General features: G+C 37.2%; 49 protein-coding genes and 1 tRNA gene (2 of these 50 cut by a window edge). 15 read left to right on the forward strand and 35 right to left on the reverse strand.

Going from position 1 to position 57,671, the window contains the following annotated elements:
• The 8 genes from AC1DFT_RS04470 to AC1DFT_RS04505 form a co-directional block, all read right to left on the reverse strand.
• A protein-coding gene (locus AC1DFT_RS04470; protein WP_477918085.1) for a YcdB/YcdC domain-containing protein crosses the window boundary here: on the reverse strand, window positions 1–1,593 show its 5' portion. It extends 636 nt beyond the left edge of the window; only the first 1,593 of its 2,229 coding nucleotides appear in the window; the start codon lies at window positions 1,591–1,593; its stop codon lies beyond the left edge, outside the window.
• Between the two features lie 200 nt (window positions 1,594–1,793).
• Window positions 1,794–2,054, reverse strand: a complete 261-nt coding sequence (locus AC1DFT_RS04475) for a DUF1292 domain-containing protein (protein ID WP_477918086.1) — start codon at window positions 2,052–2,054, stop codon at window positions 1,794–1,796.
• 156 nt (window positions 2,055–2,210) lie between these two features.
• Entirely contained in the window at window positions 2,211–4,115 is a 1,905-nt protein-coding gene (locus AC1DFT_RS04480; protein ID WP_477917993.1) for an endonuclease MutS2, read from the reverse strand.
• A 615-nt stretch (window positions 4,116–4,730) separates the two neighbouring features.
• Window positions 4,731–5,681, reverse strand: coding sequence for an L-lactate dehydrogenase (locus tag AC1DFT_RS04485; RefSeq protein ID WP_477917994.1), 951 nt, complete (start codon window positions 5,679–5,681; stop codon window positions 4,731–4,733).
• 50 nt (window positions 5,682–5,731) lie between these two features.
• Window positions 5,732–6,514: an ABC transporter permease gene (locus AC1DFT_RS04490; protein WP_477917995.1), complete on the reverse strand. Its 783-nt coding sequence runs from the start codon at window positions 6,512–6,514 to the stop codon at window positions 5,732–5,734.
• A 1-nt stretch (window position 6,515) separates the two neighbouring features.
• Complete coding sequence (locus AC1DFT_RS04495) at window positions 6,516–7,418, reverse strand: ABC transporter permease (RefSeq protein WP_477917996.1); 903 nt, start codon at window positions 7,416–7,418, stop codon at window positions 6,516–6,518.
• Between the two features lie 16 nt (window positions 7,419–7,434).
• Window positions 7,435–8,490 (reverse strand): ABC transporter substrate-binding protein, encoded by a 1,056-nt coding sequence (locus AC1DFT_RS04500; protein ID WP_477917997.1) that lies wholly within the window; start codon window positions 8,488–8,490, stop codon window positions 7,435–7,437.
• A 39-nt stretch (window positions 8,491–8,529) separates the two neighbouring features.
• The gene (locus tag AC1DFT_RS04505; protein ID WP_477917998.1) at window positions 8,530–9,630 is read right to left on the reverse strand and encodes an ABC transporter ATP-binding protein; all 1,101 of its coding nucleotides are present in this window, start codon (window positions 9,628–9,630) and stop codon (window positions 8,530–8,532) included.
• 454 nt (window positions 9,631–10,084) lie between these two features.
• Between AC1DFT_RS04505 and AC1DFT_RS04510 the strand changes: the two genes are divergently transcribed.
• The 3 genes from AC1DFT_RS04510 to AC1DFT_RS04520 are packed head-to-tail and all read left to right on the forward strand — an operon-like array spanning window position 10,085 to window position 13,446.
• Window positions 10,085–10,822, forward strand: a complete 738-nt coding sequence (locus tag AC1DFT_RS04510; RefSeq protein WP_477917999.1) for an IclR family transcriptional regulator — start codon at window positions 10,085–10,087, stop codon at window positions 10,820–10,822.
• 26 nt (window positions 10,823–10,848) lie between these two features.
• The gene (locus AC1DFT_RS04515; protein ID WP_477918000.1) at window positions 10,849–12,024 is read left to right on the forward strand and encodes an aminotransferase A; all 1,176 of its coding nucleotides are present in this window, start codon (window positions 10,849–10,851) and stop codon (window positions 12,022–12,024) included.
• Window positions 12,025–12,084: 60 nt separating this feature from the next.
• Window positions 12,085–13,446 (forward strand): FAD-binding oxidoreductase, encoded by a 1,362-nt coding sequence (locus AC1DFT_RS04520; protein WP_477918001.1) that lies wholly within the window; start codon window positions 12,085–12,087, stop codon window positions 13,444–13,446.
• A 177-nt stretch (window positions 13,447–13,623) separates the two neighbouring features.
• On the opposite strand, the gene AC1DFT_RS04525 is transcribed toward AC1DFT_RS04520, so the two are convergent.
• Window positions 13,624–14,337 (reverse strand): EcsC family protein, encoded by a 714-nt coding sequence (locus AC1DFT_RS04525; protein ID WP_477918002.1) that lies wholly within the window; start codon window positions 14,335–14,337, stop codon window positions 13,624–13,626.
• Between the two features lie 189 nt (window positions 14,338–14,526).
• On the opposite strand from AC1DFT_RS04525, the gene AC1DFT_RS04530 reads away from it, so the two are divergent.
• Window positions 14,527–14,598, forward strand: a tRNA-Val gene (locus AC1DFT_RS04530).
• Between the two features lie 57 nt (window positions 14,599–14,655).
• On the forward strand, window positions 14,656–15,111 hold the full coding sequence (locus AC1DFT_RS04535) for a GNAT family N-acetyltransferase (RefSeq protein WP_477918003.1): 456 nt from the start codon (window positions 14,656–14,658) through the stop codon (window positions 15,109–15,111).
• A 44-nt stretch (window positions 15,112–15,155) separates the two neighbouring features.
• On the opposite strand, the gene AC1DFT_RS04540 is transcribed toward AC1DFT_RS04535, so the two are convergent.
• The gene (locus tag AC1DFT_RS04540) at window positions 15,156–16,409 is read right to left on the reverse strand and encodes an MFS transporter (RefSeq protein WP_477918004.1); all 1,254 of its coding nucleotides are present in this window, start codon (window positions 16,407–16,409) and stop codon (window positions 15,156–15,158) included.
• A 136-nt stretch (window positions 16,410–16,545) separates the two neighbouring features.
• Here AC1DFT_RS04540 and AC1DFT_RS04545 point away from each other — a divergent pair, with 136 nt between their 5' ends.
• Window positions 16,546–17,466 carry a LysR family transcriptional regulator gene (locus AC1DFT_RS04545; protein WP_477918005.1) on the forward strand — a complete coding sequence of 307 codons (921 nt, stop codon included), beginning with the start codon at window positions 16,546–16,548 and terminating at the stop codon, window positions 17,464–17,466.
• A gap of 111 nt (window positions 17,467–17,577) precedes the next feature.
• Here AC1DFT_RS04545 and AC1DFT_RS04550 read toward each other — a convergent pair whose 3' ends face one another.
• The 4 genes from AC1DFT_RS04550 to AC1DFT_RS04565 all read right to left on the reverse strand — a co-directional run bounded on the left by AC1DFT_RS04550 (window position 17,578) and on the right by AC1DFT_RS04565 (window position 22,073).
• Entirely contained in the window at window positions 17,578–17,922 is a 345-nt protein-coding gene (locus AC1DFT_RS04550) for a hypothetical protein (RefSeq protein WP_477918006.1), read from the reverse strand.
• Window positions 17,923–17,927: 5 nt separating this feature from the next.
• Complete coding sequence (locus AC1DFT_RS04555) at window positions 17,928–19,814, reverse strand: DUF6792 domain-containing protein (RefSeq protein ID WP_477918007.1); 1,887 nt, start codon at window positions 19,812–19,814, stop codon at window positions 17,928–17,930.
• Window positions 19,815–19,829: 15 nt separating this feature from the next.
• Window positions 19,830–20,498, reverse strand: a complete 669-nt coding sequence (locus tag AC1DFT_RS04560; protein ID WP_477918008.1) for a hypothetical protein — start codon at window positions 20,496–20,498, stop codon at window positions 19,830–19,832.
• Window positions 20,499–20,882: 384 nt separating this feature from the next.
• A complete protein-coding gene (locus tag AC1DFT_RS04565) occupies window positions 20,883–22,073 on the reverse strand; it encodes an iron-containing alcohol dehydrogenase (protein WP_477918009.1) in 1,191 nt (396 codons plus the stop codon).
• Window positions 22,074–22,314: 241 nt separating this feature from the next.
• On the opposite strand from AC1DFT_RS04565, the gene AC1DFT_RS04570 reads away from it, so the two are divergent.
• The 5 genes from AC1DFT_RS04570 (at window position 22,315) to AC1DFT_RS04590 (ending at window position 28,201) form a co-directional block, all read left to right on the forward strand.
• Window positions 22,315–23,715, forward strand: a complete 1,401-nt coding sequence (locus tag AC1DFT_RS04570) for a sigma-54 interaction domain-containing protein (protein WP_477918010.1) — start codon at window positions 22,315–22,317, stop codon at window positions 23,713–23,715.
• Between the two features lie 151 nt (window positions 23,716–23,866).
• Window positions 23,867–25,066, forward strand: coding sequence for an iron-containing alcohol dehydrogenase (locus AC1DFT_RS04575; RefSeq protein ID WP_477918011.1), 1,200 nt, complete (start codon window positions 23,867–23,869; stop codon window positions 25,064–25,066).
• An 82-nt stretch (window positions 25,067–25,148) separates the two neighbouring features.
• A complete protein-coding gene (locus AC1DFT_RS04580) occupies window positions 25,149–26,609 on the forward strand; it encodes a CoA-acylating methylmalonate-semialdehyde dehydrogenase (RefSeq protein ID WP_477918012.1) in 1,461 nt (486 codons plus the stop codon).
• A 224-nt stretch (window positions 26,610–26,833) separates the two neighbouring features.
• Window positions 26,834–27,394, forward strand: a complete 561-nt coding sequence (locus tag AC1DFT_RS04585; protein WP_477918013.1) for a TetR/AcrR family transcriptional regulator — start codon at window positions 26,834–26,836, stop codon at window positions 27,392–27,394.
• Window positions 27,395–27,685: 291 nt separating this feature from the next.
• Window positions 27,686–28,201, forward strand: a complete 516-nt coding sequence (locus AC1DFT_RS04590) for a DUF2798 domain-containing protein (protein ID WP_477918014.1) — start codon at window positions 27,686–27,688, stop codon at window positions 28,199–28,201.
• Window positions 28,202–28,294: 93 nt separating this feature from the next.
• On the opposite strand, the gene AC1DFT_RS04595 is transcribed toward AC1DFT_RS04590, so the two are convergent.
• The 3 genes from AC1DFT_RS04595 to AC1DFT_RS04605 are packed head-to-tail and all read right to left on the reverse strand — an operon-like array spanning window position 28,295 to window position 30,719.
• Window positions 28,295–28,732 (reverse strand): universal stress protein, encoded by a 438-nt coding sequence (locus AC1DFT_RS04595; protein WP_477918015.1) that lies wholly within the window; start codon window positions 28,730–28,732, stop codon window positions 28,295–28,297.
• 20 nt (window positions 28,733–28,752) lie between these two features.
• Window positions 28,753–30,123, reverse strand: coding sequence for a DHA2 family efflux MFS transporter permease subunit (locus tag AC1DFT_RS04600; protein ID WP_477918087.1), 1,371 nt, complete (start codon window positions 30,121–30,123; stop codon window positions 28,753–28,755).
• A gap of 44 nt (window positions 30,124–30,167) precedes the next feature.
• Complete coding sequence (locus AC1DFT_RS04605) at window positions 30,168–30,719, reverse strand: TetR/AcrR family transcriptional regulator (protein ID WP_477918016.1); 552 nt, start codon at window positions 30,717–30,719, stop codon at window positions 30,168–30,170.
• 343 nt (window positions 30,720–31,062) lie between these two features.
• Between AC1DFT_RS04605 and AC1DFT_RS04610 the strand changes: the two genes are divergently transcribed.
• A complete protein-coding gene (locus AC1DFT_RS04610; RefSeq protein ID WP_477918017.1) occupies window positions 31,063–32,475 on the forward strand; it encodes a PQQ-dependent sugar dehydrogenase in 1,413 nt (470 codons plus the stop codon).
• A 141-nt stretch (window positions 32,476–32,616) separates the two neighbouring features.
• On the opposite strand, the gene AC1DFT_RS04615 is transcribed toward AC1DFT_RS04610, so the two are convergent.
• The gene (locus tag AC1DFT_RS04615; RefSeq protein WP_477918018.1) at window positions 32,617–33,174 is read right to left on the reverse strand and encodes a YybS family protein; all 558 of its coding nucleotides are present in this window, start codon (window positions 33,172–33,174) and stop codon (window positions 32,617–32,619) included.
• 281 nt (window positions 33,175–33,455) lie between these two features.
• Between AC1DFT_RS04615 and AC1DFT_RS04620 the strand changes: the two genes are divergently transcribed.
• Both AC1DFT_RS04620 and AC1DFT_RS04625 read left to right on the forward strand, forming a co-directional pair.
• Window positions 33,456–33,677 carry a hypothetical protein gene (locus AC1DFT_RS04620; RefSeq protein WP_477918019.1) on the forward strand — a complete coding sequence of 74 codons (222 nt, stop codon included), beginning with the start codon at window positions 33,456–33,458 and terminating at the stop codon, window positions 33,675–33,677.
• Window positions 33,678–33,924: 247 nt separating this feature from the next.
• Window positions 33,925–34,305 (forward strand): YmaF family protein, encoded by a 381-nt coding sequence (locus tag AC1DFT_RS04625; protein WP_477918020.1) that lies wholly within the window; start codon window positions 33,925–33,927, stop codon window positions 34,303–34,305.
• Between the two features lie 150 nt (window positions 34,306–34,455).
• On the opposite strand, the gene AC1DFT_RS04630 is transcribed toward AC1DFT_RS04625, so the two are convergent.
• The 11 genes from AC1DFT_RS04630 to AC1DFT_RS04680 all read right to left on the reverse strand — a co-directional run bounded on the left by AC1DFT_RS04630 (window position 34,456) and on the right by AC1DFT_RS04680 (window position 47,039).
• Window positions 34,456–35,700, reverse strand: coding sequence for an allantoate amidohydrolase (locus AC1DFT_RS04630; RefSeq protein WP_477918021.1), 1,245 nt, complete (start codon window positions 35,698–35,700; stop codon window positions 34,456–34,458).
• A gap of 225 nt (window positions 35,701–35,925) precedes the next feature.
• Window positions 35,926–36,861, reverse strand: coding sequence for a carbamate kinase (arcC, locus tag AC1DFT_RS04635; RefSeq protein ID WP_477918022.1), 936 nt, complete (start codon window positions 36,859–36,861; stop codon window positions 35,926–35,928).
• Between the two features lie 36 nt (window positions 36,862–36,897).
• Complete coding sequence (locus tag AC1DFT_RS04640; protein WP_477918023.1) at window positions 36,898–37,677, reverse strand: oxamate carbamoyltransferase subunit AllH family protein; 780 nt, start codon at window positions 37,675–37,677, stop codon at window positions 36,898–36,900.
• A 114-nt stretch (window positions 37,678–37,791) separates the two neighbouring features.
• Complete coding sequence (locus AC1DFT_RS04645) at window positions 37,792–39,066, reverse strand: YlbE family protein (RefSeq protein WP_477918024.1); 1,275 nt, start codon at window positions 39,064–39,066, stop codon at window positions 37,792–37,794.
• Window positions 39,067–39,134: 68 nt separating this feature from the next.
• The gene (fdrA, locus tag AC1DFT_RS04650; protein ID WP_477918025.1) at window positions 39,135–40,880 is read right to left on the reverse strand and encodes an acyl-CoA synthetase FdrA; all 1,746 of its coding nucleotides are present in this window, start codon (window positions 40,878–40,880) and stop codon (window positions 39,135–39,137) included.
• A gap of 117 nt (window positions 40,881–40,997) precedes the next feature.
• Window positions 40,998–42,047 (reverse strand): ureidoglycolate dehydrogenase, encoded by a 1,050-nt coding sequence (gene allD, locus AC1DFT_RS04655; protein ID WP_477918026.1) that lies wholly within the window; start codon window positions 42,045–42,047, stop codon window positions 40,998–41,000.
• Window positions 42,048–42,094: 47 nt separating this feature from the next.
• The gene (gene allD, locus AC1DFT_RS04660; protein WP_477918027.1) at window positions 42,095–43,147 is read right to left on the reverse strand and encodes an ureidoglycolate dehydrogenase; all 1,053 of its coding nucleotides are present in this window, start codon (window positions 43,145–43,147) and stop codon (window positions 42,095–42,097) included.
• A 24-nt stretch (window positions 43,148–43,171) separates the two neighbouring features.
• The gene (allE, locus tag AC1DFT_RS04665; protein ID WP_477918028.1) at window positions 43,172–43,936 is read right to left on the reverse strand and encodes a (S)-ureidoglycine aminohydrolase; all 765 of its coding nucleotides are present in this window, start codon (window positions 43,934–43,936) and stop codon (window positions 43,172–43,174) included.
• A 56-nt stretch (window positions 43,937–43,992) separates the two neighbouring features.
• Entirely contained in the window at window positions 43,993–45,252 is a 1,260-nt protein-coding gene (gene allC / locus AC1DFT_RS04670) for an allantoate deiminase (RefSeq protein WP_477918029.1), read from the reverse strand.
• 234 nt (window positions 45,253–45,486) lie between these two features.
• Entirely contained in the window at window positions 45,487–46,863 is a 1,377-nt protein-coding gene (locus AC1DFT_RS04675; protein ID WP_477918030.1) for a uracil/xanthine transporter, read from the reverse strand.
• A gap of 8 nt (window positions 46,864–46,871) precedes the next feature.
• Window positions 46,872–47,039, reverse strand: coding sequence for a hypothetical protein (locus AC1DFT_RS04680; RefSeq protein WP_477918031.1), 168 nt, complete (start codon window positions 47,037–47,039; stop codon window positions 46,872–46,874).
• Between the two features lie 422 nt (window positions 47,040–47,461).
• Here AC1DFT_RS04680 and AC1DFT_RS04685 point away from each other — a divergent pair, with 422 nt between their 5' ends.
• Window positions 47,462–49,120: a PucR family transcriptional regulator gene (locus AC1DFT_RS04685; RefSeq protein ID WP_477918032.1), complete on the forward strand. Its 1,659-nt coding sequence runs from the start codon at window positions 47,462–47,464 to the stop codon at window positions 49,118–49,120.
• Window positions 49,121–49,184: 64 nt separating this feature from the next.
• Here the strand turns inward: AC1DFT_RS04685 and AC1DFT_RS04690 are convergent, their stop codons facing one another.
• The 6 genes from AC1DFT_RS04690 to AC1DFT_RS04715 all read right to left on the reverse strand — a co-directional run.
• Window positions 49,185–50,525, reverse strand: coding sequence for an allantoinase (locus tag AC1DFT_RS04690; protein ID WP_477918033.1), 1,341 nt, complete (start codon window positions 50,523–50,525; stop codon window positions 49,185–49,187).
• Window positions 50,526–50,600: 75 nt separating this feature from the next.
• Entirely contained in the window at window positions 50,601–51,956 is a 1,356-nt protein-coding gene (allB, locus tag AC1DFT_RS04695) for an allantoinase AllB (RefSeq protein WP_477918034.1), read from the reverse strand.
• A gap of 70 nt (window positions 51,957–52,026) precedes the next feature.
• Window positions 52,027–53,496, reverse strand: a complete 1,470-nt coding sequence (gene allW, locus AC1DFT_RS04700) for an allantoin permease (protein WP_477918035.1) — start codon at window positions 53,494–53,496, stop codon at window positions 52,027–52,029.
• A 345-nt stretch (window positions 53,497–53,841) separates the two neighbouring features.
• Window positions 53,842–55,239, reverse strand: a complete 1,398-nt coding sequence (locus AC1DFT_RS04705) for an NCS1 family transporter (RefSeq protein ID WP_477918036.1) — start codon at window positions 55,237–55,239, stop codon at window positions 53,842–53,844.
• Between the two features lie 1,266 nt (window positions 55,240–56,505).
• Entirely contained in the window at window positions 56,506–56,886 is a 381-nt protein-coding gene (locus tag AC1DFT_RS04710) for a Rid family detoxifying hydrolase (protein WP_477918037.1), read from the reverse strand.
• A 37-nt stretch (window positions 56,887–56,923) separates the two neighbouring features.
• Window positions 56,924–57,671, reverse strand: partial view of a PucR family transcriptional regulator gene (locus AC1DFT_RS04715; protein ID WP_477918038.1) — the 3' portion only. 917 nt of this gene lie beyond the right edge of the window; 748 of the gene's 1,665 nt are visible here — the last part of the coding sequence; its start codon lies beyond the right edge, outside the window; the stop codon is at window positions 56,924–56,926.

The raw sequence follows: 57,671 nt of genomic DNA on the forward strand, positions 1-57,671 counted from the left end.
CAGTGGATCTTCGTTAAAAATTGGGGAATAGACTAAATCATAATGATGATTGTCTTCATCTCTTCCTTGTTTCATATAATTCAACTTTAAGCTTAATGCCTCTTTTAACTTTGCTTGTGCGTCTTCTGTAGAAATAACTTTATCAATCGATGGCCAATTTTCTATCTCTTGATATCCTACATTTAGGCTACTTAAAGAACCATCAGCAGCTATTCCTACCCCAATTTGATCCCCTTGGACAACAATACCATTTACAATTCTAGGGAAATTAAAGTGAAAAGTACCTGATCTCTCTTCGAAATACGGTTCTTCAACAGGCATAGCGTAATTGTGAAGATTGGATGGAGTCCACTCTTTTAAATATTTTACCGCTTGAGCGAGCGCTGCTTCTTGAGAGAGCGGGTTTTCTGTTTTAGGTTTTTCTCCGATTTGTTCAAGAAGATGGCTTTTAGCATCATAGTACTGAATAATCTCACCGGTATTTTTATTTATTTCTATGCTTCCGCCAGTTCCACCGTTTGCATAGTTATACATATATTGAACACTAATAATAGCCTGTCCGTTATAATTTTCTATCTCATCAATGGATGAAATGGTCAATTTTACTTTATCTGATTTAAAGTTTAGGAATTGTTCCGTAATCTTTTTAGCAGATTCTACTGTAATCCCTTTTTGTTTTGGAGGTAGTGGATTAGTTGCTAACTTTTCGATTTTCGTTACTCCTGGGAATTCTTCTACGTATCCATTTGCAGTTAGCCACTTACCTGTAGACGCATGCACACCTTGCCATTTCGAAATTGGCTGATAGACCAGCTGCACACTACGCTCACCAGTTTGATAATCGTAATTCAGTTGGTATTGCAAATCTGCTGTTATATTTCCTTTTACTTTTTCCAGTATTTCTTTTTTATCTTTTATTTGTTTTGCATCATCGAATGTAATCGGCCCTGCTTTAATAGGATTTCTGTAAAAATTCACGATTTCCCCGTTTCCAAGAACGGAGACTTCTATTCTTTGATCAGCAATGGAGACTTCATTTTCTGTACGAGCGAATGAAAAGGTGTAGCGAATCGGTTCTGTTAAAATTTGTTGAGGATAATAGTTATAAATATTTGGTTCTAGTTGATATTCATCCCCATTTAAATACTGTCCTACAAAGTCAACTGCTAATTTCTTTGCTTCTTCTTTGGATACTTTTGCTGGAAATAATGAATCTTTTTCAAGACCTGGCTGATAGTAAAATTGATCGATTTCTAATTTCTCCCCAACAAATCCAACATTCCCATATATCCGTTTTCCATCAATCATTTTCGTGAAAGAAAGATCGTAACGCACCGTATCATCCTCTGGATAAATATGTGCACCACCCATATGAAAATCACTATTCGTTAAAAAATCAAACTTTTTTGGAAATAACTCACGAAATTTCTTAATTAAATCGTTTTTCGTAAAAATTGTTTCTGTAGAAGCAACCTGAATTTGCACTTGCTCCTGTTGTCCTACTCCATTGGTCGATGCACTTGCAATGGAAGAAAACATACCAAAAGATAAGGCAGATGAAGCTATTACAATCCCAAATTTCTTTAATTTCACCAAAATAATCCTCCTAAATTTGTAGTCTCTAAATTGTACATTATATTCTGCGAATTGTGAATAATAGTTTATATATTTATGTTATTCTCTCCCTTTCTTGGTGCTCATGAACAATTCTATAGATTCTATGTTTGTTGTGAAGAAAACATGTCAAAAAAAAGGAAGAGCTTTAATTCAAGCCCTTCCTTCTTTTCAATCATCTATGCTTCTTCAGCTTGTGAGAATGCTAAAGATACTTTTTCAAATTCCTCATCTGTGTCGATAAAAGATAATTCCTCATCTTCAAATCTAAAGAAGAACACATCAATATCTTCGTCAGATTCTCCTTCAATATCCTCCACAAAACCAGCAGCTGCATATTCCACTTCATCCACTGTTAACAACCCAAGCACTTCCATTTCTTGCTCTTGGTCGTCTTCATCTAACACCGTAAAAATTTGACCTACTTCAATTTTTTCCATGTTTTCTTCCATTCTAATTTCCTCCTCACAACATTTTTTCAAAGTTCCCTTTTTAACTTACATAAGAATTATCTACTATTGAAGGGTTTTTAGCAAAAAATAAACAAAAGAAAAAATCTGGGAGAGCTTCCTTCAATGTTAATAGGAAAGAAATAATTACTCATGAAGCCTTTTCCTAATATCTTTTGAAACTTTTTTCAACGCTTTTTTGGATCCTCTCTCCATGTCGTGTTGGAATTTCCGTTCTGTATAACTAACAAATAATGAATTTAAGTCGTAACCTGCTGGATATAAGTCATTTGCTTTCCCTTCCAGTTCCATTCGTTTACTATTTACTTTCACTATTTCCTCTTTATAGAACACTAAAACATTATTAAGATTATCTTTTTTCGCGTACACAATCCCAAAATCATTGTGCTCTATTAATTTCACTCGATCTCCTACTTCGAAGTCATAAATTGCTTCTTCTTGAATAGCCGCTTCTTTTGTTTTTCTTACCTTGCTCTCTTTTACAAGCGCTAAGTCATAGTTCTTATTGTTGATATAATGCTGCGCTTTTTGTAGAACCCTCTCGCGCACATTCATCTTTTTCGAAATCCATAACGCATTACTGTCCCCCGACTTCCCTATTAAAAGTTTATACATCGGCTCTAACGCCTCGCTATTAAATTGCATCGCTGCATTCATGAAGTCGCTATGAATTTCGGAGTAACGCTTAATCTCTCCGTAATGAGTGGTTGCGACCGTTATACAGCCCATTTGATAAAATTCCTCTAATATTGCAATGGCTAGTGCTGCCCCCTCGTTTGGCTCCGTACCACTTCCGATTTCATCGAAAAGGAGTAGTGTATTATTCGTGGAGGCATTCATAATTTCGGAAATGTTTTTCATATGAGATGAAAACGTACTAAGTGAATTTTCAATGCTTTGATTGTCTCCAATATCTACGAATAGTTGGTTAAAAACGGCAACTTCAGTCCCTTCATCCGCTTCAATATGAAAGCCTGACATGACAGCTAATGTTAGTATACCTATMGTTTTTAGGACCACGGTTTTACCGCCAGCATTAGGTCCTGTAATGATTAAACTACGATAGTCCTTTCCAATTTCAAAGTTTAACGGCACACTATTTCTAGGTAACAGAGGGTGCCTACAATTTTTCAACTTAATATACCCATGATTATTTAGCTTTGGCTCGATTCCATCCATACTTTTACTAAACTTCGCCTTGGCAAAAATCATGTCATATTGACCGATGAGTTCAATATTGATATTAATTTGTTTGATTTCCTCTAGAATACTTCCTGAAAGTGTAGCTAAAATTTGATACTCTTCCATTGATTCCTCCGCTTTTATGGTGGCTAATTCTGCATTTAATTTGGATATTGCAGTTGGCTCGATAAATACGGTAGATCCTTTCGAAGAAGCTTCAATAATTGTTCCGTCTACGTGATTTTTATAAGAAGCTTTAATCGGGATTGTGAAGCGATCGTCTTTTTTACTGATAAAAAATTCTTGAATATACTCTTTGTTCGCACTACTTTTCAAAAACTTATTTAGCCGTTCTTCTATTTTTTCCTCTGTCTTCGCAATATGATTTCGAATTCGTTTTAATTCTTTACTAGCTCCCGAATCGACACTACTTCCCCTAATGGAATAATTGATATTTTCTTCGATACTAGTAAATTCCATCATGGAATAAGCGTAGGCATGTAATACAGGAGCAAAAAATTCTTTGTCCAACATAAATTTTTTTATGATTCTACAGCCCCTTAAGAAGTCCGATATAGCTACTAGCTCGGAAGGACCTAGAATCATCCCCTTTTCAAGCTTTTCCATCTGATGACTTATATTTGTAATTCCTTTCAAGGGAAGATGGTTTTCCGCGTCTAATAGTTTCCTCGCTTCTGTCGTCTCGTTTAGCCTGTTGGTAACTACTTTGCTATTTGTGCTTGGTTGAAGCTTATCGATTAATTGCTTCCCTAAACTACTGACACAATAGGTTTTCACCATTTCTTTTAGTTCCTTATATTGTAATTTTTCAAATGTCATTGTATTCATGTGTAGTCCTCCTTATTTAATCAAATTCGCCTTGGCGTATTTGCTCCTGCGCAAAGCTCGTCGCAGAAAACAGTGCGTCCAGATTTTGAATTGAGCTTGCTCAATTCACTCCTTTCAAAATCCGTGACATCCGCCGGAGGCTCTAAATTCATTCAGTAGGGCTTTCCCTCCTACTGAATAAAATTAGAAAATGCCCGCAAGAACTCTCCTACCTTTCCATATTTACGGCTTAAACCGAAAAATGGATAGAAAGCTCCTGCGGGCACCTGCCTTGTGGTCGTCACAAAGCATTTTTATCGTCAACAAATAATCAGATAGCAATGAAAAAGAGCATAGCAGGACAAATCCCACCACGCTCTTCGTCTTAACATACCAATTATGTTAAACGATTATATGGAAAAGGAAGCAGTCTTTAGGTAGGTATCCACAATGTTGCTTAAACACTGTGAAACAAGGCGCACTTAATAAACTGCAATAAAACCAGTTATTAAAAGCCTTATTAAACTAAATTAGTTTATACCTACAACCGACATACTTCACCACACCTTTAATTAGAATATTTTTAATATACCATCACTTTGAAATAGAGTCAAATTGGTAAAAATTTTATGCTTATTAAGTCGTAAATACTTGATTCTTTGCACTCTTCAAAACTTGAATAGATGAAGCTAATTTTTCTTTTTCATCCGTATTTAAGTCGATTTCGACAATCTCACTTAAGCCTTGCCTGTTTATAATCGCCGGCACACCAGCATAAATATCATTAAAGCCATATTCACCATCTAAGTAAGCCGATACTGGGAGAATGACATTTTCATTCTTTAAAATAACTTTTGTAAGTTTAGCTAATCCAATACCAATTCCGTAATAAGTTGATCCCTTGCGCTCGGCAATATGATTTGCTGCATCACGAACATTTAGTAAAATATTTTCGAGATCATCTTGAGTATATTTACTATTAGAATGGACAATGTCCAGTACTGATTTACCGCCAATTGTTGTTGTGCTAAGTGCAGCTAACTGTGAGTCACCATGCTCGCCAATTATATACCCATTAATACTTCTTGGGTCCACATTAAAATACTCTCCTAGCATAAATAAATATCTAGCTGTATCCAATAATGTTCCAGAACCAATTACTCTTTCCTTAGGGAGCCCTGAAAATTTCCATGTTGCATATGTTATAATATCTACTGGATTTGTTGCAATAATAAAAATTCCATCAAAGCCAGATTCCATCACTTTTTCCACAATGGCCTTGACTATTTTCGTGTTTTTTTCAACAACAGTCAATCGTGTTTCCTCTTCACTTTGACTTACACCAGCAGTGATGCACACTATATCTGCATCTTTACAATCACTATAATTCCCCTGCCAAACTTTCGTAGGGCAAGGAGAGTAAAGTTTGCCATGGTTTAAATCCATAGCCTCCCCTTCTGCCTTTTCGCTATTCATATCAATTAGTACCAGTTCCTCTGTTATGGCTTGATTAACTAAGGCATATGCGTAACTTGAACCAACAAATCCTGTTCCTATTACTGTAACTCTATTAACTTTATTAGCCATAAATATACCTCCTTAATTGTTCTAACAACCTATCGCTTTGTATACTTCAATTACTGGAATTTATTTTTAAGTCGCGCTTTTCGTGCAGAAGCCAATTCTTGTGATACAAACAATGAAATAGTTAGTCCAATGAGAATCGTTGAAACTGCCGCCATCGTCGGGTCAACCTGAATGCGGAGATTTTCCCACATTGCGATAGGTAATGTTTTTGTCTTTGAACCCGCTAAAAACATCGTTACGACTACTTCATCTAAGGAAATGATAAAAGCAAATAAAGCGCCTGATAGAACTCCGGGACGAATCAAAGGTAAAGTTACTTTAAAAAAAGCGCCTATAGGTGTGGATCCTAGTCCCAAAGCTGCCCATTCTAAATTACGGTCCATTCCCTTTAAACTAGCTGTTACGGTTACAAAAACAACTGGAATGGCTAAAACTGAATGTGCCAAAATCAAGCCTACAAAACTATTTGTCAAATTCAGCGGTGCAAATGAATGGTAGAGAGCAACCCCGGTAATAATCACTGGAATAATCATCGGTGCCACCATTAAAGTCATAAACAGCTTTTTTCCCCAAAAGTTTAATCTAGTAACAGTAAGTGAAGCCATAATTCCTAAAATAGTCGCTAGAACAGAAGTGAACAAAGCTATGAAAAGGCTACGCAACAAGCCGATTACCCATTCTTGATTATTAAAGAAACTGCCATACCATTTTAATGAGTAACCAGGCGGTGGAAATTCAAAAAAACTTGAGGAAGAAAAGGACATAGGTATAACCACCAAGATAGGTGAAATTAAGACAATGATAATAAGTCCTACTGTTATTCTAAGCCACATCTTATTCCAACTCCTTTAATACCGGGTTCTTACCTGTCAACAAAAGCGCTATAAATAACAAAATCAAAGTTCCTACAAATAGTAAGAGGGCTAATGCCGAAGCTAAATGCCAATTCAACGTTGTATTAATATTACTTTCTATCAACATTGAAATCATTGTTGTTTTAGAACCGCCCAATAAAGCCGGTGTAATGAAGTATCCTATTCCCATTACAAACACCAGCAGAGAACCGGAAAGAACACCTGGAATAGACAATGGTAAAAAAACCTGTGTAAACGCTTTCCACGGACGTGCTCCCATGCTTTGTGCAGCTAGAAGTAATCTTTGATCAATTCCTTCCATAACAGAGTAAAGGCTTAACACCATATATGGAAGAAGAATATGTGTCATAGCAATGACTACTCCAGTGGTATTGTAGATAAGTTCAAGTGGTTTATCAATAATCCCCATTTCCATTAGAATCATATTAATAACACCATTTTTACGCAGTAAAATTGACCAAGCAAATGTCCGAACTAACAAACTTATCCAAAAAGGAATCAAAACGGAGGCCAATATAATCTTTTTCCATAGTTTGGACGTTGTTCTTACTAACATATAAGCAAGAGGATATGCGACAATCAACGAAAAAAACGTCACAAGAAATGCTATTTTCAGCGTCACCCATAGCACTTTCAAATAAATATCCGTTGAAAAAATATGTCTAAAGTATTCTAATGTAAAGCCGCCTTCATTAAATAAACTAAGTTTAAAAAAATCCGCCATAGAGAAAACCATCAAAATCATAATATATCCCATTGGAATAATTAACAAAAGCCATTGTAACCCGGAAGTTTTTGCTAACCGATGGGAAAAAGATACCTGCTTAGCAAGTATCCTTGGTTCTTTTTTCACTTCGATCATATCTACACCCCCATTACTACTCTAAAAGCCACTGCTGAAAACGTTCGTTCACTTTATCATAGTTTTCAACCCACCATCCGCTATTTACAAAAATTTGTTTTTCCTGTTGCTCAGAAGATAGCCCCAAACGTTTTACCGATTCCTCAGATAACAAAGGGATTGCCTCCGTATTTGCCGGTCCATTATCGTATTGAGAAGAAAGACCAGCCTGTTGCTCTGGTGCAAGTGTGAATGCTATAAATTTCATTGCCAAATCTTTATTTGGAGCTCCTTTCGGTACAGCCCAGGAATTAGACATCATGAACCCTTGATTAAATTCTACTTTTACCGGTGCTCCTTGATCGGCAGCTACCGTGATACGACCACTCCAAGCACTTGTTAGTGGTACTTCGTTAGTTGCAAGAAGTTCTGGTGGTTGAGCCCCAGCAGTCCACCAAACTTTTATATCATCTTTTAGTTCATCTAGTTTTGCGAAGGCACGATCAACATCTAAAGGATATAAATTTTCTGGGTCTACTCCGTCAGCAAGGAGCGCAGCCTCTAGTGTCCACATAGGGTCTTTATATAACCCACGTGGCCCAGGAAACTTTTCAGTATCCCAAAAGTCAGCCCAATTTTTAGGTTGTTGATTTGCAGGAAAAGCTTCTGTATTATAAGCGATTACTGTTGAAAACATATTTTCTGGTACTCCATAATCGTGTACAAGCTCTTTCGGTAGACCTTCCGTACTAATCACGTTAAAATCCAACTTTTCAAGAAGACCTTCTTCCCCTCCACGAATAGCAAAGTCATTACCAACACTAACAACATCCCATTCAACATTTCCGCTTTGTACCATAGCCTTTAATTTACCAACATCAGGTGGCGTTACGACGGTAACCTTGACACCATGTTCTTTTTCAAATGGCTCAAATGAAACTTTCTTGTGGATTTCCGTATATGGGCCTCCCCAATCTACAACAACTAGCTCTTTATTTTTATTATCCGTATCGCCACTAGCTTCCCCACTGCAACCTGCAACAGTTAGCGCAATTAGCGATGTGCCTAAGAATAATCCTAATTTTTTCAGCATTTAACATCCCACTCTTTCCCTAAATTCTATTATTTGTAGTTATACAGTTGTTTCTTCAGGAATTAAGCATGCATCCTTACTATTCCAACCTAAGAGAATCTCTTCACCTTTTACAATCAATTCAGACATATGAGCAGGAATTTTCGCTATTATTTCCTCTCCTGTAACCATTTCTGTCTTAATATTTATTGCTTCTCCTACATAAATGGTTTCTAATACCTTGACTCTAATCGTATTATGAAACTGGGTTTGATCTCTGGCAATTTGAATATTCTCTGGACGAAGGCCAATAAGCATTGACTTATTCTGCATTTCTTCCGCAGTATCTTTGTTCATTTCTATATTAACGCTCATATCCTCATTAACTTTTACCAACGCATTTCTATTCGTTACGCCCACAACCTGCCCTTTTATCAAGTTGATTTCACCAATAAACTCCGCAACAAAACGATTTTTAGGTTGTTTATATAGCATTTCAGGACTATCTACCTGTTCAATTCTTCCCTTATTCATGACACAAATTTTATCAGACATCGTTAATGCTTCTTCTTGGTCATGCGTTACACTGACTGTAGTAATCCCAACATGCTCTTGAATTTGCTTTATCTCTAACTGCATCTGCTTGCGTAATTGCTTATCCAACGCGCCAAGGGGTTCGTCCAAAAGAAGTAATGGTGGATTGAAGACAATTGCTCTAGCCAAGGCTACTCGTTGTTGCTGTCCTCCACTAAGTTGCTCTGGATATCTCTGTGCATATTCTTCGAGATGAATAAGTTTAAGAATACTTTCCACTTTCTGTTTTACTTCTTCCTTCGCCATTTTACGAAGTGAAAGCGGATAAGCAATATTCTCAAAAACTGTCATATGCGGAAATAGAGCGTAATTTTGAAATAACATACCTATTTGTCGTTCATAAGGCTTTTTGTTCGAAATATCTTGATGGTTTAACATAATAGATCCATTGCTTAATTGTTCAAATCCAGCTATTAACTTTAGTAAGGAGGTTTTTCCTGATCCACTGGGACCGAGTATAGTAAGAAATTCTCCTTGATTAACAGTTAAATTAACATCGTCCACTGCTTTAAATTTCTTATAATATTTTGTAGCATTAACAACCGATAAACTGTTGCCTAATGACATACGTATACCTCCTGTCTTAGTAATGAATTTAAGTCAAGCTGCTTGGATTTTATTAACTCTATTCCTACAACTCTACTAATCAAATATCTATCATTCTTGTGAATCCCTATAAAAACATCGATGAGTACACACTTCATTTTTTCAAACATCGACTGCAATACTACACGCTTATCATTTTCCCTATCACCCTTTCCACCTAGTGAAATTTAATTCTTGCTAGTGGGAACTGTTTCAAATATAATTAAAATCAAATTAATTGTCAATTCTTTTTATTTTGAATATTTGCACTATTATCAGTGTTACTAATACCCATTTTATAGGTGAAAATTTAAAATAACTTATAGTGCCAATCTTTACTTGTATGCAGTAACAAGAAATAATAAGTACCATTTATAACTAATTTTCTATCTTCTGTTATTAGTTTTTTATCATCGAAAGGAAGGCGGGGTTTAAAATGCAATCTATAGATCGTGCTCTTAAAATTATTGAAGTATTAATTAAACATGATCCAAACAGACTTTTCTCGATTACGGAAATTGCAAAAGAATGTGAACTTCCAACCAGTTCCATACATCGTATCCTTAAAGCAATGATTAAACATGAAATGATACAACAAGACCCACTACACAAGCAGTATGGACTTGGTACTCTATGGCTTGAATACGGCCTTACTGTTTATGACACGCTAGATTATGTCAGTCTATTACGACCAGAATTGGAAAACTTAATGCGAACCGTTGATGCAACAGTGTATTTAAGTAAACCTATTGGCAAAGAATCTATTATTATCGAAAGAATCGACTGTGTAAATCAAACAATCCGTACACACGACAAATTAGGAAAAAGAGCACCATTACATATTGGTGTGGCTAATTTGACCATGCTTGCACATATGCCATCAGATTATATAAAAAAGTTAGTAATAGAAGTAATAGAGGAACCTGAGAGAACTGCATTCAAAGAGCTTTTAGACAAAATAAGAATGGATGGCTATGAAGCAAACCGTGATGATCCTAGTGATGGAATTATTACAATAGCTACACCAATACTTAATCATTCTGGAGGCGTTGTCGGTGCTATCAGTATCAAACTGAATATTTCCAACTTATCAGATGAGAAATTGAAAAGAATAATTGAGGAGGTGGTAAGTACAGGGAATAAAATTTCGTGGAAAATGAGCTATCAAAATTAATTTAACTTCAGAAGGGATAAGAGAGAATGATTAATCTACTAAATAAAAATGTGAAAGATATAGAATTATCGGGAATACGCAAAATTTCCAATAAGATAGATCGTTCACCCGATATTATAAACCTGACATTTGGACAACCAAATTTTCCAACACCTGAGTATATTAAAAAAGTGGGAATAAAAGCGATTGAAGAAAATAGAACTGCCTACACAGAGACAGCTGGATTATTTGAGTTGCGTCAAGCCGCATGTGATTATGTTCAAAATCTTTACGGTTTATCGTATGATCCAGAAGATGAAGTAATCATCACAACTGGAGCGAGTGAGGCTTTAGATATCGCTTTCCGTACAATTCTTGAAGAAGGATCAGAAGTAATCTTACCTGCACCTGTCTATCCCGGATATGACCCGCTCATTAAATTATGTAATGCCGTTTCTGTGTTTGTTGACACGACAAACAATGATTTTAAATTAACTGCCTCTTTAATTGAAAAGAATATAACAGATAAAACTCGCTGTATTGTATTGCCTTATCCTAATAATCCATTAGGCTCTATTTTAACTCGAGAAGAAGTGCTTGAGATTGGTAAATTACTAGAGGATAAAAAAATATTCATTTTGGCAGATGAAATTTACAGTGAGTTAGTTTTCGATGAAGAACATTTTTCAATAGGATCAATTCCAAGTTTGAAGGATAAAACAATTATCATCAACGGCCTTTCAAAATCACATTCCATGACTGGATGGCGTATCGGTTTTGCTTTCGCTCCTTCCTATTTGATCGACCAGTTTTATAAAGTACATTCTTTTAACTCTGTTTGCGCAAGTACTATCAGTCAATATGCAGCCGTTGAGGCATTGAAGCAAGGTACTCATACAGAGGAAGTAATTGCAATGAAAAAAGAATACAAAGTTAGGAAAGATTACGCATATAATCGATTAATAAAAATGGATTTAGAAGTTGTTGAACCAAAAGGTGCATTTTATATTTTTCCTTCCATCAAAAACACAGGTTTAACTTCAGAAGATTTTGCAATGAAGCTACTTGATCAAGAAAAGGTAGCCGTTATACCTGGTAATGCATTTTCAGACTTTGGAGAAGGATTTATTCGAATTTCGTTTGCTCAATCTATGGAAGAATTGAAAAAGGGACTAGATGGAATTGAACGTTTTTTGTCTTCTGTTAAATCACTGAATTTATAATTATATACTTTAGTTACTAAGCACAGTTTAGAAATTTTTAATATTAGAGGGTGTTTTAGAGTGTTTATTCACAGACTTAAAGAGTGTCTAGGTGAAAATAAAGTTAGCCAAAATGAAAACGAACTGTTCCGTCATAGCCATGACGAATCTTTTCATAAACCAGTAGAACCGGATGTCGTTTGCTTTCCGACGGGACGAAAAGACGTTGAAATGATTATGGAAGTAGCACGTGAGAGTAGTGTTCCTATAACACCGTTTGGTGCTGGATCTGGATTAGAAGGACAAGCGATTCCAATCAATAAAGGTATTTCTATTAACTTCGAAAATATGAATAACGTTGTAAACTTTTCACCAGAAGATTTAATGATTACTGTTCAGCCGGGAATTACACGGTTACAATTAAATAAATTTGTAAACCGACACGGTTTGATGTTTCCAATCGATCCAGGTGCAGATGCAACAATTGGCGGGATGGTGGCTACGAATGCTAGCGGTACGACAGCCGTTCGCTACGGGTCTATGCGGGATCAGCTACTCGATTTAGAAGTTGTTTTAGCTAATGGGACAGTTATTCATACAGGTTCACTTGCTAAAAAGTCGTCTTCTGGATACCATTTAAATGGCCTATTTGCTGGATCAGAAGGTACATTAGGCATCATTACAGAAATTACATTACGACTTCATGGTATTCCAGAGCATACTATTGCTGCAAGATGCACATTTCATACACCAAAAGCATGTGCAGAAGCAGCAAAAATAATATTACAAAGTGGAATTCCTGTTATGCGTATGGAGCTAGTTGATGCAGATAGTATTTCACAAGTGAATACCTATGGAGGTTACAATCTTCCAGTTGCTCACTCCCTGTTTTTTGAATTTGCAGGCACGATGACCTCTGTTGTGGAAGAGGCAAGGCTTGTAGAACAATTAATGCGCGAGCTTGATTGTGAAAACTGGGATGTCACAAGCGGTTCTAAAGAGCGCATGGAGCTTTGGAAAGCACGTCATGAACTGGCCTATGCATACCAACATGTAAAAGGAATGGCCAATACAGGAGCAGATGTGTGTGTTCCGATATCTAAACTCCCAGAACTTATCGTATATGCGCGCGAATTAATTGATGAAAGTGGATTGACCGGTGGTGTATTAGGTCATGTCGGCGATGGGAACTTCCATACAATTGTTCTTTATGACCCGAATGTGGAGGGGGATTTAGAAAAGGCGGAATATACGAATGAAGCGCTCGCAATAAGAGCCATCGAAGTCGGCGGAACATGTACAGGCGAACATGGTGTGGGGCTTGGTAAGAGAAAATTCCAAGAAAGAGAACATGGTGAAGCTCTTTTCATTATGAAACAAATGAAGCAAATGCTCGATCCAGAAGGATTATTAAACCCCGGAAAGATATTTTTCGAAGATTAAAGCCTATATATTTCCCTCTATTCATATTGGTAATTCACAGAATAGATTATTATATGCAGTTTCCACAACCTAGAAGGGTTGCGGGACTGTATATTTTTTATCGATTTTTAGGAATTCTCACGAAAGACAATATTGCTGTTTACCATTATGAATGAATTACATTTATACTAGGAACCTTCACTCTGAGTACAATAAACGTAACCTGTACGAATTCATAGCTGTTTCTCCAAGTTGGTCAAGCAGTTTATAGTTGGCAAACGCCCCAACAACTGCTCCGATACCAGGTAATAACTGAAACATTTTAACTAAGTCAATGTGATCTCTATATTCCTGTTGAAATTCCCGCCAGTCCATATCGGCAATATTATGTTTTTGTTGCTCCCAATTTTCAATAATAAATAATACATCTTTTCGTTTTTCTTCACTTGAAAAAGCTAACAGGAAAATATGCAAAAGGAAAAGTCGTTCCTCATAATCATCCGTATCAAATCCATAAATAGAAGCAGCCTCAAAAAGAAATTTCATTTTTATCGATAACAGTAATGGAAAATCAGCAAGTCCAAGCAGTATCCCCCCAGCTCCTGTGCCAGCCCCTTCAATAACAGCCGTTTTTCGGAAGGTAGAGAGTTTTTCTTTCAGTAACTCGTCTCGCTCATAAAGACTAGGCTCTAATGGTAGCCGTTTTTTCGTTGTCATATTTGAACCGACAAGCGTTGCTTTCACCATGTTTTTAATACTTTCCGTCATCACTTGATGAAATTTTTCTGGAATAAGACCGTTAATCTTGTTCTGTACATTTTTAGACGTCCGGCCTATGATGCCAGATTTCTTTGTTATTCTATGCTTCCAAAAGTGAAGTTGTTGCTCTACTTCTTTTGTATAATCAACCATATTTCGCCTCTTTTCTTCGCTCCATCTTTTTACTTTCTAGTATAGCCCATTAGATAATTAATTAAATGGACTATAGCAGTGTTTTCAATACATCTAAAGCCTTAGCGGCCAATATTATAGAACAATAAGTCGTCTAAAGTATTGTACTCTTTAGATCAAACTTATATAATAGCAGAAGCGACATATAAGGATCTGATAGTTCAGCGGGAGAATACGTCCTTGACAGGGACGGGGTCGGGGGTTCGAATCCCTCTCAGATCATACGCAAAGGCACATTCCATTAATAGGGGTGTGCTTTTATTTAGGAGGGAAATCCAAATGCAAATCCGAAAATTGAACATTCATGAAGAAGCTCCAATTGATTTATTGTTAATGGCTGATCCTTCCCTAACATTAGTAGAACAATACTTGAATATGGGAGAGTGCTATGTTGCTGAAAACGACGAAGAAATAATCGGAGTCTATGTAATGCTTCCTAAAAGACCGGACACAATTGAACTTGTAAATATCGCGGTTTCTGAGTACGAACAAGGAAAAGGAATTGGAAAGCAATTGATCTTGGATGCGATTCAGAGGTCCAAAGTAAAAGGCTATAAAACAATCGAGGTTGGAACAGGTAATTCCAGTATAGGTCAGCTCGCTTTGTATCAAAAATGTGGGTTTAGAATCACCGGGGTTGATCGTGGTTTTTTCACGAGACATTATAAAGAGGATATTTATGAAAACGGTATTTGGTGTAGAGATATGATACGACTATCTCAAGTATTAAATTAACAAGGACTTTCAACCATTTATTTCATGGGTGAAAGTCCTTCTTTTTATGCCAATCGACCAGAATTTTGCTTTTTAATTAAAATGACAAAAAGGCTTGCTAATAAACAGAAAACCCCTGCCATAAGAAAGGCTCCAGTATAAGAATTAAAAAATTGAAAAATTAGCCCTCCCCCATAAGCTGCAGCTGCTGCACCTACCTGGTGAGACGCAAAGATCCATCCATAAATGACGCCACTTTGCTTGACGCCAAAAATTTGTCTAGAGATACTTATCGTTGGCGGAACAGTGGCAATCCAATCTAATCCATAAAATACGGAAAAAACAAATAATAACGTCATGTTCCCTTCCTTTAATGCATAAGGAAGTAGTACTAGGGAAGTCCCCCTAAAAGCATAGTAGGTAAATAATAGCCAACGATTATCAAAACGATCTGATAGCCAACCAGATAAAGTGGTCCCAATCAAATTGAATAATCCCATAAAAGAAAGAAGCGAAGCCGCTGTAACCAAAGGAACACCGAAACTAATACAATAAGAAACAAAATGCGTACCAAATAAACCATTCGTGGAAAAACCACAAATAAAGAAACTACCTGCTAATAACCAAAATGCCTTCACTTTCACTGCTGCCGTCAAACCTTTGAATGCAATTACGATAGGGTTTTCCTTTTGTCCTTCATCGCTCTCTTCTATTTCCTCTTCCAGCCCATACCGCAGAAGTCCAACGTCTTTAGGACTGTTTTTCATAAATAAAAGAATAATGATTAACATAATCAAACTCAAAGTCACAATTAATCCCATGGCTGGACGCCACGAATAATTTTCAATAATACTCGCCAAGACAGGAAGTAAAATTAACTGCCCTGTCGCTGTACTTGCGGTTAAAATTCCTACAGCAAGACCTCTTCTTTTCTCAAACCAATGATTGGCCACATAGGGACTTAAGACGGTTAAAAAAAGACTAGATCCTAGCCCAATGATGATTCCCCATATAATTATTAGCTGCCATGCTTGCTGCATAATGAAAGTAAGTAGCATACCGATTAGCAAAGTGGCCATCGACATCAACATCATTTTCCGTAAACCAATCACATTGAGTAATGCCGCCATAAATGGTCCAGAGATGCCATATAAAAACAAACTAATGGCAAAAGCAATCGCAATAACCGATCGATCCCAGCCAAACTCACTTTCGAAAGGGGTTATAAAAACTCCTGACGATGACATCGTAATTCCCGCTACAATAATGGAGAAAAATGTTACCGCAAGGATAAACCAGCTATAATGTATACGTTTCAAAACATTCCCTCCATCTTTAAATACTTTTCTTAACACTAACCCATTTTCGATTATCAGTAAAATTGAAATTAATGAAGTTATCTATTGATATCTCTGATACTATAATAATAAGAATAATATAAAAGTAGGTGAAATAATGGAAATACGGCATTTTGTTACGTTTAAAAAAGTGATAGAAACGGGAAATTTCACACAGGCTGCAGAACAATTAGGATATACGCAATCCACAGTAACTTCGCATATGCAGGCGTTAGAAGAACATTTAGGTGCACCTTTATTTGATCGAATGGGTCGGAAACTAAAATTGACCGATGTTGGCAAAAAGTTATTGCCCTATACGAAAGAAATTTTAGAAACCTACGGAAAGATTGAAAATATTACGAGTGATGCAGAGGATATGAGTGGAGAGTTAAAGATTTCTGCTCCGGAATCCTTAACCGTATACCGCCTAGAACCAATACTAAGAGAGTATCGAAAGAAGTTTCCACATGTAAGCATTAGTTTAAGTAACGCTACTTGCGGTGATAACAAAAGAGCAATACTTAGTGGTAGTGCAGATATTGCATTTCTTATGTTGCCACAACTGCAGGATTCCGATTTAATCGTCCATTCTTTACTAGCTGAACCTATAGTCCTTGTCGGAAGCCCAGACTGTTCGCTGAATATTTTAGATAAAAGCTACGATAATCAAAAACTAAGCGAATGTTTGATTGTGAACGAAGAAGATTGTAGCTATCGAAAAATGTTTGAAGAATATCTTGATGACCGGGGAATAACACCTTCCCACATAATGAAACTTTGGAGTGTAGAAGCAATGAAACGTTGTGTCATGAGTGGTCTCGGTATTGCTTGTCTACCTTTAATGTCAGTAGATGAAGAAATCAAAGAAGGAAAGTTAAAAGTGATTCCTTGCGATGGAAACTTTTATCCCATTTTCTCTCAATTTGCTTATCATAAAAACAAATGGATTTCGCCTGCGCTAGCAATCTTTATGGATATTACGTTGAAACATGCAAGGGATTGGTCCAACATAGAGGCATTTTCGTTGAATAAATAAATAAAAAAAGAAATCGTTCATTTATAATAGGAGTGGACGATTTCTACTATAGCAAAACTATATTTTGTCTATCTTTGTTCAGACGTCTTTAAAAGACCACTAACCTTCTATTTAGTCGACCGACTCTTCCCACACTCGATAGTAAATCGTCATCGATTGTGTTTTCATATCATCCGTTTGATCATCAAAGGAGTGGACCATTTTAGAAATTTCCGAGCTAACTAGTTGAAGTGCCGCCTCGTTTTTTTGATAGAGCTCATTTGCATTTTGTTCGATGGCTTCTACAATTTCCCCTGCACTTGCATCATCTTTCATGACGTCTTGCACTAATTTCAAAAAGTTCCGATCCTCTTCGTGAATGGCATCTACTTGTTTTTGGAGTTTATCTTTTTTATACAACTGACTTTCATAAGGTAAAATTCTCGTCGTTAGATTGACTGAATAGTAGCGGTACATTCTCTTTAACCTCCCGGTACATAGTCGAACAGGGCCGCAACCAATTCATCCTTATCGAAAAGATTCTCGATTGCTGTTCTTGACGTAGTCAGAAAAGATTTCGCATTCGTAATTTCTTTTTGTAAAACGGAATAGATACCGTCGACCTGAATATCCCGTAATGGTGGCAAATATTCACGAACATTAATCCCGACGACTTCTGCATTACTTCCAGAAGAAACGGAACATGCATTGATATGATTGGCATATGTAGATGGATTACTTTCAATTTCTCCAATGCGCCTTACCACCTTCATCCGTTCCGATGCAAACCCTTCCACCAATTCGATATCTAATGCATTTAGAAGTGCTTCAACATGTTGGTTTTTCACTTCCAATGATTCGTTGCCCTGCTGGTACATACGAACCGCGGCTGATATATTCACTTTTATCTGATCTGCTCCACTCCCTTTAACCAAAATCATATCAGTCCCTAAATAAGCACGGCCAGACTGTAATCCAAGTGCATTTAGCATTTCAAGAATAGAATGACTATCCCCGATTTCAGTAAGCATAGGTCCTAATACATTTTTTAGCTTATCAAAGCTCTCCGTAAACGAATCTTTCAATTGCAACAGACGGATGAGCGAACCGATATCGGCACCCAGTACCGACATGAATGGATTACCACCGGAATAGTTTACATCGTACTGAGATTCCCGAATAGAATGATTCGTCTGGATAAGGGACTTCATTTCTTCCAGCAGGCTTTCAATATTCGTCAATTCTTGGACGACAATATCTTTTTCAGATTCCTTCAAATAGCCTGCATCGACGAAGTGACTAAAAATGACATTACTATTACTTGTCATTTTTTTGATGGAATCAATTAGCGGAGGGACTTTTGCATTCATGTCTGCAATCATCGCATTGATTTCATCGCCTTTTGTCATATACAGTTTTGCATAATCCCAGTTACCTTGTGCACCTTCAAATATAGAGATGTCCAGGCCCGTCAATTCCTTAAGCCCATTTGCACTACCTACTTTCTCGGCAACCGTATACGTGATGGCAAGTTGTTGCAAATGGGCCACTTCTGCATCGGGTAGCTGATCGAATATGTCACGGATTCCCGGTCTTTCTGTATTGGTGTCCACTTTCTTAACGGTGCCTACTGTAAAAAAACCTCTTGCCCCGCTGATGCCATATAAAGGATCATCGGTTGAGATGAGCTGGTATATACCTTTTGTATTCCCCTCCTTGTCATAATACTCTTCGGTGAATGCCCGCAATTTTACTGGATCAAGCTTATAAATAGCCAAATTATCATTCCGACTTAACGAAAATTGCTTATTCACTTCATTACGGAAAGTATCGTCTGCTGAATAAAGCTGATAATAATTTGTCTGTGCTCCGTTCACACTATAGACTTTATCAAACACATTGTAGATCAATTGTGCTGTTGAATTATTATTATGGGCAAGTGAGTGGGACATTCCGATAATATCGGCTTGATTCACTTTATCATTGACATTGAAGTGCTCCTTTGCATCATTAACAAAGTTATAAGTAGCATAGGCCTGCGTTGCATCCTGCCCGGCCAACATGGCATTCATATTGTACTCCCAATCCTTCGCCTGTTGACTGCCTTGAGAAAGGATATATAATTGGTCATTCTCCTTTCCTTCCGTCTTAAAATAAATCGCTGTGCCGTCATATCCCGATTGGTCGTCTTTTAAACTTTTCGCATCGCTCGATTTCAATATTTCGATATCAGCTTTCAATTCGTGGCCAGTTTCTTCAAAATAAATCCTTCTAATTTCCACTTTAAAATCTTCATTTTTCAAACCTTTGTATTCTAAATCAATTAAACGCAGCCGAAGATTATCAGAATTTAAAACCTCATCTTCCATTTGTCATCACCACTTTCATTTGACTTCTTTATCTACGAACTCGATCGATTCGGCCCAATGTATCATCTTATCCACTTCTTCTTCTTTAATCGCCTGACACTCATTTTGGTCCTTCTTGCATTGTGTGTCATATACGATTTGAATCACGCCGTCCTCATTCAGACTTACGACCAATGCCGCTATGCCGAATATATCTGGATCGAATTGGATTGGCGCATAGTATAAATCCGAAGTTTCAGATGATATTTTTTCAAAATCCAGCTTTTGGTCAACCCTCCCTTCTAACATTTTCAAACCCCCATCAGCACTTTCTTTCGTCGCATAAGCATAATAGTTGATCTTAATTTGAGAATCGGTTCCATTGTCATTTACAGTACTCATTAAAAAGCCTTCAAATTGGTCTTCTTTCACCCCATATCCTTGATGAATCACTCCCTCTTTTGGAAATAGCATTCGATAACGCTTCGTCCCTGAAAGGAATGAATAATATCCTGGTTCCACCTCTTCAGTGGACTCGATGAAACTCCGCGTAAATTTGTCCTGTAGCGCTCGGACATCCGGCAAATCCTCCGCCTTCATATCAGAAGGTTTAATATCCTTTTCACTTTCCTTTGCCATTTGACAACCTCCCAGTACTAAACCAATGCTTACGATCAATACTAATAAACTATGATTTTTCCACATGACAGCACTCCTTATTGAAATTGGCATTGCTCTTTCCATTTATTTACCTCTCCGAAAATACTTCACTTTCAATAGGAAGTGAAGGAGGTAATAAATTCAATTAACTTCTTATTCTAATAATTACCACAGTTTTATAAGGTGAACAATCGATATCCGTCCAACATCTTACAATTGCTTCATTAGTCATTTTACTCATTCAAAACAAAGGTCTTTTGAAATACTTTACAGCACTTTTTCCCACTACCTTTTTCACTCTTAATCTATTTATTTGAGTAACCCACTCAATTGGAAACACTCTTTATTTCCTACATGATAAATAACCACTTCTCTCATTTGGAGAAGTGGTTAAATCTTTGTGATGAATAATTTGCACGATTTCTCTTATTATCTACTTACTTCTTTATAATTACTGTTCACATTATAGTAAGCCTGCTCCAAAATTTGTAGATAATCAGCTGATGTAATAGAACGAACATTACTCGGAGTCGAGTTGTTCTGTACAGCCAATTCTACTATGCGTGGAAAATCTTCTTCCCTTACACCTGGTAAGTCTTTTAACTTAGGAATTTCGAGTGCCTCTGTGAAGGTGCTGATTCCTTCTATTAGTTTTTCGACAGCTATTTCTTCTGCGTCCGAATCCTTTGCGAATTTCATAAGTCTTGCCAGTGCTGCATGCATTTGTTTGTTTTCCACTGCGTTGAATCGTAACACATGTGGTAAGAAGACAGCATTAGCAACACCATGAGGAGTATCGTAAAGACCACCTAGCGCTTCTGCCAAACAATGAACTGCTGCTACATCCGCAGAGCCAAAGCACAATCCAGCAAGTAAGCTACCTTCTAACATGTCTTGACGGGCCTCTTCATTTTGCCCATCTTGGAAAGCAACAGGTAAGGCAGAAACAATTGTTTCCATCGCTTTAGCACCTAGGGCTTGTGAAATCGGATTTGTCGCTTTACATGTATATCCTTCAATAGCATGAACCAGTGCATCGACACCAGTTGCAGCGGTAACGGCAGATGGAACAGTGAATGTTAAGGAAGGATCAAGAACAGCCAATATCGGTCTCAAGGAAGCATGTTTGAGTGTCATCTTACGGTGTGTTGATTTCTCCGTAATAACAGCGGAGCGAGTCACTTCCGAACCCGTACCAGCTGTAGTTGGGATACAAATAATCGGTGCAATATTGGTGTATGAACGTAAACCGTCCGCATAGTCAGATGGAGTTCCACCATTTGGTCCACAAAGAGCAATAGTTTTACCTGTGTCCATAGCACTGCCACCACCGATAGCAACTACTGCGTCTGCATTAAATTCTCGAAAGCTTTTAGCACCTGCTAAACAATCTGTATCTCGAGGGTTTTGTTCAATCGAGTCGAATAATAACGTACGATAACCAGATGCCTCTATGGCAGTCTTGATTGGTTCTACAAGTCCAGCGCGAACCACACCAGGATCACTTACTAGCAGAATGGAAGTGCCAATTTCGAGCGATTGCAACATTTCCGGTAGTTGCTTTGCTTTTCCGATTCCCATTTCGATTTGTGTAGAGCAAAAATAGCTATAAGATTTCACATAAAACCCTCCTATTATTCTTTCAATCATTTAAGTGTGTTTCTTAATCTCACCCCATATTTACATGATACACATAATAGATTAATCATTACAATTAATTTTCAGATTATTACATATATTATCTTTCTGATTATCTTAAATGCAAATTACCAACCAATCAATCAGACTATTCTAAGTTGGTAAAAAGCAGGTATACTAATAGATGTGTAGTCTTTCGATATAAAGATACAGGGGTGAGAATTTGCGACAAGAAAAACTAGCAGGAATAACTCCAGATTTACATACTACTGACATATTGGAAATCATTTTAAACAGTGCCTACGAAGGAGTAACGGTCGTTGATAAGAACGGAATTATAGTGGAGTTTAATGATGCTTACAGCCGATTTATAGGTGTAGATAAAAAAGACGCTATTGGTCGTCCCGTTTCGGAAGTTATCGACAATACAAACCTTCATCATACCGTAAAGACTGGAATTTCCGAACGGGGTGTCATTCAATATATTCAAGGTCAACCAATGGTCGTTCACCGTATTCCATTGTGGAAGGAAGGTGAGTTGGTCGGAGCTGTTGGCATGTTGATCTTTGAAGGAGTAACAGAGCTTTACCGTATTTATGAACGTTTTCTGGAAAAGACTGCACAGACCGGAAAGATCAATAGTCAAAAGCTTGTTGAAAATACAAAAGTGAGTAATTCAACTATAGAACAAATCATTGGCATGAGCGATTCTATTGCAAGTCTCAAACGTATGACGAGAAAAGTGGCTAAAACAGAAGCGACAGTTTTAATTACAGGAGAAAGTGGAACAGGAAAGGAAATGTTTGCCCAAAGCATTCATKATCTTAGTCATTATAACCAAGGTCCGTTTATAAGTGTAAATTGTGGTGCAATTCCTGAACATCTATTTGAATCAGAGTTATTTGGCTATGAAGAAGGCGCGTTTACCGGTGCCAAAAAAGGTGGGAAACCTGGCAAATTTGAATTGGCCGAATGTGGCACAATATTTCTAGATGAGATTGGTGAAATGCCCCAAATGATGCAAACAAAATTGCTTCGCGTCTTACAAGAAAAGAAGTTTGAACGAGTTGGAGGTGTTAAACAAATCCAATTAAAGGCAAGAGTTGTGACAGCAACGAATCGGAATTTGAAGAAAATGGTTTTGTCGGGCACTTTTCGGGAGGATTTATATTATCGAATAAATGTGATTGAACTTACTATCCCTCCACTGAGAAAGAGACCCGAGGATATTCCCATTCTTATAGCTCACTTTTTAACAGACATCTGTAAGAAATATGAGATGGTGGAAAAAGAAATTACAGAGGACGCAATTTCCTCTTTAATGAATTACGAATGGTATGGGAACATTCGAGAACTAGCTAATATCATTGAAAAGGTAGTTATCTTAACAGAGGGAAATATAATTGATTCACACCATCTTCCTAATTATATTAAGCGTCAGTATTTTTCTACTCTTCCTACTCAATCTCCAATTAATCAATTAAAAAAAGAAGAGGACAATAAGGAAAAAGAAATGATTATGCAATCATTGGAGGAATCCGCAGGAAATAAATCAAAAGCAGCTGATAAATTGGGCATTCACCGTACTACCTTATACAAAAAATTGAAAAAATATGGCTTGTAGTAATCCATCAGTGTAGTTTAAAAGCAACATCTTCTACAAAAGTGTAGCTTATTGGCTACACTTTTTTTGTTTGAGCAATTACAATACAAGCGTTTATAACTTGGCATGGTTATTGCACATTAACTATGAAAAGAAAGGGAGGTAATTTAAATTGGATAAACCTGTTGTTTTTCGTACACCGCAAACCATTCATTATGGTCGAAAAGCGTTTGAAAAAGTAGGTGAGGAAACGTTAGCTAGAGGAAAAAAAGCATTGATTATCAGTGATAAAGTGATGGAAAAACTGGGCTATATAGAGAAATGTAGAGGTCTACTTTTGAATTTGAAAGTTGAAAGTGCTTTCTATACGGGAGTTGACTCTGAACCAACAGATGTTTATGTAGCGGAATCACTTGAAATTTTTAAAAAGGAAAACTGCGATGTAATCATTTCCCTAGGCGGCGGAAGCTGTATAGACACGGCAAAGGCAATTTCAGTGTTAGCAACTAATGGTGGTTACATAGGAGATTACATGGGTGGCAATAAACTTGCTGATAAGCAGCCGGTCCCCCATATTTCTATACCAACAACAGCTGGCACTGGCTCAGAAGCAACTGATGCAACCATAATAACGAATACAGCCAATGATGTAAAAATGATGATTAAACAACCTGCATTTATGCCGGAAGTTGCCATTGTCGATCCATTATTGACCCTTTCTTCTCCAAAGGGTGTTACAGCAGCTACAGGTGTGGATGCGCTGAGTCATGCAATCGAGGCATATTTATCGAAAAAGGCACAGCCAATGACAGATATGCTTGCACTTTCCGCTATAGAAAAAATAGTAAATAATTTAAAAATTACCTTTGATGATGGGAAAAACATCGATGCAAGAGAAGCAATGTCTCTAGGATCCCTCCAAGCTGGAATGGCTTTTAGCAATGCATCCGTTTGTCTTGTCCATGGGATGTCTAGACCAATCGGCGCATTATTTCATGTCCCACATGGTATATCCAATGCCATGCTACTGCCTGCTGTTCTTGAATTTAGTATGGATGCCTGTATCGAACGCTTAGCTGATTTAGCTAAAATATTTAAAGCTGATTGCGGTAATCTTTCCGATAAAGAGGCTGCTGAGCTTGCTGTATACGAAGTCAAAAAACTTTGTCAGGAACTAGAGATTCCTAATTTAAAAGGTTGGGGGATCCAACCCGAAGCATTTAAAAATGCCACTAGCAAAATGGCAGAAGATGCACTGGCAAGTGGCAGTCCGAATAACAATCCAAAGGTACCTACCAAACGAGAAATCGAAGAACTTTATCAAGTATGCTTCGACTATGAATTCAGCTCAGAAAGTATGGTAACAAAATAAAAAGTAAGTAGGTATTGCAGCCTTCTTCGCATTAGCATACTTATTTAGAAAAAATTAATATATTTATCAGGAGGTTTTTTCAATGACACAAACAACTTTAAAAACACTAAAAAACTATGTAGGTGGTAAATGGATAGAAGCAAATACAGATCAATCGCTTGAAGTCTATAATCCAGCAACGGGTAAAGTGATTGCCCATGTGCCAATTTCAACGACAAAAGATACGGATCATGCAATTGAGGCTGCCTCAGAAGCATTCGAAACTTGGAAAGAAGTCCCTGTTCCTAAACGTGCTCGTATTCTATTTAAGTATCAGCAATTGTTAGTAGACAATCATGATGACCTAGCTAAATTGATCACTATAGAGAACGGGAAAAATTTTGCGGAAGCATACGGTGAAGTGCAGCGCGGAATAGAAAACGTGGAATTTGCTACAGGTGCCCCAACATTAATGATGGGTGAGTCACTTCCATCGATTGCAACAGAATTGGAATCTGGAATATATCGCTATCCGATCGGGGTTATTGCTGGGATCACACCATTTAACTTTCCAATGATGGTGCCTTGCTGGATGTTCCCAATGGCTATTGCTACTGGAAATACCTTTGTTATGAAGCCATCAGAACGCACGCCATTACTTGCAAATCGCTTGGCAGAGCTACTGGAAGAAGCAGGTTTACCAGCAGGCGTATTTAATATTGTGCACGGAGCACATGATGTAGTAAATAGTTTATTGGATCATAAAAAAACTGCGGCCATTTCTTTTGTCGGTTCTCAACCTGTTGCTGAGTATGTTTACAAACGAGGAACAAGTAACTTGAAACGTGTTCAGGCACTAGCAGGAGCAAAAAATCACTCCATCGTTTTGAGTGATGCGAATCTAGAAAATGCGACAACTCAAATTATGAATGCTGCATTTGGCTCTGCTGGAGAACGTTGTATGGCAGCTTCTGTAGTAGCGGTAGAAGATTCCATAGCGGATGAGTTTATTGCATTACTTACAGAAAAAGCGAACCAAATTCAGATTGGAAACGGATTAGATGAAGGAATATTCCTTGGTCCTGTCATTCGCGACAATCATAAAGCGCGTACACTTGGCTTTATCGAAAGTGGCGAAAAAGAAGGAGCTAAACTTGTACGGGATGGTCGTCTAGACGAAGCGGCAAAACAAGAAGGATATTTTGTAGGCCCTACTATCTTTGATCATGTCACTTCAGAAATGAAAATATGGCAGGAAGAAATTTTTGCCCCAGTATTGTCAATTTCCAGAGTAAAAAACCTAGAAGAAGCAATTGATTTAAGCAATCAATCACGTTTTGCAAACGGTGCTTGTATTTTTACAAATGATGGTGGAAGTGTTCGCAAGTTCAGGGAAACAATTGATGCAGGTATGTTAGGAGTAAATATTGGCGTTCCCGCTCCAATGGCCTTCTTCCCATTCTCTGGTTGGAAAGATTCCTTCTATGGGGATTTACATGCCAATGGAAAAGATGGATTACAATTTTACACAAGGAAAAAAGTAATCACTACAAAGTGGGTTTAATACTTTCACGAAAAGAAGTCACGACATTCCGTCATGACTTCTTTTCTATCTCTACATATACAGAACATTGTTAACGATAAAACAAATTATGCCCTTAAAGTGCACCATGCGCTTTTTTTCAATTTAGAATGAATTTTATTAAATAAACAAAATACTAGAATGTTGTTTAAAATTTGGTATACTTACAAACAGACCCGTTGGTATGTTTGGAGGAAAAATCAGCTATGGATACTAAATCACTCTTGATTGAAACTGCTACAACACTTTTTCAGCAAAAAGGTTACAAAACTGTAGGACTCAATGAAATATTAAAAGCCTGTAATGTTACAAAAGGAGCTCTTTACCACCACTTTCCAAATGGCAAAGACGAGCTCTTGATTACTTGTTTACACGCTTTAAAAGAAGATATTACGACAGACATTGAAGCTATTTTCAGTAAGCAAACATCAACTAAAGATGCCATAATATCAATGATCGATACGTTAATTCAAAGTTTTGAAAAGAACGGAACCATTACTGGCTATACATTTAGCAGCATTGTTAGTGAAATGGCAACTATGAGTGAACCTGTTCGCAACGCATGCAGTGAATTATACGAAAATATTGAACATATTTACTGCAATAAACTATTAGCGGATGGTTTTTCGGATGAAACAGCTGCTTCTATTTCATTATTATTGACTGCATCCATTGAAGGGGCAATGATGCTTTGTCTAACACAACAATCGACCGATCCTTTAAAAACAATTGCAAACCTATTACCGAATTTATTGGAGAGGTTTTAATAAGAAAAACAGATTAGTCTATGAGGACTCTGCTATATAGTAGGAATTTTCGGCTGTTTATTGAAACAGCCTTTACTATTGCACTTAGGGAACTAAGTACTATCTTTAGTCCACATTAAACCACAATTATATGGATTATAAATAGGGTATTTAAAGAAAGAAATTGTTGACACTTCAAACGTTTTTTCCCTCTATAACGTTATCCGCTATTACCAAACGACTCTGTATTTCCTTATAGCATTATCATATTACCAAGGTCAAAAATAAGATTTTTTGAAAGGGAGAAAAAATATGCATCAAGATAAAAGACTACCAAAAAACGGTAAAGAAGGCGCGATATTCGGCGCAATCATTTGTACATTATCAGTACTATTTATGGGATCAATCAACATGATTCTTGCAGCTGGAGAATTCAACCGAGACGTTGCAATGAGTATGTTAATCATGTTACCTATTATTTGGGTTATTGTGATGATTATTGAACCAGTAGCAATCGGCCGTTTTGCAGAATTTTTAGCATCTAAATTTATTTCACCAACAGACGGTTTTGCTGCTCGTATTATGTTCCGTACACTGTTCACAGTATTAGGTATGTCATTTACGATGACCCTTATTGGAGATATCATGGGGAATGGTTTTACAACTAATATCTTTTCTAACTTTATCCAGATCTGGCCTCGTAACTTTATACTCGCCCTATTCTTAGAAAGCGTGGTTATTCAACCGATTGCACGTTTGACAATGGTTAAAATGCACGAAGCTCAAGATAGAAAAGCAGTAGTTCAAACAAATACACAAAGTATCTGAGAAATGTTCAATGTCGATGAATTTTATATATTTTCTTATTTTTTAAGAAAAAGCGCCTAAACTTTTGAAAAGTCTGAGCGCTTTTTCTATTGTTCATTCAGGCGTACGGATTATTAAAACATCACATTTAGCTGAACGTACGATTGCTTCAGATACCGAACCAATTAAGTAGCGTTCTACTGGCGTATGCCCCGTAGCGCCGCAAATAATTAAATCTGCCTTTACCAATTTAGCAATCTCTTTTGTTATCACCGTTTTAGGTGAACCATATTCAACAATGGTATTTACATTTTCAACACGAGCAGCTGCAGCGCGTGCTTTATAGCGATCTAATATTTGCTTAGATTGTTCTTTAACTTCCTCAGCAACTTCTTTATCAAAAGCTCCAAAATAGCGCGTATCAATAATGTTTACAATGTTTAATTGTGATCCTTCGTTTCGATATGCAACATCGATTGATTTGCGAAATGCATATTCTGCTTCTTTTGAACCGTCTACCGCTACTATAATACTTTTATACTGATTTGCCACTGTTTACATCTCCTTATCGGTTAAACTTTTAACTTAACTTCACCTGGTTTTTTCATGAATAATGAAAGAATAAAGTTAACAATCGCTAATGCTAAACCAACCATAAATACAAAGGATGATCCTGACGCAGTTGCTTCTGTTAATTCATTTCCTAATGCTAAACTACTTCCTTGTTTTGCTGATAACAGAGCTACGATGATTGCGATACCCATCGCGCCTGCCACTTGTTGTACCGTTTGAGTTAACGCGATACCATCTGGATAGTATTCACGTGGTAATGAGTTTAATGTATTTGTTTGTGTTGAAGCTAGAACCATACCTACACCTAGCATCCAAATAATATGTGTTACGACAATCATCCAAGTTGCTGTATCTGTACCCATTGTAATATAGAGCGCGTAACCGATGGTAACCAATATCGTACCTGGTGTAATAACAGCTTTTGGACCAAATTTATCGAATATTTTACCGATTATTGGAGCAAAAATACAGTTTAACAAACTACCTGGTAATAAAACTAAACCTGTTGCAAATGCAGCCATTAATAGACCTAATTGCATAAACATTGGTAAAACAACTAACAATGAAAGCATGTTAAAGAATGTGATGAAGCTCATCACAACCCCTAGAATGAATAATGGGTATTTGAATGCTTTTAAGTTTAACATTGGGTTTTTCATTTTTGTTTGACGAATACTGAATAAGATTATGCCAATAACACCAACAATAATCGCTGTTAAGACAATTGTGCTTGTCCATCCATATTCACCTGCAACACTGAACCCGTATACAATACCACCAAAACCAAGTGTTGATAAAATAACAGATAATGTGTCAATTGAAACTTTACGCACTTCACTGACGTTAGGTAAATATACCAGACCGAAAATTAATGAGAATAATAAGAACGGTACTATTACCCAGAAAATCCATTCCCAAGATAATGTATCTAAAATGAGACCTGCAATTGTTGGTCCTAGGGCTGGTCCAGCTAGCATAACTAAACCTAATATCCCCATCGCCGCACCACGTTTATTTGGTGGGAAAATAGTAAAGATAACGTTTTGTGTTAACGGCAAGTTGATTGCTAAACCAGCTGCTTGGATGACACGCCCTATTAATAAAATACTAAATGATGGCGCTAATGCAGCTAAAATTGTACCGCCAAGTAATAAAATAACCGATGTTAAGAACATTTGACGTGTTGTAAATTTTTGCATCAAAATACCTGTTACCGGTACAAGAATCCCTAAAGTTAGGAAGTAACCTGTTGCTAGCCATTGAACTGTTGTGGTATTAACTTCGAAGATTTTACCTAAATCTCCTAAGGCAATATTTAATGCTGTTTCACTAAAAAGTCCTACAAAGCCAGCTACTAATAGAGCTGTCATTATAGGGCCAGTTTTTATTTCTTTCTTCACTTAATAAATCTCCTCTAAAGCATTTTGGGTAATAATTGCGAAATAACTTTGAGTGGTTCTGCCTCTTTTTGCGTCAAGCAAAGAAGCATTGCCCCTTCAATGGAAGCCGTCATCAAAAGGGCAATAGCATAAGCCTCATCCTTAGAAAATCCATCTCCCACTAACTTTTCCATATAAATAGCTTGCATCTTTTGATACAACTGAGCACATGCATTTCTAACTGGCTCACTTAACGAAGCCATTTCACTCACAATACTGCTAAATGTATATCCAGTAAGGGTTCCCTCCGCCTCAAAGTTTTCGACTAATTTTGAAATCATTGCGTTTGTAGCTTCTTGCGTTGTCTGATAGCGTTCGAAAATATCCACGATATCCTTTGTAATCTCTTCATTCAAAGATTGAAGACAAGCAATTAGTAATTCTTCTTTTCCATTTGGAAAGTGATGATAAAGCGAGCCTTTTGAAATATCACATGCTTTAATGATTTCGTTTAGTCCTACCCCTTTATATCCCTTTCGTTGAAAAAGATTCGTCGCGATGTCAATTATCAGCGATTTTGTATCCATTTCCGTAGCACACCCCAACCATACCAACCAGTCTGTTTTAACTATAACAAAAAAAAACGCTATAATTCAAGTCTTTTTTACCTCTCTAGTAAAATCTACGTTCATATTTTAGACACAGTAATTAGTAGATACTCATTAACTTTTAATTTCTGTTCTTCCCTTCACATTGTCAATATAATGTGCAAAAACAGAAACGTCCCCCATGACTGCCCTGGATCCCTTCAACGCTGCTACGGAAAATGGTGCAATGCCTTGTCAGATTCCCTCTCCCTAATTTGGTACTAATAGAACAGTTCTAATCATATTCTTAAAAGAAAAACAGGAAGAAGGAGTGTAAGGTTAGTTGATAAAAGTTAAGGTCAGTTTACAACCCATTGTAAATAAGATAAATTTACCCACTGTTTTGAAAGCAGCTATACTTCCGGGTGATTCAATTGAAAGATTATTTATTGCAAGCCAGGTAGGAGAGATCTTTTACATAGGAAACGGAATTATAAGTACTTTTTTAGATATTCGCTCAAGAATCATAAAACAAGGCGTTTCTGGTGGTGGATATGATGAACGGGGATTGCTAGGTCTAGCGTTTCATCCCGATTTTTATTATAACGGTCTGTTTTATCTTCATTACTCAGTTGCTGGAACACAAGGTCCGGGTGCTCTTCCTGAACCTTTTGAGCCTAACCCGTGTGATCCTGGCACTTTAAGCCTAAGGTGGATAAATAGAGAAACTCAATATGATCATATTGATACAGTTGAAGAATGGATTTTACAATCGAATGGCCCGCCTCAAAAACGACGGACATTACTTAACTTAAGACGACCATTTTTAAATCACAATGGTGTCAATAGCTTAAACTTTTCACCTGAAACAGGAAAACTTGTTTTAACAACCGGAGATGGTGGATCAGGCTATGATCCATTTAATTTAAGTCAGAACGATATGGAAATAGCCGGTAAAATAATTGAAATCGATGTAGTTAAGAATACATTTATCTATAATCCACCCGTAGTCACACGTTTTAATGAACTTCCAGTACCTATTCAGGAAACACTTACGGTAATTGCCAAAGGCGTTCGAAATATACCAGGCATCTCATTTCAAAGGTTTTATAATCAGTATATCAAATATGTGGGAAATGTCGGACAGGATTTGGTAGAGTCAATTTTTTCATTCGTTCAATATAAACCAATACCGGTAACCCAGCTTGTTCAAACTTCTTTAAGAAACACCGAACCTGACCAAGAAGGATTTATTAACTTCGGATGGCGAGGCTGGGAAGGTGCTTTTCCTACTTCGATTATAAGAGACTGCTCTGCAAATCCGACTTTGGAGGAGAAAGGAATTGCTTATTACAATGAAGCAGTAAAAACTTCATTGCGTCTTCATCCTTTAACTAACTATTTTCATAAAGATCAAAGACCCGATAAGTTTGGAGGAACAGCACTAACAGGAGTGCAAGCCTATATGGGGAATGGAATCCCCGATTTAACAGGAAGCGTTGTGTTTACCGATCTTGCCAGGGATGAGGAATCGGGGTCTCCGGGTAGGGGCGTTTTAGCTTATACTAGGGTAAAAACAGATGATAAACCAAATGATTTTAGTGTTATTCAGACCGATTATGATTTTGGGTCCGGGTCAGCTTATTATGTTAGTTTAGGAACGAATCTGGATCAAACCAGACTATATTTAGGGGTTTACGGCTCTATGAATGTGACTGATTATAACCAAGGTACCATTTTTGAAATTGTTCCATGATAGATCTCTTTCTTGGATTTAATTGTTCGAAATATAAAACAAACAAGAGAGCAATCAGGCTCTCTTGTTTGTTTATTTTTTGGGGTAATTAAAAGCCTAACAAGTTGATTTTTATCTCAAATATTGTATTTCTCAGTGTTACTAAGTTTTAACGGTCTTTAATTTTTTAAAAAAGAATAAAGCCACCTCAACCCATAACCAGCTATAAAGGAAAGAAAATATTAAAATACTTCCTGCTGTAAGGAATGAAAAGGAATCGGATACAGCTGGACCAAGTACGGGAAAGCGGAAAACATATAGGAGACTCATAATACCTATCGTTAAAGGTATGGCACCAATAAAAATAATGCTTAATCTCTTCTTAAAAAAGGAAAATGCTGCACCTAAACCAATCCCTAACAACCCTGTTATACAAGGAAAGATGACTAGCTCACTTGGAAACAGAATGAATAGCAACAGGATGGCAATAAAATAAGACATCACTCCCATTTGAAGGGAAAACATAGCACCAATCAAAATGGGTAAAGTGGCAAATGGGCTGATAAAATATCCGATCCCTGGTAAAAATCCACCAGCTATCTGAAGTATAGTGGCTATACAGGCAAGCAAAGCCCCTAAAACAAGCCTATTCAATTTTGTATGTTTACGAAATTCTAATTGGGCAAATCTAATATCATCTGAAATTGATTTAAAAAACACATCGGTCTACCTCATTCAAAACGGTTTTTTAGTACGATACAACTCTACATCCTCCAACAAAACAAAAAAAATCTTTTTTTTCATCGGAACTTTTACTATTAATATCTTTTAAATAACCTTCTTTCAATACTTAACTGACACACCATGAAATCTTTAAAAATTTATCTTGTTGACCATAATAAACGAAGCGGGACTGACAGTATCTATATTTAAAATTCTGTCGGTCCTTGTTTTTGAGAGTAGGCATTATATATATTAATAGCGGCGATAAGGACGGTTGTATGGATAAGGATAGTATGGATAGTATGGATAGCGATAGTATGGTGGGTAGATTGGGTAGAATGGATAAACTGGGTAAAATGGGTATTGATAATGTGGATATCCTCCATGATGTCTGTCATAATCGTGTCCATAGTCATCATCGTGCCTGTCATGTCTATCGTAACCAAATTGTGTCACTATTTTTTCCTCCTTTTGAATATGGTTTAGGTTATGCTATGTAAGTATTGAAGTCTGTACATTCGCCCATACTCAACAATAAGTAGATTTGTAAAAAGATACCTAAATAAAATTAGGTGTCCTAAGCCCCCGTTACTTAAGTAAAATACTCCACAAATTGCTGAATAAAATGTTGATAAATCAAGAGGTGTGGCGTATGTTTACTAACAAACCTCTTTATCGGCATTAGTTTTAAAACCTTTTTTACCACCCATACATATAGTATTAAAAAAGCAAAAAGGAGTTATACTTTTGGAAATACCAGTTTCTGGATTCATGTATCATTCAGACGATTCTGATCCTATGCATTCCCATCAGCTTCTTATTACTCAATGGGATGGAAGACCCGTGCCTGCTCATGTTCACGAATTTAGAGGTGTCACTTCTTTTGATGTAGGACATGATCATGTATATGCCGGAACTACTGAACCAGCCCCAAGTGGTGTACCACACACTCATAGATACTTTACTTTTACGTCTGTCGATGATCGACATCGACATGAGATTCGTGGAGTTACTGGTCCAGCTATTCCCCTTCCTAACGGCGGTCATTATCATGAGTTTAGTGGGTTTACTACTGTAAATGGTGCTAATCCCCATAGACACAGTTATAGCGGAAGAACAAGTTTATAATGGTGTTTTTTGACTCACAGTTTATATAAAAAGTTTAATTCTTGATAAGCAAATTTCAAAAGCATAAAAAAACCACCTCTCTAATTTGAGAAGTGGTTATATCTTTATTATTTATTGGAGCGAGAATTATTCACTCATTCACTTATTTTCCTAAATCTTCGAATCCATTTTAGCATAATGAATGACGATTTTCTCTAACACATCAATACCTATTAATATATCATCATGATCGGTATACTCATCCGGGTGGTGACTAAGACCATCTACAGATGGAACAAAGATAAGTCCAGTTGGGCATAGCTTTGCCATGTTCATAGCATCATGGCCTGCCCCACTTGGCATTGTTTTGTATGAAATATCCTGTTCCTTGCAAATTCCTTCTATTGTATCTATGATTTCAGTTGATAGTAGTACTGGTTCCTCCGAAATTATTTCCTGACTGAGGATTTCTAACTGCCTGTTTCTTTTTACTAATTCAATCGTTTGATTTAGATGATCTAACACGCGCTGTCGTGATTCTAATGAAGTCCCTCGGATATCCACTTTTATTTCTACTTCCCCAGGCACTACATTCATTGCCCCCGCTGGGATATCTAATACTCCTACAGTAGCAACCGTTCCGTAACTTTGTTCATTTATTGCAATTTTTTCAAGCTCTAGCGCTATTTGGGATGCTCCAAGAAGCGCATCATTTCGCATATTCATCGGTGTTGTTCCAGAATGTGAAGGGGTCCCTATTATTCTTATCGAAAATCTAACCGGAGCCGCTATTCCGGTAACAATACCAATCTTATTACTTTCATTCTCTAGTACTGGACCTTGCTCTACATGCAATTCAAAAAAAGCTTTTATATCCTCGTCTGTCCTACTTGCATGTTCAATACTGTCAATTTCAAGTGCACATAAAGAAAGTGCCTCTTCCAATGTAACTCCATGGCGGTCTTTTAAATGCCTAACTTTCTCCTTATCAAATGTCCCCGCCATCGCTTTGCTTCCTAAAGTGGAAACACCGAACCTGGAAGACTCTTCACAAGCAAATGAAATTATTTCAATTGGATGATCAGTTTCGATTCCTTTTTCATTCAGTCGTTTAATAACTTCCAATGCAGCGGTAACTCCGACTACCCCGTCATACTTACCACCTTGATAAACAGTATCCAAATGAGATCCCATTAATACAGGTGGAAGTCCTTTTATTCTACCTTCTCTTCTCCCTATTGCGTTTCCACATGGATCTATTCGGATATCTAATCCTTCATCTTTACACATTCGCATAAACGCTTGTGTACAGGCCTGTTCTTCATTTGTATAGGCAACTCTTGTCATTCCTTTAATGCCTGAGTTATATTGATTGATTTTATTAAAAAGTATTTGATATCTTTCCTTGCTATTCATATAGATATCTCCTTCTCATCCTCGTAGTATCTACTTATTATAAATCTTCAAGGTATTTCAGTCACTTATAATGTAAGTATTAAAAAAACTTATCATACTGCTAATTGCAATTATGTACTAGATGAAAAGATAATAGGGGACTTTATGTGCAAAAATAAAAATACTGCCTACCGCTACATTCTGTATAGAAAGTAGTGATAGACAGACTAAATTTAGATATTGAACTTACATTACAACACGTGTACCAGTTTTTCCTTCAATTGCATCTTCAAGTTTATCAATCGAAGTAATGATCACGTTCTTTCCGCCTTTTTGAAGGAATAGAATCGCTGCTTCAATTTTTGGTCCCATGCTTCCTTTAGGGAATTGACCTTCATCCAAATAACGAAGTGCATCTTCAATCGTCATTTCTAATAGATTTTCTTGGTTTGGTTTACCGAAATTAATCGCTACTTGTTCAACACCAGTTAAGATGAATAAATAATCAGCGCTAATATCAGCTGCAAGTAATGCACTTGCGAAGTCTTTATCGATTACAGCTTCAATGCCTTCGATTTTCCCGTTATTTTCAATTACAGGAATTCCACCGCCACCAGTGGAAATAACAGAAATACCGTTGTTAAGCAATGTTTCAATTGCTTCTTTTTCGACGATTCTAACTGGTTTTGGAGATGCAACAACACGTCTATATCCACGACCTGCATCTTCAACAAATGTTAAGTTTGACTCTGCAACAATTTTCTCCATATCTTCTTTAGAGTAGAATGGTCCAATTGGTTTTGTTGGACTTTGGAAAGCAGGATCATCACTTGAAACAACTGATTGAGTTACAACTGTAGCAATTGTTTTATTGATATTACGTTCTGCCATTTTATTTTTAAAAGTTTGTTGGATTAAATATCCTAAGTTACCTTGCGTTTCAGCACCATATACATCTAAAGGATACTCGGGAATTACAGATTTAGCCATTTCTCCTCTTATTAGCGTATTACCAACTTGTGGACCATTTCCGTGAGTGATCACAACTGTATGGCCTTGCTCCATTAATGCAAGAACTGGCTCCGAGCTTTCCATAATATTTTGTCGTTGTTCTTCAATCGTACCTACTTGACCTTCTTTAATGATTGCGTTTCCGCCAATCGCTAGAACGACTTTACTCATATAAACACTCTCCAACTTTTTAATTTATTTCAATTGTTATTTTAGTTTCCTAAAAGTAAGCATTCCAATAAGAATACCTAATATTGTATCCAAACCTGAACTGTGTCCAACTCCGATCAAGTCGTGTAAGACTTTCTCAAAATTAGAAGCATCCCCGTCAGCAAGTGCATTGACCATATTAGAAACAGTGGAGCTATATTCCTGTTTAAGCGCATACCGTAAATATTCTCTTGCCACATCGGTTGTAATCGATTCGCCTTCAATCAGTTCGGAAACTTTTTCATAAAAGCTAGTGGAAAGAAAAGGAGAAACGGCATCAAAAGCAAGTAGCCCGACAATCATGTCATCTCCCGAGGGAGTTAAGCCTTGCCCTCTTCCAAGAAAGTATCTAAGAACTTTCTCTATTAAACCTTCATCGCGTAACACTGCTGCTTCCATTAACATAATCAAATAACTTTCTGCACCAAGCCAGTTTTGTTCTCCAGATGTATGATACTTCTTTAAATATTCTTTAAAAGAAATATCCAATCCAGTTCGGTCTTCTATTTCAATTAACTGCAAACAAAATAGCGCAAAACTATCCTTAAAAATAGCTTCACTTTTTAATGTAGTTAATTCATTTTTAAAACTTTTGCCTTTTTCGATACTGATCGTTACTCTTGGTAATTCAATGGAGTTAGTTCTTTTATTCCAAGTAACTGGATCTCCTTGATTCACAAAGGAAACAGCACGTAAAGTATCTTCTTCTCGTAAATGAATTCCAAATGGCAGGAAACCGTTCTTATTATTCCCAATGAAGACTAGAGAATCGCCCATTTTAATATTAAAGCCATTAGAAAAACGACTATGAACGTTTCCATTTTCATTTTTATTAAGAAGGAGAGGAACTAGATAACTATAGTCCTCTCCAAAAAGAGTGCAATTATTCATTTATTGTGGATCGATTAGACCAAGTTTAACAGCGTATGCATCAATCGCTTTTTCAAAGGCAGCTAATGGAGCACGAACGGTACCTGCACCAATTTGGCCCACACCTGCTTCTTTATGTGCAATACCAGTGTTGATAATTGGTTCGATTCCAGTTTCAACAACTTTTCTTGCGTCAATTCCTAGGGCAGAACCTTTGAAGTCCCAAGTAGGAATAGAGAAGTTAGGGTTATGATCAATACAAATTTCCATCATATCATTACTTGTAGTAACAGCATCATCCATACCACCAGCACCTACGAAGCGTGTAACACCAGGAGCAGCGATCATAGCGAATCCACCTACACCGTATGTTTCAGTAATAGCACTGTCACCCATATCAGGACAAGCCATGTCTTGATCGTATCCTGTGAAGAATAACCCTTGTGGTGTATTAACTGGTGCTGTAAACCATTGGTCTCCCATACCAGCAATACGGATTCCGAATTCATGACCGTTACGGCACATTGCTGTTACAACAGTACCATGTTGGATTTCACGTGCTGTATCCATTACTGCTTTAGTAGTTGCCATCGCAATATTTAAGAAGAATTGGTCTGTATCAGCTAAGAATTGGATAACGTCTTGCTTGTCTTTATCATCTACATCTGTTTGTAAAATGTATGGAACGATGTCTTTTAAGAAAATAAGTGAACCAGCAATATTACGTTGGTGGAACTCATCGCCCATTGTAATTGCTTTTGCCATCGCAACGTTTACGTTTAATCCATCACCTTTTACTTTAAGTGCTTTAGAAATAACAGGTCCAAGTACATCTCTGAACCATCCAAGACGGTTAATTACATCTTCAGAGTAAGCACCAAAACGTAGAACTGCACCGATACCTTCATTCATTGTGCAGTATGCTTGGTTTCCACCATCGCGATTTTCTACAACAAGAACTGGCATACTTCCAGATGTAATTCCACCCATTGGGCCAACAGCGTTCACATGGTGACAAGGAATGAATTGGATTTCTCCATTTTCAAGCATTTTAAATGCTTCATCAGCGTTAGCTGCCCATCCTTCAAATAATGTAGCTCCTACACAAGATCCTTGCATCGGGCTTGTCATGTTTTCCCATTTAATAGGTGGTCCTGCATGAAGTAATACTTTTTCATTTAATTCTTTAATAACAGATTTCGCTGGAACAACATCCACTAAAAATGGTGCGCCTGATACAACTTTATCGATAACAGCTCTGTTTGCTTCATCAATTGTTTTAAATTGTCCGTACATTATGCTTCCTCCTAAAAATTCGTTGGTCATGTCATTCATTGACCTGAAATTTGAATAAAATTTTTCGATTAACGAAGTACACTTAAAATTTGACGCATTCTTGGGTTGCCGCCAGCAACTGGACGCCAGTCATACTGAACAACTCTTCCGCCATTAGCAGTAATTGCTTCTGTGAATTTCTTTAATCCAACGTTAACAACATTTGGTTTTTCAGTTAATAATTTTTGGATAGCTTCAGAAACAGTAATTTCAACTGTTGCAGTTTCTTTTGCAGCAACTACTTCTTTTTGTACTTCCTCGATTTGAATATCAAGCATAGCTAATGAAGTAAGAACCGCTTGGTTATTGCTATCACGTAAAATAACTCCAGCTTTTTCTAATTTTGCTTTTTGCTCATCAATGCCTTGTGGGTCTTGATCAGTACCACATACAGTAGCTACGAAGTAAATTTCTTTACCATTTGCTTTTGTTTCTTGTTGGATTTTTTCGATACCAGGGATAAGTGCGCCCGCCATATCTTCATGAGAACCATATCCAAGAACAAGATCAAACAGGATGATTGCAGTTGACTCATCTTGTGCTGCTTTTTGGAAGTATTGAATTCTTGTATCTGGGTCGATCATTGGGTGTGGTTTACCTTGTGTATAAATATCATCACCAAGGTCGATCACTTCAAATCCATTTGCATTTAGAAGGTATCCTTCCGCGTGGGCACCAGAATTATCATAGTTAAGACCTCTACTAATTAATGTAGCTGCTTCGTATCCTAATGTACCACCTGAGTATAGGCCTTTGATTGTTTTTTGCTCCGGCTTCAAGTTTACAGCAGGTACTTCACCTTGTAAGCTGTTGTAATTTGACTTAATAGGGTTGCCTTTAACAAGGTCAACAGCAATCGCAGCTGTTTCTTCAAGTGTGTTAGCATAATACACATTGCCTTCATGGTTATGTGGCTCTTCACCAAGGAAAATCGCAACAACTGGTTTAGAAATGCTTTGAAGTAATTGAACAACCTCGTCGCGAACTTCTTTAGCAGGTGGTTTAGAGATCAATGTGATAACTTCTGTTTGGCTATGTTGTGCTAATGCTTTAATACCATCTAACATTGTAATCGCACCGATTTTATCATTTAGGTCACGACCACCAGTACCGATTGCATGACTAACTCCAGCGCCTAAACGGTCAATTTCTGTTGTAACTTCTTGAATACCTGTTCCCGAAGCTCCGATTACACCAATTTTCCCAGTTTTCATAACGTTAGCGAATGCAAGAGGCACGCCAGAAACTACTGCTGTACCACAGTCAGGACCCATAACAAGAAGTCCTTTTTCATGTGCTTTTTCTTTAATGCGGCGCTMATCTTCCACCGTTACGTTATCACTGAAAATAAGAACGTGCATATCTCTATCGATTGCTTTTTCAGCTTCTTCCGCTGCATATTGACCTGGTGTAGAGATAATTGCTAGGTTGGCACCTGGTAGTGCAGCTGTCGCTTTATCCCAAGAACGAACAGTTTCGAAAGCTTCTTTACCAGCTGAGATTGCTTGGTTGCTTAAATAGTTGTCTGTTTCATCAAGAACTTCTTGGATTTTCTCTTCTGATTCTGTATCAACAACGATACACATATCATTAGAAGCAGCACCTTCAAGTTCATCAGTGTATAGTCCAGCAGCTTTTAAAATATCTTTATTAGCCGGAGTTCCCATCATAATTTGAACTTTGTTAATGCCTTCCATTGTGGAGATTTTGTTTGTAAGAAGCATTAGATTAACTGAATCCTGGTAAGAATTCTGTTTTACAATTGTATAAAGCATATTAGAATGCACCTCTTTATTTTTATTTTAACTTACAATCTTTCAAGAAAAACGCAAACACCCGTGTAAAATCGGCACAGGAAATGGGGTGGCCACAAGTTGACCACCCTTTATCCATCACTTAGCAAAAGGGCTTTTATTATCATAAGCATTATTATGAACAACATCTGAAATCAAATACTCATATATATCATCGACAATTTCAATGCCGTCTCTTTCATATGCTTCTTCTCTTTCAGCACTTCTTTGTCCTGGATAGTAAACTTGGTTATATCCTGGAGCTGGTTTGATTCCGTTCAAATCTTGCATTGTTTGAGATATAGCTTCTTTAAAAGAACCTAGTCCAGTAAAGAATTCTGGATTAATAACGATGTGAAGTTGCCCTAGATTTCGACCTTCAGTTAAATCATGGTACATAGAGGATACTTTGTTTCCAAAAGGTAAACCCAACAAAATACCTGAAAGCACGTCAACCATCATCATTAGTCCATATCCCTTTGGTCCAGCAATTGGCATTAAAGCATTTACTTTAAATGGATCTGTTGTTGATTCCCCGTTGCTATCAACAGCCCAGGTATCAGGAATTGGTTCGTTCTTTGATCTTGCATGAAGGACTTTCCCCCATGCTTGTACAGTAGTCGCCATATCAAAAGTAATATGTTTACCGTCTTTTCCTGGTGCAGCAAACGCAAGTGGATTCGTTCCATAATAAGGTTCTGCTCCACCAAATGGAACAACCATTGGGTCGGACTGACATACGGAAATACCAACTAAATCGGCATCAGCCGCTTGCTGAACAAAATAAGAAAGCGCACCGCTATGACCAATTCTTCTTACACCTACTACGGCAATTCCATTTTCCTTGGCCATTTTAATCGCTTCATCCATAGCTAATTTTGCCCCAACGTGTCCAACGCCATTATCACCGTCAAATATTGCTGAACAAGGACCTGTTTTTTCAAATTTAAAATCCGGGTTGTTATTAAGTCCACCTTTAGCAATACGTTCAGCATAATACTCAACACGCATTGCTCCATGAGAATGAACGCCTCTTGCATCAGCATGAACAAGTACGTCCGCAACTCCAGAAGCATGATCTTCTGTTAAACCAGCCTTATGAAGCTTTTTAGAAATTAACTCATGCAATTGCTCTTTTGATAATCTCATCCCATATCGCCCCTTAAATTTGTCTTTGCCCATTTTTGCTAAAAAAATTACTTAGCGAACGGATCTTTATGATCATATTGATTGTTATGGACTACATCAGAACGTAAGTACTCTAAAATATCATCGACAATTTCAATGCCATTTTCCTTATATTCTTCAATTACAACGTCATTATTTTGACCAGGATATAAAACCTTTTGGAAGCCTGGCGCAGGTTTAATGTTGTTTAAGTCATCCATTGATTGCGAAATATCGCTCTTGAATTGGTTAATGGCACCGAAGAATTCCGGATTAATAACAATATGAAGTTGACCTAATTTACGGTATTCAGTTAAATCTTCGTACATGGAAGATACTTTGTTTCCGAATGGAAGTCCCAGTAAAACACCAGATAATACGTCAATCATCATCATCAGTCCATAACCTTTCGGTCCAGAAATTGGTAATAGTGCGTTCACACTAAATGGATCTGTTGTTGGTTCACCGTTTTTATCTACTGCCCATGTATCAGGAATAGATTCGTTCTTTGATCTTGCATGCAGAATTTTTCCCCAAGCTTGAACTGTTGTTGCCATATCTAAAGTCATGTGCTTCCCATCTTCAGTACTTGGTGCAGCAAAAGCAATTGGGTTCGTGCCGTAATAAGGCTCTGCGCCTCCAAATGGAACAACCATCGGATCGGATTGGCAAACTGTAAGCCCAACCAAACCTTCTTGTGCCGCTTGATGAGTAAAGTAAGAAATTGCACCACTATGGGACATATCTCTGACTCCAACAATAGCAATACCATTTTCTTTTGCCATTTTAATGGACTCATCCATTGCTAATTTAGCAGCTGTATGTCCGTTTCCGCCATCAGCATGGAAAATTCCTGAACAAGGACCTGTTTTTTCAAATCTAAAGTCAGGATTTGTATTAATCCCTCCTTTAGCAATTCTTTCGGCATAATATTCTACACGCATGGAACCATGGGAATGAATTCCACGTTCATCCGCAAATACTAGTACATCCGCTGCTTGTTCTGCATGATCTTCATTAAGTCCAGCCTTATTAAGCTTTGTTTTGATTAGACTTTTTAAGTCATCTTTTGTAATTCTCATATTTGACACCTCATAAATTCCGAATTATAGTTCTGGGTCTCGATTACAGTCTTTAGAATAAACATAAGTCAATGGTTCTCTTCCAACGGCATAAGCTGCTTGATGTACATATGGCGCCATAAAAATGTAATCGTCTTTTTTAACTGGAATCCATTCATTGTCTAGGTTATACATGCCTTCTCCAGATAACAAATATGCACCATGCCCTTGATAATGTGTTTCAACAAATGGGTGGCTAGCTGCCGGGTCGAACGAAAGAATGTGGAAGTTCATATCAAAAGCATGATCTAATGGTAAAAGATCCTTAAGATGAACGTTGTGCATATCATCATAATCCATATACTCGATAGCATTCGCATGGCCTGAAACGACCCAAGGCTTACGTCCTTCTAATGGGTTGTGTTTTTGCTTGTAAAGGAATAAACGAGAATCACCTGATTCCATATTCTCTAAATACATTGTTACGCCTGGCGGGCAATATAAATAGCCGCTTTCTTCTAAAACAAACTCTTGGTCATCTGCTTTAGCCTTCACTTTTCCGCTAACTACGTAAACAAAGCATTGTACATCTTCTTCACCGCAGTATCCTTGGCTGTTTTTTCCACCTTCGTGCATTGTAATAATGTAGTCGACAAAGCTTGCACCAAGTTTTGGTGAACCTAAGATGGAAATTCTGCAATTCTCAAAACCAGGGATAACGTTATTTACTAAACCCTCTGGTGCGATTAGTGCATATTGACCTGGTTTAATAATAGATCTGCTTGAAAGTAAGTCTTTTGGATAACCCATTGTTACATTCTCCTTTGTTTGCCTGTATTTTTTATTTGTACATCGGATTCACAGCGTTATTCTTTATAGCCCAATTCATAAAGAGCACCAATAAGTGCTTTCACACCTTCTGCMAAATCTGTCGGCTCTGTAAATTCAGCCGGATTATGACTGATCCCTTTCAGACTTGGAACAAACAGCATAGCTGTCGGCACAACAGGAGCGAAAATTTGCGAATCATGCCCTGCACCACTGTGCATTACCTTATAATTAAGGCCATTTTGTTTACACTGTTTTTCGATAAGTTCAACAACTTTTTGATCCATTGGAACTGGATCTTCATCCATCCACATATCGATATTCATTTCAACTTCATGTTCTTTAGAAATGTCCTGCATTCTCGCAGTCATTTGTTCTGTAAAAGAAATAATGGCTTTTTTATCAGTATGACGCACATCAATTGTAAAAATGACTTTTCCTGGCACAACATTCACGATGTTCGGATAAGCTTCGAATTTTCCAACCGTCGTCACAAGTGGATCTCCGGTTTTTCTCGCCATTGAAATAATTTCATGAATCATTTGGCTCGCCGCAAATACAGCATCTTTCCGATAACCCATCGGCGTTGTACCTGCATGATTAGCTTCACCTGTTATTTCTACCGTATACCGTCTTTGCCCGACAATGTTGTTTACTACACCAATTGCTATTTTTTCCGTTTCTAAAACGCTTCCTTGCTCTACATGCACTTCTACGAAAGCTTTTAAATCTTTGCGAGGACCTTTTGATTCATCTGCGAAGCCAAATCCTGCATTTTTCATTGCTTCCACAAATGGAACACCATCGAAGTCCTTGATGCTTTCCATCTCTTCACGTTTAGCTAAGCCGACAATGTTTTTGGAACCCCAAAACGAATAAGGGAAACGACTTCCTTCTTCTTCAGCCATCGATACGATTTCGATGTTTCTTACTGGTTGACCAAAGTGTTTTTTCAAATATTTCAATGCTATAATTCCAGCGACAATTCCATATGCGCCGTCAAAACGGCCGCCATTTGTTACAGTGTCCACATGGGAACCAGTCAAAACAGTTTCGTTTGTGTTTTTCCCTGTTAACGTCCCAAATAAATTCCCTATCTCATCAAATCGAGCTTCTAGGCCTTCGTTTTCCATCCATTCTTTTAAAGCGTGTTGACCTTCAACCCACTCTTTTGTATAGAGTAAACGAGAAACTCCGCCTTCCGGATCTTTTCCAAATCCAGCTAACCATTCAAGCTTGCCAGCTGTTTCTTCCGCTAGATGATCAAGCTGTTGTACAATATCTTTTACTTCGTTCACCTATTTCACCATCCTTTTCTGCGCTATGTAATTTCTATAATTAGTTTGGTAACGCTTCTATTGTTTGTAATACATGCGGATAGTATGCACTGAATTGTCTTTCATTAACTTATAGCTCCACTCTTCATTTTAAACCTTGCTATCAAAATAGTCTTTAGCACTTTTAGATAAATAAAGATACTTTTTTTATCCACTTTTGCTATTCTAGATTTACGCGCTAAATCATTGTATTCGTCATTTTATTTGTAACTCAGTTTCATCAGTAACCGGGCTCGCTGTATCCTTTTGCTTCCCTTTTTCTTCATTCCCGTATTTATCCCATTTGAAAAGATTCTCTAATAGTAAAGCTAGAATAATCCCTACTAATAACCCGCTACTCAATACTGGACGAATTACACTTGGAATCGTAATGAAATAAGTAGCAGGAAGTGTCATAATCACTACACCTACAAACAACGGAACAGCCGAACGATATACATTGACTGTATTGAATTCAACCTGTTTAAAGAAATTCAAGGAAGAATTTAAAAGAAGTAGATAAGAGACAAATAATGCTGCACTACCAATACTTAATGGAAGCTGAGAGAAAAAGTGACCAATCGGCGGTATAAGCCCCATTACTAGGAACATAAATCCACCAAGAACAAAAGGAATCCTTTTAATTATTCCTGTTTGGCTTAAGAAACCAATGGAAGATACGTAAGGTGAATTTGGAACAAGCCCAAAAATTCCTGCGATAAAAGTGAAAATACCTGTAATCGTAAAGGAAGCTCTGTATTCAGATTTAGTCGTTTCCACCTGATACATAGTTTCTGTTCCTTTTAAAGCGCCAACTGTGTTTGCGGAATTTAACAATCCTGCGATAACCGTCGTCATGATAATTCCTATGTCCCATGCAGGCTTCCCTAATGGAAATAGCTCAAGACCAAACGATGTAGCTTCACTTACTGGATTTTCCGGTTTAAAAATAAGCGCATAAATAATCCAACCACCGATAATTCCGATAAGTAAACCGTAGCGTCGAATACTTGAAGGAGCCTTTACACTAATCACAATTACAATAATTGCTACTACGATTGATAACAAAGAAACAGCCACATCAATATGCGCATCCTTAGCCTGGTTACCAAATGGAATGCCTAGCATCCCTTTTAAAAAGATACCAATTAATTGACATCCGAATAAAAACATAAATACGCCCATTACGGCCGGTTTAAATAACTTGGCTATACGAGGTCCCAACCCTGTAATACCAATTAAAAAAGTCAAAATCGACGTAATGATGATCCCAACTGTTAAACTACCACCCAAAATTGGTAAAGGCATCCCTTGCGCCACAGCCGTAGAACATAGCGTTAAAATTACGCCCCACCAAAGACCAGATTGCCCTTCCATAATAGCTCGTTTATGTCCTAAAAATGCTTGAACGATACATGCCAATCCAGTCACGATAAAGGAAAGTTGGAGCATATTGACAATTGTGCCTGGCGAAAGCTCAAAAGCCGTTCCAACTGTGATCGGTATGACAACTATGTTCGTAAAAATAAAAAAGAGCCACTGTAAGCCCGAAATCCAATTACTTGATTTTAATAACTCGTTAATAACTATCACCTTTTCTTTTATGAATAAACAGCAACATCGCTACCTATTAGAACATCTACGAACATATTCGCACTGGATTTATGACGAATTTCGGAAATTTGCTGTTTTTCCACTACATTACGCATACCCGTAAGAAATAAGAATGAAACTTGTTTTTCATCACTTAAGCAAATATTTCCGTGCATGTTCCGTCGGCCTTTCAGTCGTATTCTACCAAATAGGATTTTAGCTGTTGTAAAAATATTTCGTTTGTTCTAGCCTGCACCAAAAAGACAGCACAAATCCTCTGTCTATTCAATAATTTAAAGACTTTTTTTGTTTCTAGCCTTTATAATTACAGACAAAGTTTTGCGAGCTTCCTATTAATTAGAAGTAGGACATTCTTTTCGACTATCGATGAGCCTAATAAATACCGAAAGACAGCACTTTATAGTATCATTTGTTTTTGACCTTTATCTATTCTAGTCTACAGCTATCAATTGAAATTGTCATTGTTTACTATGACCAATTTATGCTTTGATTTTTGTTTACTTTTAACGTAGAATATACGACATAAGAGCGAAGTGAATTTTTCTTATGGAAATCTTTAAGTAGAGAGGGTATTCGTATGAAGACCATAAATGATTTATTTATATTGGAAGGTATGAAAGATGCCATTGTACTTGCAGGCCACCGCGGTCTAACAAGAAATGTACAATCTGTAAATATATCCGATACACCTGACGTAATCCATTTTTTAGCTGAAAATCATCTTCTCCTGTCAACTGGATATGCATTTAAGGACGATACGGAGAAGTTTTGCGAGTTAATCCAGCAAATGCACGAATTAAATTGTTCAGGCCTTGTTATCAAAATCAATCGCTTCTTCCACCATTTACCGCCTGAAGTGAAATTACTGGCCGATCAACTTGCATTCCCAATTATCGATTTACCGACCAATCATACATTAGGTGAAGTTTCTCGCCATATCTTAAATTATTTGAATGATCACGAGGCAGAACAACTGTATTATGCTTTGCATGTTCAAAAAGAATTTTCAAATATGCTTATCAAAGGATATAGTTTAAGCGCTCTATTAGAGCAATTAGGTTATCTTTTGGCACGTCCAGCCCTTTTGTTGAATCATAGGGGAGAAAATATTGCTCAAAGTCATGATTTTGCAAAGGGATCAATGAAGGAGATTAAGCAGGAAATCATTCAGAAGGTGAAAGAAGATGTATCTTCCGCTCGAGAAGGGACAACATTTTCAATTCCGTCCAGAGAACATCAAAGCGTCTCCACTTTTCCAGTGCAAACCAAGCGACAATATCCAAGTATGCTTGTTATTTTCGATTCACTCACTTTACCCTATCCGTCTTCCCAAATGGCAATCGAGCAAGCAGGCAATGTTATTTCGTTTACGATTATAAAAGAGCAAGCAATCGAAGAAAACTCGAGATTGTTAAAAAATAACTTCTTCGCCGATTTAATCGAAATGAAAATCCATTCTGATGAAGAAATATTTAGCCGTTCGAACTATTACGGCTTGCAAAAGGGTATGGAGAACGTCTGTGTAGTATGCACCATCGATGCCCAAGGAGAAATATATGAAACATTGCAGCTTTACGAAAAAAAAGTTGGAGAGTTGCATAATAGTGTTTACGATCAGCTGGAAGATGAAATTATAAATGGAAATTTAGAAGCTACTTTATTCACAAAAGGAAAGTACTTTGCCATGATTTTACAGTTTCCCAAATACGGTGATGAAGAAATTAATACAATCACCCAATTCATAGAAAATGTCCAAGCCAACTTTCATGGAGATTTCACCCTTTCCTTTGGTGTAAGCCACTCAGTCCCATCACTTAAAGAAATACCGACCGCTTATTATGAAGCTGTGGAAGCGATATTAGGTGGATACGAACAAAATTTAAAAGGCTTTATCAAATATTACAGAACAAGAGATTTGGAAGAATTGTTAAAATCCCTTCCTCGTAAAGATTTAAAAGCCCTTTATGAAAATACATTAAAATCATTGGCTTATCCAAAAACAAAAGAAGATCAAGAACTATTAAAAACGGTTCAAGTCTACTTAGATGCTCAATGTGAGTTTTCGGAAACATCTAGAAAATTATTTGTCCATCGAAATACAGTGAAGTATCGAATAGCAAAAACGGAGGAAGTGCTCAGCTGTTCCCTCCGCGATCCAGTTGATTCTTTGCGAATACGCGTTGCTCTCATCATAGGGACCATTCTAAAAGATGAGGAAGTAGCATTTAGCCAATAACAAGCGCAAATCTAGTTTCTAAGCAATAAAAAATCCCAAACCTAAAGCGGTTTGGGATTTTTTATTATACGTTCACTTTTTTAGAAGCAGTGATTTCTCCATTTTCAAATACAACTTCACCAGCTACAATTGTTGATTTAACTTTCCCTTTAAATGTCATACCCACATAAGGAGAATGTTGGTGACGATAGAATAAGTCTTCCGCTTTAAGTTCAAAGCTTTCTTTTAAATTTACAATTGTTATATCAGCATCATAGCCTTTATCAATTGTCCCTTTGCTATCAAGCCCAAATAATTTCGCTGGGTTTGTCGCTGTTAACGCTACAATTTTCTCTAAAGGCAGGTTCCGTTTGAAATACCCTTCTGTTAACATAACATTTAATGTGGATTGAGCACCGGAGATTCCGCCCCAACCTTCAAAATAATTATCTGTTATTGTTTTCATAGAAGCCGGAGCTGGTGAATGGTCTGAGGCAATTACATTAATCTCTCCATTAGCAACCGCAACCCATAAGTCTTCTACTTCATCTTCATCACGTAACGGAGGACAGCACTTCGCCAATCCACCTTTTTCCTCAAGGTCTTTTACAGTTAAAGCTAAATAGTGTGCGCAAGTTTCAACTGTAATATCAACGCCTCTATCTTTCGCTGCCTGAATGACTTCAACGACTTTTCTACTGCTTGCATGGACGATATGTACTTTACATCCAGTTGCTTCTGCATAAGAGATGATTCTTCTTACAGCTTCTATTTCAGAAATAATTGGTCTTGATTCCACAAAATCTCTTGCAGTTGTTTTACCTTGCTCTTGCTTTTCTTTCGCAAGCTGATCACAAATAACTGTACTTTCAGCGTGTACTGCAAGAAGAGAACCAAGAGAAGCAATTTCTTTCATCCCTTTGAAAATCGTTTCATCGTCGACATGATTGAAATCAGCGATACCACTCGGTGACATGAAAGCTTTGAATCCAATTACACCATTCTCATGGAGTTCTTTTAGATCTGCAATATTTTCGGGAACAAGTCCACCCCAGAAACGAGGATTTACAATCGCTTTTTCATCTGCACAAGCTTTTTTCAAATCCAAGTTTGCTTTGTTGATCGTTGGTGGTGTGCTGTTTAAAGGCATGTCAAAGAAAGTTGTAGCTCCTCCAGCAGCCAGACTTCTACTGCCGGTTTCAAGTCCTTCCCACTCTGTTCTTCCAGGCTCATTAAAGTGTACATGTGTATCAATTAATCCAGGTAAAATATGAAGTCCTTCTGCATCTATTACTCGATCAGCCGAACCTTGAAGAGATTGACCAACCTCTTGGATTTTGCCATCTTTAATCGCAATATCCCCTTGAACAATGGATTCTGCTGTAACAACTTTCCCATTTTTAATAATTAAATCGTATGTAGTCATCTTTCATTCCTCCAAGTTTATATATCCCTTTGCCATTACCTAATTTGATAATAACAAAGGGATTGAATTAACCATTCAGTTAGCAGAAATTAACTTTCCAACCGGTTCCCCGATAATGCCATTTTCTAAATCAAATACAACATTTCCGCGTACAATTGTTTTCGTTACGCGGCAGTCAATTTTTCTACCTTCATATGCACTATGTTTGTTTTTGTAGTAAAGGTCTTCTCTTTTAACCGTATACGATTGGTTAGGGTCTACTAAAATAATATCCGCATCTTTTGAAACAGCAATTTCACCTTTATTAGGAATGTTGAAGCGTTCAGCTGGATTCGTTGCAATTAAGTCGACAAATTTATGAACTGCTAATCCTCGTTGTTTAACAGCCAAGTCAAACATAAGATCGACGTTGTTTTGGGCACCGCTAATTCCGCCCCAGGCTTCCCAAAGATTTCCTTGCTTTAAGTCCTCCGTACAAGGTGAATGGTCAGACGTTAGCCAGTCAATATTCCCATTTAACAACTCGTCCCATAATTTAGCTTGATCTACTGCTTTTCTTATTGGAGGCTGACATTTTGCTCTTGGACCAATTTCATCCACTTGTTCTGCAGTAAAGGCAAAATAATGAGGGCATGATTCAACCGTTACATCTACACCTTCTGCACGTGCTTTCAAGATAGTTTGTATTGCCTCTGAAGTACTAATATGAACAAGATGCAATTTACAACCTGTCTCTTTAGCAAAAAGAATCGCACGCGACACAGCTTCCACTTCTGTAAAAATAGGACGTGATTCCGCATATTCTACTCCAGAGTTTTTACCTTCTCTCGCAAATTCTTTAGAAAGTCCAGACGTAACGGACGCGTTTTCCGCATGGATACATAGGATCTGATCCAATTCAGCTAACTTTTGCATACCTTTGTATAATGTGAAATCATCCACATTGATGAAATCTTCCGGAATGTCACTTGTAATATCGGATAAGAAGCATTTAAAAGCGAGAACGCCGGCATCAGCTAATTCTTTTAGATTATCTAGATTCTCAGGTACGAGTCCACCGTAAAATGCGTAGTCAACGTAGTTTTGGTTAACAGCTGCTTCCAATTTAAGATTTAATGCCTCTTTATTGATCGTTGCTGGTAGTGCATTTAGTGGCATTTCCACATAGCTAGTCGTACCTCCAGCAGCTAAAGATTTTGAACCTGTTTCAAAACCTTCCCACTCTGTACGTCCAGGTTCGCTAATGTGAACATGTGTATCGATCATTCCTGGCATAACATATTGGCCAGTTGCGTCAATAACCTCTTTCGCCTCATCCGTAATTTGTTCGGCAATGCAAGAGATTTTTTCGTCTTTAATCCCGATATCCACTTTATAAACTCCATCACGCAATACAACATTTCCGCCTTTTATAACTAAATCATAAATCATTTGAATTCCCCTCTCAGCTATCATATTTAACTTATTCTTTCTGAAAAAAACAGATTGGTCACTTCATTAGTTAACTATTCTCCTCATTTAATTCGGGAGTTTTTTCTAACAAATTTCCTTTTAATTGCACAGATTCAAGCACTGTGTAAAGGATAAAAGCTGTAATGATCCCTACAAACCAAGACATATCATAAAGTGGTTTTAAGAAGGGTACGAAATTACCGATTAAACAAACAACACCTGCAATGATTGTGGTGAGAATCGCATTTATATTGAATCCCTTTGTATAATGGTACTTACCCTTTTTGGCATCATATAAGGCATTCAAGTCAATATTCTTTTTGGATAAGATGAAATATTGAGCTAACATAATTCCCGTAACCGGCGCTAATATCCCACCAACAATATTTAAGAAAGTAAAAACACTCGTTGCACTTTCCATCAGTTTCCACGGCATAGTCAGAATCCCAATCATTGCTGCAAGGATTGCACCTGATTTAAAAGTAAGTTTTTTAGGAAATAGAGACGCCAATTGGTATCCGGCAGGTACAATGTTTCCCGTAACGTTAACCGATAATGTTGTTAAGCATAAAGTAAGAACGGAAATAGCAATTGCAAACGTCCCATCAAATCGAGCGACAACATCTAGTACATTCCATATCGGTGTCCCAAAAGCGATTTCTGATCCAACAATAATTGCGATACTCGCAACCGCAAATAAAATATATGCCACAACTACTCCGACAGTTTGTCCAATTGCTTGCGTTTTCGTAGATTTCGCTAACTTCGTGAAATCTGAAACGTTTACAATCGGCGCTGCCCATGCTGCTATCACTGCTGTTATAGCAGCGAAAAAGATAATGAATTTATTTCCCGCGACTCCCGTGCTGGTATACGCTAAAATAGGGCCAATCCCACCAGCTAAGTTAATGGCCCAAATTGCCATTCCTCCAAAAACAATGTAAACAAGCGGTGAAAGGATATTCGTAAATTTCCCTAAGAACCCCATTCCCCCATATATTAAAGCAACATTAAATAACCAAAAAATTAAAAACGAAAGCAACGCCGGCAATGATAACCCTAATAAGTTCCAATCTCCACCTAACGTTAAATATGTTGGCCAAAGCTTTCCAATTAAAATAGATAATGCTTGGCTTCCTGCGTACGTTTGAAAGCCGAACCACATAATCGCCGAGATAACTCCCCTTAAAACTCCAGGAATCATTGCTCCTTTTGGTCCATACGATAGACGTAGCAACATCGCAAATGGTAATCCGTATTTCGACCCTGCATGACCATTCAGAACGAGCATTAAAGCGATGATTACAGAAGCAACCAGTATAGCCCCAAAGACTTGACCTACTGACATTCCTAAAGCAAAAAGACCACCAATGGCAACATAGTTTGGAATGTTATGAACTGAGCCCATCCAAACTGTGAAAAAATTCCCTATGCCCCAATTTCGATCCACTTCGGTCGTCGGTAAAACATCATTACTATAACCGGCAGCCGTTGCCTTCTCTCTATTAAAATCTTTCAAAATATACCCTCCTCAAATGTTGCCACTTACTATCGAGACTTTTAGCTTCATTCGTTCAGAAACTCTTTCTTTTTTCATTCTCGATTATAATAGGGTTCATCTGCAATATGTGAATATCGCTGTTTTCACCCTTAATAGTTTTATCGCTATAATTGTGACAACATTATTATACAAAATATAAAGCTATTCTTCTTTAGTTTAGTTAACCAAAAGAAGCAACTTTTATTATATACATTGAATAAGGAAGGTACCTTTTGTAGACACTTTAAACAAACGATTGTTCAAAACAACCAACAAGAATACCTCATGGAGACATAATCTCGATGAGGTATTCTTGGAATATTCTTATTTCTCGAAAATCGTTCCTTTTTTGAAACTTGAACCTTTAAACGCATATTTCGATAGCAGATAGTAAGCTATTCCAGCTACCACTACACCAATTATCCAAGCCAACTCCACCTCGATAAACGCAGCGGCTGCTCCGATAAACATCGCAAGTAAACCTGCTGGATTATATCCGGCATAAGAACCTTCTTCATTGTATAAGTCAGCAGTCTCCACTCTCTGTTTTCTTAAAATATAATATTCAACTAAGAGTATTGAAATTACTGGTCCTAAAAATGCTGAATAGATAAGAACGAACATATTAAGACCTGCAGCTGATGACTCTTGTACAAGCAACCAAGGGAATGCACATAGAGCAAGTAATCCTGTAATCGTTACAGAAACTTTATATTTAAGTTTTGTCAGTAATGTAATAACATACGCTGGTGGAACCACGTTCGCTACCATGTTTGTCGCAATTACTGTTATGACGATAAATAGAGATACACCTGCAGAAATATAAGGATTATCAATTACTACTGGAAGTGCTATTGCAGGATTCGTTATACCCGTTGCAGCAGCTAACATTGCACCAATGACAATAACAAAACCATATGAAATAGTAATCGGAACGAAGTATAATGCTCCACGTTTCTTATCACTGATACCTGTTTTCAGCTCTCTGGAATAATCTGCAGCACTTACAAAGATCCCTGCATAATTCCCTAAAAAGACCATAATGAGCCCGAAGAACGGTAGTCCCCATGAACCTTTTGCTTGTACCCATGTTTGAGAAATCTCCGTGCTATATGAAGTTACAAGGATTCCAAAAACATAAATAAGTCCTATCATAAACACAATAGATGCAACCGTTTCTACCCATTTAATGGCATGGAAGCCGAATAGTGAGATAACAATCTGAACTAGTTGAAGGGCTACAAAGCAAACAAAAACATTGTCAAAAGATCCGCTCGTAACAATCTTTACAAACTCATTTAATGCAGTACCACCAATCCAACTTTGAATACCGTACCAGACAATAGCGGGTATACCACGTAGTAATGATGAAATAACTGTACCTTTTGTTCCGAAAGACATTCTAAGCTGTACAACGTATGGTATACCTGATTTATAACCAAGTCGATCATTTAATGCAAAAATAGTTGAAATGATCGCAATTGAGATTAGAGCTGCCAGCATTGTTTGGAAGATATTTAACGTTGCCACTCCCGCTATAATTACACTGGCTCCTAATGTCATATTCCCTATGTTAACTCCATCGCCAATCCACATGAAAACATAATCTCTTGGTTTTACGGTTCTATCCTGATCGGATTTTGGATGTAGTGATTCATCCAAACCCGTAGTATGCTCAATCTGCGACGCTTTTATATTGTAACTTTCATTTGCTGTAGACATATGTCATACTCCTTTTTATATTGAGTGGTGTAATTAAAGCTACGTTTATTTTGGACAAAAAATAAAAGTTTAATCTGTTGTTCCATAATTATTCCACTATAACTTCCCTCTAAGTAGCAGAATAATTTCGAGTAACAATAGATTAAAGTTATTAACTCTCGAAAACGTTTTCTTTAAGAACATTTCTTATTATACATACCTTTATTAAGAAGGTCTTTATATCTATTAAACAAAATGTACAAGCCACCGCTATATACAGTGCATAACATTTGTTACAATAACAGCTCCTTTAGACAAACCATTGTCTACATTGAACAATAAATTTTCGTAAAAATACAGTGAACGAAAAACAAATATTCCAATATAGTTAACAAAACCTACATATTATCTCGTGAAAGTTTAACGACTTTTTTGCGACTTATCGGATATTCCAAAATCTCATGAGTCAGTTTCTCGGTACCAAAGAAGAATTCATTAAAATATTCGGTATATAATACAGTTAATTTTCAATACCCATTATTTATAATTATCAAACCAAGATTTTAGTGTCTAATTAAATATAGAACAAAAGCGCTTGAGCATCTTTCCCTTTCCCAGTATAGAAAATTGAAATTTGAATGGAATGAAACACATAATCGGGATAGTGTGTCGTAGTCAGTTGAAAGAAAAGACATGTCCACTAGGATTATCGCGGCATGCAGCGATAATCAATGGAAATTGCACAATTCTCAGTGCCGGCCTGCTAAAAATACAAAGTTTTATCCAGTTTTTCAATGGAGGAAATCCAATAAATGGATTAGGGCAACCAAACGATCATTGAAAGCAATCATTTCTAGGTTGAAAGCAACCAAACCAGGACGAGAGCACTCAAATTGCCAATGAAAGCAACCAATTCTCAAAATAACTCTTTACTTAGAGTGAGACGACTAAGATTTGGACATATTATAGGAACAATCTGCGCTGAACTCGCCCGGCTAGGAACTGCTAGCCGGGTTTGTCGTGTTGGGAGGCGAGATTGACTCGTTCAACAACTTTTTGTTAATAGTTGACTCTTATAAGTTAGCAATTCCTATTGATTTTCGCTATATGTAGCAAAAATCACAGTGGATACCTTACGACGCATTATATCTATATCATGTACAATGCAATAAATGCCATACCTTATGTTCCTTGAAAAGATTTTCCGCATGTCAAAACTTTAATTGTTTCCAAAGCACAAAAAAGCACTGGAATATTTACCAGTGCTTGCAGATAAAGAAGGACTATTTATACTGTTCTCTTAGCAATCATTTCAATCTCAACTTCCGCACCTAGCGGCAATGCTAAAACTGCCACACAAGTTCTAGCTGGGAACGGTTCATTAAAGTACGTTTTATATACTTCATTCATGGAAGTAAAATTATTCATATCCGTTAGATATACATTTACTTTCACCACATCATCAAATGTTAGATGTGCCGCTTCTAATACTTCAGATAAATTGGTAAAGCATTGTTTTGTTTGTTCAGCAATATTTCCTTGTAAATTATCTACTGTCTCCGCATTCATTGCCGTCTGACCAGATAAAAAAAGAAAATTATCTGCTTCTACTGCATGTGAATATGGTCCTGATGCTGTTACATTTTTTGCACGATATGTCTTTCTCATAATTCTATGACACTCCTAATCTCATCGTTGATATAACTTAATACTTATGGTTTTTTTCTCGTTCAAGAAGTTCAGTAATCTTTAATCCAATTTGTACTAATAACATTTCTTCCGCATCTTCAAAATCCATCCCTGTAATTTCCTTGATTCGTTCCATACGATAGACAACTGTTTTATGGTGGATAAAAAGAAGTTGCGATGTTTTGGTTGCATTTTGATTGGACTGTAAAAAAACTTTTAATGTTGTTAACAAATCTGCTTTATTTGCCTGTTGATAATTCAGCAGTTTTTGTAAAGAAGGTGGGATAAAAGACTTTAACTCTTCGGAATTAGTGAATTGACCAAGCATCCTAAAGACCCCTAATTCAGAATAAGATGTAATGGATTCTTTTCCATTTAAAACTTCACCAAATTCCAATGCATCTTGAGCCTTTATATAGCTATCAGAAATATTATTAATATGTTCGGATAGCGTCCCTATTCCGACTTGGATCATTATTTTGTTATCTTGTTTTTGGACCAAATCTAAAATAGTATATACTCTTTCTTTTATTTTGATCAACCATTTCGTGTCTTCTATATCGGCTTTCCAAAGTACTACTTTTAAACCGCCCTTACTGCCGATAAGCGCATTTGGTACATGCTGATGAATGGCATCGTGAAGCAATGTTTCTTCGTTACCATTGGAGATTCCTCGTTTCACTTGTTTCGAATAGATTCGCTCATTATTTTTGCTTATTTTGAATAAAACAACTGCAAATGCCCCTTCTATATCCCAACCAATT

Source organism: Psychrobacillus sp. 05T411 (assembly GCF_056396485.1).

Excerpts from the sequence above, each read along its gene's own strand:
- AC1DFT_RS04580 (WP_477918012.1), top strand. The coding sequence starts at position 25,149 with ATGACACAAACAACTTTAAAAACACTAAAAAACTATGTAGGTGGTAAA.
- arcC (WP_477918022.1), bottom strand. The coding sequence starts at position 36,861 with ATGAGTAAAGTCGTTCTAGCGATTGGCGGAAACGCAATCATTAAAGAA.
- AC1DFT_RS04640 (WP_477918023.1), bottom strand. The coding sequence starts at position 37,677 with ATGGGCGATTCTCTAGTCTTCATTGGGAATAATAAGAACGGTTTCCTG.
- AC1DFT_RS04605 (WP_477918016.1), bottom strand. The coding sequence starts at position 30,719 with ATGGATACAAAATCGCTGATAATTGACATCGCGACGAATCTTTTTCAA.
- AC1DFT_RS04475 (WP_477918086.1), bottom strand. The coding sequence starts at position 2,054 with ATGGAAAAAATTGAAGTAGGTCAAATTTTTACGGTGTTAGATGAAGAC.
- AC1DFT_RS04690 (WP_477918033.1), bottom strand. The coding sequence starts at position 50,525 with ATGACTACATACGATTTAATTATTAAAAATGGGAAAGTTGTTACAGCA.
- AC1DFT_RS04710 (WP_477918037.1), bottom strand. The coding sequence starts at position 56,886 with ATGAGAAAGACATATCGTGCAAAAAATGTAACAGCATCAGGACCATAT.
- AC1DFT_RS04495 (WP_477917996.1), bottom strand. The coding sequence starts at position 7,418 with ATGATCGAAGTGAAAAAAGAACCAAGGATACTTGCTAAGCAGGTATCT.
- AC1DFT_RS04500 (WP_477917997.1), bottom strand. The coding sequence starts at position 8,490 with ATGCTGAAAAAATTAGGATTATTCTTAGGCACATCGCTAATTGCGCTA.
- AC1DFT_RS04555 (WP_477918007.1), bottom strand. The coding sequence starts at position 19,814 with ATGGAAGATGAGGTTTTAAATTCTGATAATCTTCGGCTGCGTTTAATT.
- AC1DFT_RS04535 (WP_477918003.1), top strand. The coding sequence starts at position 14,656 with ATGCAAATCCGAAAATTGAACATTCATGAAGAAGCTCCAATTGATTTA.
- AC1DFT_RS04645 (WP_477918024.1), bottom strand. The coding sequence starts at position 39,066 with ATGTACGGACAATTTAAAACAATTGATGAAGCAAACAGAGCTGTTATC.
- AC1DFT_RS04705 (WP_477918036.1), bottom strand. The coding sequence starts at position 55,239 with ATGTCTACAGCAAATGAAAGTTACAATATAAAAGCGTCGCAGATTGAG.
- AC1DFT_RS04685 (WP_477918032.1), top strand. The coding sequence starts at position 47,462 with ATGAAGACCATAAATGATTTATTTATATTGGAAGGTATGAAAGATGCC.
- AC1DFT_RS04590 (WP_477918014.1), top strand. The coding sequence starts at position 27,686 with ATGCATCAAGATAAAAGACTACCAAAAAACGGTAAAGAAGGCGCGATA.
- AC1DFT_RS04560 (WP_477918008.1), bottom strand. The coding sequence starts at position 20,498 with ATGTGGAAAAATCATAGTTTATTAGTATTGATCGTAAGCATTGGTTTA.
- AC1DFT_RS04510 (WP_477917999.1), top strand. The coding sequence starts at position 10,085 with ATGCAATCTATAGATCGTGCTCTTAAAATTATTGAAGTATTAATTAAA.
- allD (WP_477918026.1), bottom strand. The coding sequence starts at position 42,047 with ATGAGATTATCAAAAGAGCAATTGCATGAGTTAATTTCTAAAAAGCTT.
- AC1DFT_RS04630 (WP_477918021.1), bottom strand. The coding sequence starts at position 35,700 with ATGAATAGCAAGGAAAGATATCAAATACTTTTTAATAAAATCAATCAA.
- AC1DFT_RS04490 (WP_477917995.1), bottom strand. The coding sequence starts at position 6,514 with ATGTGGCTTAGAATAACAGTAGGACTTATTATCATTGTCTTAATTTCA.
- AC1DFT_RS04680 (WP_477918031.1), bottom strand. The coding sequence starts at position 47,039 with ATGCACGGAAATATTTGCTTAAGTGATGAAAAACAAGTTTCATTCTTA.
- AC1DFT_RS04485 (WP_477917994.1), bottom strand. The coding sequence starts at position 5,681 with ATGGCTAATAAAGTTAATAGAGTTACAGTAATAGGAACAGGATTTGTT.
- AC1DFT_RS04600 (WP_477918087.1), bottom strand. The coding sequence starts at position 30,123 with ATGACAGCTCTATTAGTAGCTGGCTTTGTAGGACTTTTTAGTGAAACA.
- AC1DFT_RS04620 (WP_477918019.1), top strand. The coding sequence starts at position 33,456 with ATGGATAAGGATAGTATGGATAGTATGGATAGCGATAGTATGGTGGGT.
- AC1DFT_RS04550 (WP_477918006.1), bottom strand. The coding sequence starts at position 17,922 with ATGTACCGCTACTATTCAGTCAATCTAACGACGAGAATTTTACCTTAT.
- AC1DFT_RS04545 (WP_477918005.1), top strand. The coding sequence starts at position 16,546 with ATGGAAATACGGCATTTTGTTACGTTTAAAAAAGTGATAGAAACGGGA.
- allB (WP_477918034.1), bottom strand. The coding sequence starts at position 51,956 with ATGATTTATGATTTAGTTATAAAAGGCGGAAATGTTGTATTGCGTGAT.
- allE (WP_477918028.1), bottom strand. The coding sequence starts at position 43,936 with ATGGGTTATCCAAAAGACTTACTTTCAAGCAGATCTATTATTAAACCA.
- AC1DFT_RS04505 (WP_477917998.1), bottom strand. The coding sequence starts at position 9,630 with ATGTCATTAGGCAACAGTTTATCGGTTGTTAATGCTACAAAATATTAT.
- AC1DFT_RS04585 (WP_477918013.1), top strand. The coding sequence starts at position 26,834 with ATGGATACTAAATCACTCTTGATTGAAACTGCTACAACACTTTTTCAG.
- AC1DFT_RS04525 (WP_477918002.1), bottom strand. The coding sequence starts at position 14,337 with ATGGTTGATTATACAAAAGAAGTAGAGCAACAACTTCACTTTTGGAAG.
- allD (WP_477918027.1), bottom strand. The coding sequence starts at position 43,147 with ATGAGAATTACAAAAGATGACTTAAAAAGTCTAATCAAAACAAAGCTT.
- AC1DFT_RS04515 (WP_477918000.1), top strand. The coding sequence starts at position 10,849 with ATGATTAATCTACTAAATAAAAATGTGAAAGATATAGAATTATCGGGA.